The 53124-nt window shown below is 53.2% G+C and carries 68 protein-coding genes (2 of these 68 running past the window's edge); 49 read left to right on the forward strand and 19 right to left on the reverse strand.

All coding sequences use genetic code 11. The features are described 5' to 3' along the window. The 21 genes from A3L09_RS01485 to A3L09_RS01585 form a co-directional block, all read left to right on the forward strand. Positions 1-254: the final stretch of an NAD(P)/FAD-dependent oxidoreductase gene (locus A3L09_RS01485; protein WP_088857297.1), read on the forward strand. 895 nt of this gene lie to the left of the window's left edge; only the last 254 of its 1149 coding nucleotides appear in the window; its start codon lies off the left edge, out of view; the stop codon is at positions 252-254. Between the two features lie 10 nt (positions 255-264). Then, positions 265-687 (forward strand): DUF1641 domain-containing protein, encoded by a 423-nt coding sequence (locus A3L09_RS01490; protein WP_088857298.1) that lies wholly within the window; start codon positions 265-267, stop codon positions 685-687. Positions 688-715: 28 nt separating this feature from the next. Further along, the gene (gene hemH, locus A3L09_RS01495) at positions 716-1603 is read left to right on the forward strand and encodes a ferrochelatase (protein ID WP_088857299.1); all 888 of its coding nucleotides are present in this window, start codon (positions 716-718) and stop codon (positions 1601-1603) included. Next, the gene (locus A3L09_RS01500; RefSeq protein ID WP_232473555.1) at positions 1590-1964 is read left to right on the forward strand and encodes a hypothetical protein; all 375 of its coding nucleotides are present in this window, start codon (positions 1590-1592) and stop codon (positions 1962-1964) included. The genes hemH and A3L09_RS01500 overlap by 14 nt, the downstream gene beginning before the upstream one ends. A gap of 96 nt (positions 1965-2060) precedes the next feature. After that, positions 2061-2930: a DUF3887 domain-containing protein gene (locus A3L09_RS01505; RefSeq protein WP_088857300.1), complete on the forward strand. Its 870-nt coding sequence runs from the start codon at positions 2061-2063 to the stop codon at positions 2928-2930. Further along, entirely contained in the window at positions 2931-3851 is a 921-nt protein-coding gene (locus A3L09_RS01510; RefSeq protein ID WP_088857301.1) for a polyprenyl synthetase family protein, read from the forward strand. 121 nt (positions 3852-3972) lie between these two features. Further along, positions 3973-5439, forward strand: coding sequence for a hydrogenase 4 subunit D (locus tag A3L09_RS01515; protein ID WP_088857302.1), 1467 nt, complete (start codon positions 3973-3975; stop codon positions 5437-5439). Continuing rightward, complete coding sequence (locus A3L09_RS01520) at positions 5436-7343, forward strand: complex I subunit 5 family protein (RefSeq protein WP_232473556.1); 1908 nt, start codon at positions 5436-5438, stop codon at positions 7341-7343. The genes A3L09_RS01515 and A3L09_RS01520 overlap by 4 nt, the downstream gene beginning before the upstream one ends. Beyond that, entirely contained in the window at positions 7340-7624 is a 285-nt protein-coding gene (locus A3L09_RS01525; RefSeq protein ID WP_088857303.1) for a monovalent cation/H+ antiporter complex subunit F, read from the forward strand. Before A3L09_RS01520 ends, A3L09_RS01525 begins: the two co-directional genes overlap by 4 nt. Further along, positions 7621-8070: a monovalent cation/H(+) antiporter subunit G gene (gene mnhG, locus A3L09_RS01530; protein WP_088857304.1), complete on the forward strand. Its 450-nt coding sequence runs from the start codon at positions 7621-7623 to the stop codon at positions 8068-8070. Before A3L09_RS01525 ends, mnhG (A3L09_RS01530) begins: the two co-directional genes overlap by 4 nt. A gap of 1 nt (position 8071) precedes the next feature. After that, positions 8072-8329 (forward strand): hydrogenase subunit MbhD domain-containing protein, encoded by a 258-nt coding sequence (locus A3L09_RS01535; protein ID WP_088857305.1) that lies wholly within the window; start codon positions 8072-8074, stop codon positions 8327-8329. Continuing rightward, positions 8326-9090: an MnhB domain-containing protein gene (locus A3L09_RS01540; RefSeq protein ID WP_088857306.1), complete on the forward strand. Its 765-nt coding sequence runs from the start codon at positions 8326-8328 to the stop codon at positions 9088-9090. The genes A3L09_RS01535 and A3L09_RS01540 overlap by 4 nt, the downstream gene beginning before the upstream one ends. Next, on the forward strand, positions 9087-9476 hold the full coding sequence (locus tag A3L09_RS01545; RefSeq protein ID WP_335755340.1) for a sodium:proton antiporter: 390 nt from the start codon (positions 9087-9089) through the stop codon (positions 9474-9476). The genes A3L09_RS01540 and A3L09_RS01545 overlap by 4 nt, the downstream gene beginning before the upstream one ends. Continuing rightward, entirely contained in the window at positions 9473-9970 is a 498-nt protein-coding gene (locus A3L09_RS01550) for a Na+/H+ antiporter subunit E (RefSeq protein ID WP_088857307.1), read from the forward strand. The genes A3L09_RS01545 and A3L09_RS01550 overlap by 4 nt, the downstream gene beginning before the upstream one ends. 9 nt (positions 9971-9979) lie before the next feature. Next, positions 9980-11575 carry a proton-conducting transporter transmembrane domain-containing protein gene (locus tag A3L09_RS01555; RefSeq protein ID WP_088857308.1) on the forward strand — a complete coding sequence of 532 codons (1596 nt, stop codon included), beginning with the start codon at positions 9980-9982 and terminating at the stop codon, positions 11573-11575. A 120-nt stretch (positions 11576-11695) separates the two neighbouring features. Further along, a complete protein-coding gene (locus tag A3L09_RS01560; protein ID WP_088857309.1) occupies positions 11696-12394 on the forward strand; it encodes an FmdE family protein in 699 nt (232 codons plus the stop codon). Beyond that, positions 12391-13527, forward strand: a complete 1137-nt coding sequence (locus A3L09_RS01565) for an iron ABC transporter substrate-binding protein (protein ID WP_088857310.1) — start codon at positions 12391-12393, stop codon at positions 13525-13527. The genes A3L09_RS01560 and A3L09_RS01565 overlap by 4 nt, the downstream gene beginning before the upstream one ends. Before the next feature lie 5 nt (positions 13528-13532). Further along, complete coding sequence (locus A3L09_RS01570; protein ID WP_088857311.1) at positions 13533-14567, forward strand: FecCD family ABC transporter permease; 1035 nt, start codon at positions 13533-13535, stop codon at positions 14565-14567. Beyond that, positions 14564-15310: an ABC transporter ATP-binding protein gene (locus A3L09_RS01575; RefSeq protein WP_088857312.1), complete on the forward strand. Its 747-nt coding sequence runs from the start codon at positions 14564-14566 to the stop codon at positions 15308-15310. The genes A3L09_RS01570 and A3L09_RS01575 overlap by 4 nt, the downstream gene beginning before the upstream one ends. Positions 15311-15393: 83 nt before the next feature. Then, positions 15394-16266 carry an Mrp/NBP35 family ATP-binding protein gene (locus tag A3L09_RS01580; RefSeq protein WP_088857313.1) on the forward strand — a complete coding sequence of 291 codons (873 nt, stop codon included), beginning with the start codon at positions 15394-15396 and terminating at the stop codon, positions 16264-16266. 71 nt (positions 16267-16337) lie between these two features. Then, positions 16338-17399 (forward strand): hypothetical protein, encoded by a 1062-nt coding sequence (locus tag A3L09_RS01585; RefSeq protein WP_157727177.1) that lies wholly within the window; start codon positions 16338-16340, stop codon positions 17397-17399. Here the strand turns inward: A3L09_RS01585 and A3L09_RS01590 are convergent. Next, positions 17389-18117 (reverse strand): DUF2110 family protein, encoded by a 729-nt coding sequence (locus A3L09_RS01590; protein ID WP_088857315.1) that lies wholly within the window; start codon positions 18115-18117, stop codon positions 17389-17391. The genes A3L09_RS01585 and A3L09_RS01590 overlap by 11 nt on opposite strands. A gap of 33 nt (positions 18118-18150) precedes the next feature. Continuing rightward, positions 18151-18738, reverse strand: a complete 588-nt coding sequence (gene tfe / locus A3L09_RS01595; RefSeq protein WP_232473601.1) for a transcription factor E — start codon at positions 18736-18738, stop codon at positions 18151-18153. 223 nt (positions 18739-18961) lie between these two features. On the opposite strand from tfe, the gene A3L09_RS01600 reads away from it, so the two are divergent. From A3L09_RS01600 to A3L09_RS01615, 3 genes are all read left to right on the forward strand, one after another. Next, entirely contained in the window at positions 18962-19507 is a 546-nt protein-coding gene (locus tag A3L09_RS01600) for a [protein ADP-ribosylglutamate] hydrolase (protein WP_088857317.1), read from the forward strand. Between the two features lie 73 nt (positions 19508-19580). Further along, on the forward strand, positions 19581-19970 hold the full coding sequence (locus A3L09_RS01605) for a hypothetical protein (RefSeq protein ID WP_088857318.1): 390 nt from the start codon (positions 19581-19583) through the stop codon (positions 19968-19970). 436 nt (positions 19971-20406) lie between these two features. Further along, a complete protein-coding gene (locus A3L09_RS01615) occupies positions 20407-21849 on the forward strand; it encodes an NAD(P)H-hydrate dehydratase (RefSeq protein WP_088857320.1) in 1443 nt (480 codons plus the stop codon). Positions 21850-21892: 43 nt separating this feature from the next. Here the strand turns inward: A3L09_RS01615 and A3L09_RS01620 are convergent, their stop codons facing one another. The 4 genes from A3L09_RS01620 to A3L09_RS01635 form a co-directional block, all read right to left on the reverse strand. Continuing rightward, positions 21893-23281: an alpha-amylase gene (locus A3L09_RS01620; protein WP_088857321.1), complete on the reverse strand. Its 1389-nt coding sequence runs from the start codon at positions 23279-23281 to the stop codon at positions 21893-21895. A gap of 181 nt (positions 23282-23462) precedes the next feature. After that, positions 23463-24020 (reverse strand): ArsR/SmtB family transcription factor, encoded by a 558-nt coding sequence (locus tag A3L09_RS01625; protein WP_088857322.1) that lies wholly within the window; start codon positions 24018-24020, stop codon positions 23463-23465. A 15-nt stretch (positions 24021-24035) separates the two neighbouring features. Next, a complete protein-coding gene (locus A3L09_RS01630) occupies positions 24036-24341 on the reverse strand; it encodes a DUF211 domain-containing protein (protein WP_088857323.1) in 306 nt (101 codons plus the stop codon). Between the two features lie 18 nt (positions 24342-24359). Next, the gene (locus A3L09_RS01635) at positions 24360-24935 is read right to left on the reverse strand and encodes a winged helix-turn-helix domain-containing protein (RefSeq protein WP_088857324.1); all 576 of its coding nucleotides are present in this window, start codon (positions 24933-24935) and stop codon (positions 24360-24362) included. Between the two features lie 209 nt (positions 24936-25144). Here A3L09_RS01635 and A3L09_RS01640 point away from each other — a divergent pair, with 209 nt between their 5' ends. From A3L09_RS01640 to A3L09_RS01715, 16 genes are all read left to right on the forward strand, one after another. Further along, positions 25145-26551, forward strand: coding sequence for an acetate--CoA ligase family protein (locus tag A3L09_RS01640; RefSeq protein ID WP_088857325.1), 1407 nt, complete (start codon positions 25145-25147; stop codon positions 26549-26551). 43 nt (positions 26552-26594) lie between these two features. Then, positions 26595-26810, forward strand: coding sequence for a hypothetical protein (locus A3L09_RS10815; protein WP_157727178.1), 216 nt, complete (start codon positions 26595-26597; stop codon positions 26808-26810). A gap of 156 nt (positions 26811-26966) precedes the next feature. Next, positions 26967-27470, forward strand: a complete 504-nt coding sequence (locus A3L09_RS01650; RefSeq protein ID WP_088857327.1) for a monovalent cation/H+ antiporter subunit E — start codon at positions 26967-26969, stop codon at positions 27468-27470. Beyond that, positions 27470-27724: a cation:proton antiporter gene (locus A3L09_RS01655; protein ID WP_088858946.1), complete on the forward strand. Its 255-nt coding sequence runs from the start codon at positions 27470-27472 to the stop codon at positions 27722-27724. Before A3L09_RS01650 ends, A3L09_RS01655 begins: the two co-directional genes overlap by 1 nt. After that, a complete protein-coding gene (gene mnhG / locus A3L09_RS01660; protein ID WP_088857328.1) occupies positions 27721-28092 on the forward strand; it encodes a monovalent cation/H(+) antiporter subunit G in 372 nt (123 codons plus the stop codon). The genes A3L09_RS01655 and mnhG (A3L09_RS01660) overlap by 4 nt, the downstream gene beginning before the upstream one ends. Then, entirely contained in the window at positions 28089-28355 is a 267-nt protein-coding gene (locus A3L09_RS01665) for a hydrogenase subunit MbhD domain-containing protein (protein ID WP_088857329.1), read from the forward strand. Before mnhG (A3L09_RS01660) ends, A3L09_RS01665 begins: the two co-directional genes overlap by 4 nt. Next, positions 28352-28648: a hydrogen gas-evolving membrane-bound hydrogenase subunit E gene (gene mbhE, locus A3L09_RS01670; protein ID WP_088857330.1), complete on the forward strand. Its 297-nt coding sequence runs from the start codon at positions 28352-28354 to the stop codon at positions 28646-28648. The genes A3L09_RS01665 and mbhE overlap by 4 nt, the downstream gene beginning before the upstream one ends. Further along, positions 28645-29109, forward strand: a complete 465-nt coding sequence (locus tag A3L09_RS01675) for a Na(+)/H(+) antiporter subunit B (protein ID WP_232473557.1) — start codon at positions 28645-28647, stop codon at positions 29107-29109. The genes mbhE and A3L09_RS01675 overlap by 4 nt, the downstream gene beginning before the upstream one ends. After that, positions 29106-29465 (forward strand): NADH-quinone oxidoreductase subunit K, encoded by a 360-nt coding sequence (locus tag A3L09_RS01680; RefSeq protein WP_088857331.1) that lies wholly within the window; start codon positions 29106-29108, stop codon positions 29463-29465. Before A3L09_RS01675 ends, A3L09_RS01680 begins: the two co-directional genes overlap by 4 nt. Beyond that, a complete protein-coding gene (locus A3L09_RS01685) occupies positions 29462-31003 on the forward strand; it encodes a proton-conducting transporter transmembrane domain-containing protein (protein WP_088857332.1) in 1542 nt (513 codons plus the stop codon). Before A3L09_RS01680 ends, A3L09_RS01685 begins: the two co-directional genes overlap by 4 nt. Continuing rightward, on the forward strand, positions 31003-31350 hold the full coding sequence (locus A3L09_RS01690) for a hydrogenase (RefSeq protein WP_088857333.1): 348 nt from the start codon (positions 31003-31005) through the stop codon (positions 31348-31350). The genes A3L09_RS01685 and A3L09_RS01690 overlap by 1 nt, the downstream gene beginning before the upstream one ends. A gap of 6 nt (positions 31351-31356) precedes the next feature. Next, on the forward strand, positions 31357-31887 hold the full coding sequence (locus A3L09_RS01695) for an NADH-quinone oxidoreductase subunit B family protein (RefSeq protein WP_088858948.1): 531 nt from the start codon (positions 31357-31359) through the stop codon (positions 31885-31887). Continuing rightward, entirely contained in the window at positions 31887-32456 is a 570-nt protein-coding gene (locus tag A3L09_RS01700; protein ID WP_394335189.1) for an NADH-quinone oxidoreductase subunit C, read from the forward strand. The genes A3L09_RS01695 and A3L09_RS01700 overlap by 1 nt, the downstream gene beginning before the upstream one ends. After that, complete coding sequence (locus tag A3L09_RS01705) at positions 32453-33733, forward strand: hydrogenase large subunit (RefSeq protein WP_088857335.1); 1281 nt, start codon at positions 32453-32455, stop codon at positions 33731-33733. Before A3L09_RS01700 ends, A3L09_RS01705 begins: the two co-directional genes overlap by 4 nt. Positions 33734-33737: 4 nt before the next feature. Beyond that, on the forward strand, positions 33738-34730 hold the full coding sequence (locus A3L09_RS01710; protein WP_088857336.1) for a respiratory chain complex I subunit 1 family protein: 993 nt from the start codon (positions 33738-33740) through the stop codon (positions 34728-34730). Then, the gene (locus tag A3L09_RS01715; protein WP_088857337.1) at positions 34727-35149 is read left to right on the forward strand and encodes a 4Fe-4S binding protein; all 423 of its coding nucleotides are present in this window, start codon (positions 34727-34729) and stop codon (positions 35147-35149) included. Before A3L09_RS01710 ends, A3L09_RS01715 begins: the two co-directional genes overlap by 4 nt. A gap of 8 nt (positions 35150-35157) precedes the next feature. Here A3L09_RS01715 and A3L09_RS01720 read toward each other — a convergent pair whose 3' ends face one another. From A3L09_RS01720 to A3L09_RS01735, 4 genes are read right to left on the reverse strand one after another with little or no spacing between them, the layout of a single operon-like run. Continuing rightward, a complete protein-coding gene (locus tag A3L09_RS01720) occupies positions 35158-35643 on the reverse strand; it encodes a ferritin-like domain-containing protein (RefSeq protein WP_088857338.1) in 486 nt (161 codons plus the stop codon). A gap of 1 nt (position 35644) precedes the next feature. Beyond that, positions 35645-36133 carry a ferritin-like domain-containing protein gene (locus A3L09_RS01725; protein ID WP_088857339.1) on the reverse strand — a complete coding sequence of 163 codons (489 nt, stop codon included), beginning with the start codon at positions 36131-36133 and terminating at the stop codon, positions 35645-35647. Beyond that, positions 36111-36470, reverse strand: a complete 360-nt coding sequence (locus A3L09_RS01730; protein WP_088857340.1) for an ASCH domain-containing protein — start codon at positions 36468-36470, stop codon at positions 36111-36113. The genes A3L09_RS01725 and A3L09_RS01730 overlap by 23 nt, the downstream gene beginning before the upstream one ends. A gap of 9 nt (positions 36471-36479) precedes the next feature. Next, a complete protein-coding gene (locus tag A3L09_RS01735) occupies positions 36480-37592 on the reverse strand; it encodes a geranylgeranyl reductase family protein (RefSeq protein WP_088857341.1) in 1113 nt (370 codons plus the stop codon). Positions 37593-37652: 60 nt separating this feature from the next. Between A3L09_RS01735 and pcp the strand changes: the two genes are divergently transcribed. Beyond that, on the forward strand, positions 37653-38258 hold the full coding sequence (pcp, locus tag A3L09_RS01740) for a pyroglutamyl-peptidase I (RefSeq protein ID WP_088857342.1): 606 nt from the start codon (positions 37653-37655) through the stop codon (positions 38256-38258). Here the strand turns inward: pcp and A3L09_RS01745 are convergent. Beyond that, positions 38245-38571 (reverse strand): hypothetical protein, encoded by a 327-nt coding sequence (locus A3L09_RS01745; protein ID WP_088857343.1) that lies wholly within the window; start codon positions 38569-38571, stop codon positions 38245-38247. The genes pcp and A3L09_RS01745 overlap by 14 nt on opposite strands. Before the next feature lie 112 nt (positions 38572-38683). Between A3L09_RS01745 and A3L09_RS01750 the strand changes: the two genes are divergently transcribed. Beyond that, complete coding sequence (locus A3L09_RS01750) at positions 38684-40720, forward strand: DUF460 domain-containing protein (RefSeq protein ID WP_198362279.1); 2037 nt, start codon at positions 38684-38686, stop codon at positions 40718-40720. Between the two features lie 18 nt (positions 40721-40738). Next, entirely contained in the window at positions 40739-41356 is a 618-nt protein-coding gene (locus tag A3L09_RS01755; RefSeq protein ID WP_088858950.1) for a hypothetical protein, read from the forward strand. On the opposite strand, the gene A3L09_RS01760 is transcribed toward A3L09_RS01755, so the two are convergent. Next, on the reverse strand, positions 41337-41648 hold the full coding sequence (locus A3L09_RS01760; RefSeq protein ID WP_088857344.1) for a transcriptional regulator: 312 nt from the start codon (positions 41646-41648) through the stop codon (positions 41337-41339). The two genes, A3L09_RS01755 and A3L09_RS01760, sit on opposite strands and share 20 nt — an antisense overlap. Positions 41649-41652: 4 nt before the next feature. Continuing rightward, complete coding sequence (locus A3L09_RS01765; RefSeq protein WP_088857345.1) at positions 41653-42258, reverse strand: hypothetical protein; 606 nt, start codon at positions 42256-42258, stop codon at positions 41653-41655. Between the two features lie 133 nt (positions 42259-42391). Here A3L09_RS01765 and A3L09_RS01770 point away from each other — a divergent pair, with 133 nt between their 5' ends. After that, a complete protein-coding gene (locus A3L09_RS01770; protein ID WP_088857346.1) occupies positions 42392-43135 on the forward strand; it encodes a hypothetical protein in 744 nt (247 codons plus the stop codon). On the opposite strand, the gene A3L09_RS01775 is transcribed toward A3L09_RS01770, so the two are convergent. Together A3L09_RS01775 and A3L09_RS01780 are read right to left on the reverse strand one after the other, a co-directional pair. Next, positions 43136-43336, reverse strand: coding sequence for a TIGR04140 family protein (locus tag A3L09_RS01775; RefSeq protein WP_088857347.1), 201 nt, complete (start codon positions 43334-43336; stop codon positions 43136-43138). 57 nt (positions 43337-43393) lie between these two features. Beyond that, complete coding sequence (locus A3L09_RS01780) at positions 43394-44365, reverse strand: TIGR00269 family protein (protein WP_088857348.1); 972 nt, start codon at positions 44363-44365, stop codon at positions 43394-43396. Positions 44366-44427: 62 nt separating this feature from the next. Between A3L09_RS01780 and A3L09_RS01785 the strand changes: the two genes are divergently transcribed. Then, positions 44428-45201, forward strand: coding sequence for a hypothetical protein (locus A3L09_RS01785; RefSeq protein WP_088857349.1), 774 nt, complete (start codon positions 44428-44430; stop codon positions 45199-45201). Here the strand turns inward: A3L09_RS01785 and A3L09_RS01790 are convergent, their stop codons facing one another. Continuing rightward, a complete protein-coding gene (locus A3L09_RS01790; protein WP_088857350.1) occupies positions 45202-46335 on the reverse strand; it encodes a site-2 protease family protein in 1134 nt (377 codons plus the stop codon). It lies immediately after the preceding gene. 79 nt (positions 46336-46414) lie between these two features. Here A3L09_RS01790 and A3L09_RS01795 point away from each other — a divergent pair, with 79 nt between their 5' ends. Then, entirely contained in the window at positions 46415-47533 is a 1119-nt protein-coding gene (locus A3L09_RS01795; RefSeq protein ID WP_232473558.1) for a glycosyltransferase family 4 protein, read from the forward strand. A 94-nt stretch (positions 47534-47627) separates the two neighbouring features. On the opposite strand, the gene A3L09_RS01800 is transcribed toward A3L09_RS01795, so the two are convergent. The 3 genes from A3L09_RS01800 to A3L09_RS01810 are packed head-to-tail and all read right to left on the reverse strand — an operon-like array spanning position 47628 to position 50684. Beyond that, a complete protein-coding gene (locus tag A3L09_RS01800; RefSeq protein ID WP_088857352.1) occupies positions 47628-48533 on the reverse strand; it encodes a glycosyltransferase family 2 protein in 906 nt (301 codons plus the stop codon). Between the two features lies 1 nt (position 48534). Further along, on the reverse strand, positions 48535-49404 hold the full coding sequence (galU, locus tag A3L09_RS01805) for a UTP--glucose-1-phosphate uridylyltransferase GalU (RefSeq protein ID WP_088857353.1): 870 nt from the start codon (positions 49402-49404) through the stop codon (positions 48535-48537). Further along, positions 49401-50684 (reverse strand): UDP-glucose dehydrogenase family protein, encoded by a 1284-nt coding sequence (locus A3L09_RS01810; protein ID WP_088857354.1) that lies wholly within the window; start codon positions 50682-50684, stop codon positions 49401-49403. Before A3L09_RS01810 ends, galU begins: the two co-directional genes overlap by 4 nt. 69 nt (positions 50685-50753) lie before the next feature. Here A3L09_RS01810 and A3L09_RS01815 point away from each other — a divergent pair, with 69 nt between their 5' ends. From A3L09_RS01815 to ispD, 3 genes are all read left to right on the forward strand, one after another. Beyond that, complete coding sequence (locus A3L09_RS01815) at positions 50754-51692, forward strand: glycosyltransferase (protein ID WP_198362295.1); 939 nt, start codon at positions 50754-50756, stop codon at positions 51690-51692. Positions 51693-51698: 6 nt separating this feature from the next. Next, entirely contained in the window at positions 51699-52370 is a 672-nt protein-coding gene (locus tag A3L09_RS01820; protein ID WP_088857356.1) for a glycosyltransferase family 2 protein, read from the forward strand. A 198-nt stretch (positions 52371-52568) separates the two neighbouring features. Next, positions 52569-53124, forward strand: the 5' end (the start) of a protein-coding gene (gene ispD / locus A3L09_RS01825; RefSeq protein ID WP_088857357.1) for a 2-C-methyl-D-erythritol 4-phosphate cytidylyltransferase. It continues 860 nt past the right edge of the window; the window shows 556 of its 1416 coding nt (coding positions 1-556); it begins with the start codon at positions 52569-52571; its stop codon lies beyond the right edge, outside the window.

Raw genomic sequence — 53124 nt, forward strand, 5'->3', positions numbered from 1 at the left:
TTCCGCTCCACAACGCGGCGATAGTTGCTTCAACTAGCATACTCCACAGGATACACGGTGGTTATCCGGTTGCCGAATACGCGCCGACCCTCTGTGTGGGACACGGCTATAACACCGGCTTCTCAGGAAACTGCGAGTACGAGTGGAAGGGCAACAAGTACAAGCGCGAGTGCTACCTGCTCTTCAAGAGCCCGCTCGTGAGGCTGATGAAGGATTCCTTCTACAGGGGCTGGCTCGACAGCCTGAGGTTGTGAGGTGGTGAAGATGAGCGAACTTAATCTCACTCCGGAAGAGATAGCGGCCGTTAAGGAGCTCGCCGAGGTTGCTCTAGCTCTCAAGAAGGGCGGGACCCTCGGCCTGCTCAAGGCCGTGACCGAGAACGGAGACAAACTCCTCGAGACCATAGCGGAGGAAAAGGCAGTTTTGAGACTCCTCGGTGTTGGAAACGCGGCCCTCGAACCCGTTAGAGAGCTTGAAACGAGCGAGGTCAGGGAGATAGAGTGGAACACCGAGGAACTCGTTAGGGCGCTCCTTAAGGCTTTGTCTAAGACGGATCCGAAGGAGATCCCGAGGGTTGGCATGACGGCTGCACTCGGTTATCTCAGAGATGAGGACGTTCAGAAGGGCCTCGGCTTCCTGCTGACCCTCGCCAAGAACCTCGGAGCGGCCATGAACGGCAAGCTCTGACCCTTTCATTCTTTATGGGGGTGAACTCGTGAGGATTCTCTTCACTTACATGGGAGCGCCCACAACTCCAGATGAAATAGGGGACTTCATCTTCCGCTTCCTCTACGATGTCAGGCACCACATAGGCCTCGACGTTCCAGGGGCTAGGGTAATAATCAAGGGAATAGCTAAGGCCAGGGCGAGGCAGGTTAAATCCCACTACGACGCGATAGGTGGTAAAAGCCCCCTCGTGGATTACATGCGCGAGATAGCTGAAGGGGTGAGCGAGAGAACAGGCTATGAGATAGAACTCGGTATGTGCTACTCAAGGCCACTCCTTGAAGAGATTGAAGGGCCCTTCGATTTGGTCTTCCCGATGTACCACGTCTATTCAAGCTCAACGACAGAGCGCTGTCTCGTTAAAATCCGTGAACTCTTTGGCGAAGTTCCCTATGTAAGAGAGTGGTATGAGAACGGGAAGTTCGTTGTGTGGGTCAGGGAGAACATCAGGGCTGGCCTTAAAGAGAGCGGCTTTGAGAACCCTTACGTTATCCTAAGTGTTCACAGCCTTCCGAAGAGGGTCATAGACGAGGGTGACCCCTACCTAGAGAGCCACCAGAAGCTTGCCAAAACCGTCATGGAGGCCTTTGACTCCCCCTGGGAGATCGCCTTCCAGAGCAAGTTCGGAAAAGGTGAATGGCTCGGCCCGGATGTTCCCGAGGTCCTTGAAAGGCTGAAGGGAGAGGGAGTTGAGGAGGTTCTAGTTTATCCGCTCAGCTTCCTGGTTGAGAACATCGAGACCCTCTACGAGCTGGATGTTGAGTATAAGGAGGTCGCCGATAAACTCGGTTTGAAGTACTACCGCGCCAGGTTGAATCACCGCAGTCCCCTGCTCATCGAGGCTATCTCGGAGGTGATTGAGAATGCATCCGGTTAAAACCCAAACCCGTGAGGTGAGCGATATGAGGAGCTTTGCCAACGCTTTCATAGCCTACATCATGGGCTTCGTCGGGGGAATTCCCCTTATACTAATGAAGGACACCGACGAGTTCACCAAGAAGCACGCGGCCTACTCCAGCGTCCTCGGATTTTTCGCCTGGCTGGCGTTCATGGCGGTCTGGCACATGCCCGTGAACAAGGTCTACCCCCACTTCGGGCCGGCTATCTACGTCGTTTACGCCTGGTTGATATATGCTCTCTTTGGAATTTACACCTACATGAGGGGCAGGCTTTACAGAATTCCCGGAATAGACGGTCTCGCCGAAAAGCTCATTAAGGGCCTCTCCAACGCCGTGTGAGGGATAACCATGAAAAAAGCCCTGGTAATCTTTCTTTTTGCTCTCATACTTTTATCGCCTGTTTTCGCCAGCTCTCCTGCTCGAGGCGACGAATTCATGGGGAAGTTTATTGGGGCGATAAACACTGGGAACTACTCCCTTATAGAGCCGTATATGAGCGACGAGCTTAAGGCGCAGTTCACGGAGGACTACTTCCAGAACCTCAGGGAACTAACGCTGAAAAACTACGGGAAACTGAAGGAGTTTACCTATGATGGCAACGAGACCCGGGGGGATTTGTTAAGGCTGAAATACACGGTCAATGCCGAAAAGGGCTCGTTCCCGGTTCTCATCGTCTACCGCAACGATGAACTCGTTGGTCTTGCCCTTGGACTAACTCCGAAGCCCAACCCCACGGGCATGCTCGCGGCCATGGGGGGTGCGCTAATCGCTTTAGTTGGTCTCTACCTGTGGAAGAGGAGGCTGAGCCTTTCGGAGCTTGCGTTGGGTTCCGGGCTGGCGCTGGTTCTTGCAATAATCCTTCCATTCTACTCCCTAACCGGAACTCTCCTCCTTTCAAGGGCTGTTTCCATTCCACTAGTATCTCTCCTCAGCGCTCTGACTATCGAGGCTGGAAAGTACTACCTGGCAAAAAACAGAGATGGCCTCTCCATTGGCCTCGGTCTCGGCATCGGTCAGTTCATCCTTCTTGGGATAGGAACGTTCGTTGCCACCAACTTCATAATGAAGCTCCCTGTCTCGTTCACCGGAGACGTTCTGCCTTTATTCCTTGAGGCCGTGATTTTCACTGCTTTCTATGCTTTGAGCACGGAGGTCTACTCAAAGAAGAGGGGCATGCTGCCTTTTACGGTTTTTGTGATATTTGAGTTTCTCTCGCTCTACCTCCTCGGTCTTGGGAGTGTCTACGGCTCACTGGTAATAGCTCTGGCCGGAGCCGCGTTAGCCTGGAAGCTCGGGGGTGAATAAATGGAGTCGCTGGATTCAAAGATGCTGGAATTCCTTGAGGGGAGCGTTGAACTGGCCCAGAAGGTCAGTGAATACGTCATAAAGAGCGGCGGAAAGAGGATAAGGCCGAGAATAGCTCTGGCCGTTTCGAGGGGCTTCGGCCTCGATGAGAGGGACGCCCTTGACCTGGCCGCTTCAATAGAGCTCATCCACACCGCCAGCCTAATCCACGACGACATAATAGACCTTGCCGAGAAGAGACGGAACAATCCGACCGTTGTGATGCGCTGGGGTCCTGAACTGGCTGTTCTGAGTGGAGACTTCCTATTCATAAGGGCTCTCCGGGTCATCGCTTCCAAGAAGCTTGAGATGGTCGACTACGTTGCCAAAGTGGTTGAGGATATGGTGAAGGCGGAGATACTCCAGGAAGCCGTTAGGGGAACCGTCCACCTCGACGTTGAAACATACTACAAAATCATCGATGGGAAGACCGGGAGGCTCTTCGGGGCTTCATTTGCCCTCCCCGCGTACTACCTTGGAAAACCGTTTTGGAGGGAGCTTGACAGTGCTGGAACGCTCGTAGGGAGGGCCTTCCAGATAGTTGACGACGTCCTTGACTACTTCCCCGGAACCGGAAAGGACCGCTTTAAGGATCTCCTGAACGGGAAAGCCACGCTCCCGCTCATCCTCTACACGGAACGCTACGGCTCTTCCCTAGTTGAAAAGACCCTCAGAGAACCCACCGAGGAAAACCTCCTTGAGCTCTTCGAAAGGATGAGGAGTTCGGGGGTATTCACAGAGGCCGTTGGGATTGCCAGGGATTTCGTTGAGGAGGCCCTTAGAACGATCTCGTCACTTCCGTTCGATTCAAAATCGGTTGTTGAACTTGTTTCCAGTTACTTCGGAGGTGCCTTCGCGAAGTTTGAAAACCTCTCGCCGTAGCCTATCATCTTTCGCACTTTGTATACAATTGTCAAAAAGGATTTCGTGTATGGACGAAAAAGCTTAAAAGGGTTCGTTAGACAAACCTAATAGATTTTTGGCCAGCGTGGGAGGGAAAGCTATGATAGGGCTTCTTGCGGCACTGGCTTACGTTGTTCCGCTCATCGGGGGGTTGATACTCTTCAAGCTGGACGAGAGAAAAGCGGATGTTGTCATGCTCTCATCGTTCATCTCGGCTTTAATTGCCCAGCTCGGCGTTGCCTACCTCTTCTTAACGGGGCATCAAGAGATGGTTCACATTCCCTACCTCACCACTAAAAACCTGGGTGAGGTCTACGGGATAATAATAGACCCGATGAGCGTTTTGATAGGCACCGTTGTTGCAGTTGCGGGCTTCATATTCATGTTCTACGGCGTCGAATACATGAGCGAGAGGAACGTCGGCCATCCGGGCGGAAAGGGGAGGGGTCTCTTCTACGCCTGGATGACCCTCTTTGAAGGTGCTACGCTTGGCTTCATCTACTCTTCGACCTTTCTCGGTCTGCTCATCTTCTTCGAGCTTATGGGCCTTGCCTGTTGGGGTGTCGTCAGCTATTATAACACTCCGAAGGGGAGAAGGGCGGGCTTCAAGGCCTTCATAATCCCAAATGTTGGGGCGATGATAGGCTTCTATACTGCCATCGGAATAGGCATAACCCAGCTCCACGATCTCAGCCTGTTCTCCCTCTCCCACGTTGCTCCCTCCGTTAAGCCCTGGCTGTTCATAGCTCTCCTCTTCGCTGGTTATACGAAGAGCGCCCAGTTTCCAACATACTCGTGGATTCCGGACGCTATGGAGGCTCCAACTCCAGCTTCAGCATTCCTCCACGGTGCGGCGATGGTGGAGATGGGTGTCTACCTAGTCGCCAGGGTTCTCCAGTTCATCGGCCACCTCCCGATCTGGGTCTTCTACTTCATGGCGATAATGGTCTCCCTAACGCTCCTAATTCCGATACTCAACTACCCTGTCCAGAAGGACGCGAAGAGACTTCTAGCATACTCAACGGTTGCTGAAGCGGGTATAATGTTCGTTGGACTGACCTTTGCATCCTTGGGCCTCGATATAGGCCTCAAAGCGGCGATGTTCCAGCTCACTACTCACGCCTTCGTGAAGGGTCTCGCCTTCCTCACCGCTGGAACTTTCACATACTCACTCGGAACGCTCGACATGACGAAGATAAGCGGACTGAAGGACGTCCTCCCGGTTAACGGCTTCTCCTGGGCGGTGGCTTTACTCGGTCTTGCCGGTCTTCCGCCTATGGGCATAGCCTTCAGCAAGGCGGAGCTTTTAACGGACCTGATCGCTCTTAAAACTACATCCCTGGCGTGGCTTCCGATAATAATGGTACTCACCGATTCGGCGGTGTTCCTGTGGGTGGGGATGAAATGGATTGGAAGGAACGTCTTTGGAAAGCCGAGCGTTGAAAAGGCCCCAACGCACTGGATCATCAACGCCTCACTGATAACCCTCATTCTCCTGACTCTGGTTTCCGCCATCCTGGCTTATCCGCTCGTTGAGGAGATAACGTTCTACGGGGTGGGAGCATGATGGCGCTCACGAGTTCATCCTTAATATCACTGGCACTGGCCTTCTTTGCCCTGGGTGCGGTAGCTCCTCTCTTCAGGCGGGACTTCCGGGTGAGCCTGCCCCCCGCTGTAATCGGATCCCTTCTCACGCTCTTCGTCGGGGCCTATGGTGTTTATCATGAAATTGAGGGAGAGATACTCTCCGGTCTCCTTCAGACGGAGGTTGGTATAGGGCCCCTGAACGGCTTTTTCATAGCCTTCCTAGGTCTTGTTGGCCTCTTCGTCTCCCTATACCTTCTGCACTACGACATGGAGCCTAGGCATATGACCTTCTCACTCGCCTACAACGGAACGCTAGCCTCGTCCCTGCTCTTCTTAGCGACGGACAACCTTGAGAAGCTCACGCTCTCCTACGAGCTTATGGCGGTCTTTACACTGGCGCTCTTCCTCTCAACGGTTCCTAAGAGGGGACGCGTAACTGCCAGGAACTACATCGTCCTTACCCAGATCTTCGGTATAATCCCCCTCCTGATAGCCACCAGCCTTGCTTACTCTGCCGTTGGAAGTCTTCACGGCCTCACTTTTGAGGCCCTCAGGGAGAACCTCGATAAACTGCCCGTTGGGGTCTGGCTTCTCTACGTTCTCTACCTCTTCCCTGCCTTGGTGAGGTCGGGTGTGTTCCCGTTCCATACATGGGTTCCTAGGGTTTACCGGAGGCTTCCCTCACCGCTCGTTCCAATCTTCATCGCCCTTGAGGGGAATGGGGTTTATCTCTCGCTCAGGGTGTTCTTCGAGACACTCCCTGTTTCCCAGGTTCTTGGCTACACCCTGGCGTTCCTGGGAACGGTCTCGGTCTTTGCCACCCTCTACTCCTTCAAGGAAATACGCCTGAAGACCAAGTTCGCCTACCACAGCGTCATGGACGTCGGCGTCTCCTACTTCGCCCTCGGTTCAGCCCTCATTCTTGGCGGAGAGTTTGGCACCGTGGCGTTGGTTGGTGCAATCCTTCACACCCTCTACCAGACCCTCTACAAGAGCGCCATCTTCTTCGGTCTGGGTGCGATAGAGCACTACGGCGAGGAGCCTAACATATGCTCCCTGAGGAAGCTCCTTAGGGGTCATGTGATAGCCCTCCTGATCTCGCTTTCGGCCTTTTCGATGGCTGGGGTACCCCCTCTGGCGGCCTTCGTGAGCAAATGGCTGATCTACGAGGCCTCCTTCGGAACGGCCAACGTCTACCTCTGGGCAATGGGACTGACGGTGGCTTTCCTCGGCCTCTTCCCGTTGGCATCGATCCTGCAGGTCAGACGCATCAACAGCCTCCTCTGCAAGAGGGAAGTGGAGAGGGATGAGATACCCCTATACATAAGGGCTGTAACTGGTGTAGTGGCCTTCTTCGGCTTCCTGGTGGCGGTCTTCCCGCTGATGGTCTTTCCCTGGCTCCAGCACATAGTTGTGGAACTCACCGGGCTGGAAATGGGGGGCCTTTCGGAGGCCTTCTTCACTGATCTGAATGCCGGCTTCGCGGTTTCCATCCTCTTCCTCTCGACTTACGCCGGCTGGAGGCTGGGCAGGATGCCAACGGATAGGGCCAGCGAACTTCTCCTCATCTTCTACAACATGGGCGATATCCTGCGCTTCACCACTGACTTCTTCCTGAAGGAGGTCAAGAAGGCGTATCTGAGATACCTCCTTCCGGTCGTTAAGGTCGTTCCGAAACACGAGCTTCCGCTGATTAAGGACTACGACGATGCTTTGGATTACCCAGTCAGACACCTCGACGAGGCCATGTTCATGCCATTAATAAGGCTCTTTGAGAGACTCGCCAGATGGGGCGGTGAGAGGAACCTCGATATGAACGCCCTGATAAGCGGGTTCGCGATAGCTCTGGCTCTGTTAATAGCCCTGCTGGGGGTGGTATCTTGAACATCGTTGATGTTTTTCAGGAGGTTCTCTATTTCGCGGCCGTCATCTATACCCTTGCCTTCGTCCTCTACGGAATAAGAGCCATAAAAGGGCCGACCACAGCCGACATCATCCTCGCGGTTGACTGTCTGTCCTTTGACATGGCGGCCTTCATGGTGATACTTGGAATATACTTCAAGTCCATCATGCTTGCGAGCGGCGCGATAATCCTTGCCCTCTGGGCATTCATGCTTGACATCTACTACACCAAGTACGTCCTTTACGGGGAGGTGGAGGTATGATCGAGCAGATCATATTCATAATAGGCTCAATCGCCATCCTCCTCGGGGCCATCTACGATCTCATAGCGGCCATAGGGCTTCTCCGCTTTGGGGACTTCTACATGAGGAGCCACGCGGCGACGGTGGGTACCATAGGGGGCGCCGCTTTGCCCGTCTTTGGAGCCGGACTGGTTGCCCTCGTCTATCAACCTCTCGGTGAGCAGAGGTTCTTCATGGCAGGCATAGCGTTCACAGTCGGCGTCCTAATCCTGCTCATAGCACCAACCGGATCGCACTCACTCGTCTCGGCAGTTTACTTTGGAAAGATTGGGAAGAAGCCCAAGTTAGTAGTTGATCACCTTGAGGGAGACCTTCCAAAGAGGAGCGACGTTGCCGAGCTGGTGAGGGAACACGAAGAGGTTCCTGGGGAGGAAGAAGAACCGAAGTTCACCTTCAGGAGGGTCTGAGATGCAGGAGTTTCACCTCGTAATCCTGGCTATAGTAGTCTCCTTCGGTTTCGTCTTCAGCTATCTGGCCATGAAGGAGCATGACCTCCTCAAGGCACTCGCCCTCAGCTCCGTCCAGTCAACTTTCTTCGCCCTTGGCTTCTACATCCTGGCCGCTCCGGACATAGTTCTGGCGTATCTAGCTATAGCAGTCGGCGCTTATACAGCTCTGGTCATCCTCGCGATAAGCAAAACGGAGAGGTATGAGGTGGGAGAATGAGGCGAGACGTTTACGTTGCCGTGTCCTTCCTGCTGGCTTTCCTGGTGATTTCATACGCGATAACGGTAAAGGACGTTCTTGGGATAGCCCAGAACCCCCTCAGGACCCTTGGCGAGTTCTACCTGAGTCATGCCTTCGCCCACGAGGGCCTGACGAGCCACAGCCCAGAGGTGGTAACCGCTATAGTCTGGAACTACCGTGGGTTCGATACCCTCTTTGAGACTTTTGTGTTCTTTCTGGCGATCATGGGGGCCTTAAGCGTGCTCAGACTAACCAAAGAGCAGGAAAAAAGTGTCCGCGACCTCGAAGCGAGAGAACCGCACAGGCAGATGGATCTCATAGTGAGGGCAACGGTGAAACTCGTCGTCATCATGATAGTCTCAATTTCGGCCTCAATAGCCCTCCACGGCCACCTAACACCTGGAGGCGGCTTTCAGGGAGGTTCGGCCATGGCTGTGGCTGCATTACTCCTCTTCGCGGCCTTCAGCAAGTTCACTCTGGAAAGGAAGGGATTAACATTGAGGCACACAGTCTCGGCATACGCCCTCGGTCTGGCGCTTATCCTGACAACGGTCCTCGTCCCGGTCTTCCTCTACGGCGGAAAAATCCTCCAGATAAACCTTCTTCCAGGGGAGACCGGTCTCTTCAACCTTGACGTCGGCGAGTACACCGCGGTCACCTTCGGATTCCTGACGGTGTTCTTAGTCCTCGGGATCTCCGAGTGGATATTCAAGAGCGTCCTACGGAGGGAGGTGCGGTGATCGCGAGCTTTCTCATCTTTTACATCACGATAACGCTCTTCGCAATGACTTTCCTTGGAATCTACGGCGTTGCAACCAGATCCAACCTCATCAAGAAGATCATCATGCTCAACGTGATGGGCGATGCGATAAACATGCTCTTCGTCCTCGTCGGGTACCGCCTAGTGTATCCCGTCTTTCCTCCGATATACGAGAAGCACCTAACGGTTGAGGAGTTCCTGGGCAGGGCAGTTGATCCCGTCCCGCAGGCGCTGGTGTTAACGGCGGTCGTCATAGGCATGGCCATGAACATACTCCTAACGACCTACGCGATCCAGTTTTACCGCCTCCACGGGACGGTTGACGCCCGTGATATGGCAGAGATAATGAGGGGGGAGAGGGAATGAACGTGAGGTTCTCTCCTGGGACGTTCTTCATAGCGCTCGCCGTTTATCTGTTTTACACGGGCTCGGTCAGCGAGTACGACCTGATAACGGGGAGCATCGTCGCCCTCATTATCTCGCTCATAGTCGGCCACTGGCTCATAGAGAACGACCTCAAGTTCTTTTCACCTAAAAGGTGGTTCTACGCGATAACTTACGGCCTCAGGTACTTCTTCATAGAAGAGACCAAAACGCATATCGACGTGGCCAAGAGGGTCTTCACTCTCAAGGCCAACCCCGGAATCGTTAGGATTCCACTTGAAGTTAAAAGTGACTACGGGAAGGTTCTCGTTGCCAACTCGATAACCAACACCCCCGGAACGGTAGTTGTGGACATCAGCGACGACGGGAAGTGGCTCTACGTCCACTGGATCGACGTGAGCACGCTCGATGATAAGGAGATCAAGGAGAACGTAGTTGCCTACTTCGAGGACTACGCGAAGAAGATATTCGACTGAGGTGAGAGCATGGAGGTTGGAATAGTCCCGGTCATACCGCTCGGCTTTGCCTTCTTCCTCCCCTTCATAGCCTTTGCAACAGGAAAGAACAGGAAGGTCGTAATAGCCTATGCCCTGACTGCTCAAACGGTAGCCCTAATCGCGGGAATAAAGCTCTTTAGGATGGTTTACTCCTCGAATGAGCCGTTAGTTTACGCTTTCGGAAACTGGATAGCGCCGATAGGCATCGTCTTTGAGGTTGACAGACTCTCAGCTACGCTGGTTTTGACTGCCACTTTCGGCTTCCTGATGGCTGGAATATACTCAGCTAAATTCATCAGGGAACACGGAATAGAGTTCTTCTACACCTTCCTCCTTGGCCTTGAGGCCGGAACCCTCGGGGCCTTCATGACGGGCGATGCCTTCAACTTCTTCGTCATGATGGAGGTTCTCGGCGCTTCCGCCTACGCGATAGTTGGCTTTTACAGGAACAGGAGCGAGAGCATCGAAGGGGCCTTCAAGTACGGGATAAGCGGTGCCGTTGCCACGAGTCTCTACTTCCTTGCCCTCGGCTTCGTGTACTCCTCCCTCGGGACGGTCAACATGGCTGATTTAAGCGCCAAGTTCCATAACATAAGCTTCCCGGTAACGGTGAAGGTCTTTGGAGACCCGACTTTGGCCCTCGGAATCTTCTTCGCCTTAACTATATCGATGGTTCTCGTAAAGAGCGCCATCTTCCCCGGCCACTACTGGCTCCCGGATGCATATCAGGGCGCTCCGATACCCGTTGGAGCTGTCCTGAGCGGCTTCGTTGAGGTCGTTGGAATATACGCCCTCATGAGGTTCCTCTACACGGTCTTCCAGGGAGTTTCGTTCTCGGGCTGGCTCTCGCTGGTCTTCTTCACGCTCGGAACCGCGACAGCTTTCCTCGGTTCCCTGATGATGCTTGTCCAGAGGGACGTTAAGAGGGTCATAGCTTATTCGACGATACTCCACATGGGCTACCTATTCATGACTCTCGGAGTTGGGACGGAGCTCGCTGTTCTGGCTATAAACTTCCACATCGTAAACCACGCCATAGCCAAGATGCTCCTCTTCTTCACCGTCGGAGCTTTCATCCACGAGACTGGGGAGACGACCATAGACGGGCTGGCTGGAGTTGGGAGGAAGATGCCGGTAACTACCTTCCTCTTTGGACTCGCAACACTCAGCCTCGTTGGAGTTCCACCTCTCAACGTCTTCTTCAGCAAGATGCTAATCTTTGACGCTGTGATACAGAAAAGCGTCTGGCTCGGCTCTGTGGTTATAATCACGAGTGCCATAGCGGCCTGGGCCTACTTCAGGGTTCTCGTTACTCTCTGGCGCGGGAAGCCAGTCGAGGGACACGGCCATGGGGGGCATGACGAACACGAAGGGAAAGAACACCCCGAGGACTCCCATGAAATGAAGGAAGACTGGATCCTCACATCGGTGAACCTAATCCTGGGTGCGTTGGTGGTTCTCTTCGGAATCCTTGCGCCGGTGTTAATAGACAGTTATTTCCACCAAGCGGCGGTTCAGGCCATGGACTATCAGAGCTACATTGAGGCCGTACTGAAGTGCGTGCAGGCGCTCTCTCCGGGGTGAAGCTGTGATAGATACGTCATTACCCCATCGGGAACCGTTTTGGTTCTTCACCTTTCGTTCATAACACCGAATTTAGAAAAAGATTAAAAATGTGCTACTAGAAAGACAATTGGTGATACCATGCTCACTCTCAACAGGCTTGTCGAGGAGAGGGATACGGAGGCCATTTTAGAGTACGCGAGGGAGTTCCACGGGCACGCATGCCCCTACCTCGCTCTTGGAATCAGAGCGTCGCTGGTGGCGATGGAGGAACTCGGCGTCGGCAGGCTCGACTACTCCGGAAGCGTTGACGAGTCGATCCTGGCGATAGTCGAGGTCAACAGCTGCTTTACCGACGGCGTCCAGGTAACAACGGGCTGCACACTCGGGAACAACTCTCTGATCTACCTCGACCTCGGAAAGACGGCTTTAACCCTCGTGAGGCGCTCGACGTGGGATGGTGTTAGGGTCTACGCCGATGCGGAAAAGCTTGCCAAGTACTACCCGCCCGGGGCCGTGGAGCTCTTCAACAAGGTCGTGAAGGAGCGTAAAGGAACTCCCGAGGAAAGGAAGCGCCTCTGGGAGCTGTGGGAAGAGGCCGCTATGGGGATGCTTCACCTTCCGAGGGAGGAGTTCAAAATCGAGCGCGTGAGGGTCCCACCGATAGAGCAGGCTCCAATATTTGGGAGCGTGCGCTGCTCCAATTGCGGAGAGCTCGTTATGGAAACTAGGGCAGTTTACGTGGATGGGAATCCCTACTGCCTCAACTGCGCTGGAGAAAAGTATCTGGGCGTCATCGGGCGCGGGATAGTTGAACTCAACGGGAGGATGAGGGTATGAAGAGGTTGATGTTCGTTCTGCTCGTACTGCTCGTGGTTTTTGTGAGCGGGTGTGTGGGCACCTCACCATCAGGGGAAACCGGAACAACATCTCAGAAATATCTGACCGTAAAGGACTCCCTTGGGAGAAGCGTTCAGGTTCCTCCCAACGTTCAGAGAGTAGTCGCCATCGGGCCTGGAGCGCTGAGGCTCGTCGTCTACCTAAACGCAAGCGACATGGTTGTTGGCGTTGAGGACTTTGAGAAGAAGTACCCCTACGGCAGGCCCTACATCCTTGCACATCCCGAGCTGAAAGACCTGCCGAGCGTGGGTTCAGGAGGTCCGGGCAAGCTTCCGGACGTTGAGTCCCTAATACGCCTCAAGCCGGACGTGATAATAGCGGTCTTCATAAGCGGGGAGCAGGCCGATGAGATTCAGGAGAAGACCGGGATCCCGGTTGTCGTCCTCAGCTACGGCGCGAGGAGCGGAATGGAGAACTTCAACGATCCAGAACTCATAGAGTCTATCCAGCTCGCCGGTAAAATCCTCCACAGGGAAGAGAGAGCGAAGGAGCTTGTTGACTTCCTCAACTCGGTCCAGGAGGACCTCGGAAAGAGGGCAAAGGGGGAGAAAAGCCCGCGGGTCTACGCCGGCGGGATAGGCCACAAGGGAGCCCACGGGATAGAGAGCACATACGGCGATTACGCTCCCTTTGAAGCCCTGAACCTCACCAACATAGCATCTTCCCTCGGTTCCGGGTGGAAGACCGTTGACAAGGAGTGGCTTCTCAGGGAAGATCCTGACTACCTCTTCATCGATGAGGGGGGCCTGAAGATAATCCTCGATGACTACGGAAAGAACCCGGACTTCTACAGGGCCCTAAGAGCCGTGAAGGGGGGCAGGGTGTACGGCTTACTTCCCTTCAACTTCTACAACACCAACCTCGGTACCGCTATAGCTGACACTTACTACATCGGAAAGGTCGTCTACCCAGACCGCTTCGCCGACGTTGACCCAGTGAAGAAGGCGGACGAGGTCTACACCTTCCTCGTTGGAAAGCCAGTCTACGAGGACATGGCGAACCAGTTCGGCGGCTTCGGAAGGATAGACCTCGAGAACGGAAGGGTTAAGTATTCCCTGCCGACTTCCCCGTGATGGCTATGGACTACGAGGGATACGTTGCCAGGAAGCTCTCCATTGGCCTTCTCTTGCTCCTTCTTACCCTCTTGGTTAGCCTCTACTCCCTCTCCCACGGTTCGTACTACCTGTCCATCCGGGAGGTTCTCGGTGCGCTCGTCGGGAGGGGGAGCGAGAGTGCTTCCCTTATCGTTTGGAAGGTTCGCCTGCCGCGCATAGTGGCCGGCCTCCTCGTTGGGGCGGCCCTGGCCGTGGCCGGCGCTGTGATGCAGGGCTTTCTAAGGAACCCCCTGGCGACCCCCTTCACGATGGGAGTCTCGCACGGGGCTATGTTCGGTGCTTCCTTCGCAATAATCCTAGGCGCGGGATACGCGGAAAGTACCGGCAGGATATCCCTTGGCAATCCCTACGCGGTGGTGCTTTTTGCCTTCATCGGTTCCATGGTTGCTGTGGGCGTAATACTTCTCCTGGCGAGGCTCAAGGGGCTCTCACCTGAGGCCATAATACTCGCGGGTGTTGCGATGAGCTCTTTCTTCGTGGCGCTGACGACCCTCGTCCAGTACTTTGCCGACGAGCTTCAGCTTGCCGCGATGGTCTACTGGAGCTTTGGAGACCTCGGGAGGGCCACGTGGCGGGAGAACGCCATAATGTTCATCGTGTTCACGCCAGTCTTCGTGTACTTCGTCGTGAAGAGGTGGGATCTCAACGCGTCGGCCGTTGGTGAGGAAGTTGCAAAAAGCGTTGGAGTCGACGTCGAGAGGGTTCGTTTGATATCCACGTTCCTGGCGGCCCTCATAACCGCCGTGAGCGTCGCCTTCGTCGGGGTGATAGGCTTCATAGGCCTTATAGCCCCCCACGCGATAAGGCTCGTTGCGGGAGGAGACTACCGATTCCTTATTCCCCTCTCTGCCCTCGCAGGTGCTCTCCTTCTCGTTACTGCAGACGCCGTCGCGAGGCTGATTATGGCTCCAATGATGCTCCCGGTTGGAGTAGTGACCTCCTTCCTCGGCGCCCCGACTTTCATATATCTCCTGATAAGGATGGAGGGGAGGAGATGAAGGCCATTAGGGCGAGGAACCTTCGCTACTCATACAACGGTGCCGAGGTTCTGAGGGGGCTTGACCTGGAGATAGGTGAGGGTGACTTCGTCGTGATCCTCGGGCCGAACGGCGCTGGAAAGAGCACCCTGCTGAAGTGCCTCTCAGGAATTCTCAAGTGCAGTGGAGTTGAGGTCTTTGAAAAGCCCATTGGAGAATACCAACGCGATGAACTTGCGAAGCTGATATCCTATGTACCCCAGAGGACGGAGCCCGGGTTTATGACGGTGTTTGATACGGTTCTCCTCGGCAGGAGGCCCTACATGGGATTGAGGCCTTCAAAACGGGACGTGGAAGCTGTGAGAAGCGCGCTGAAGAAGCTCGGGATAGAACACCTTGCCCTCAAGATCACGAACAGGCTGAGCGGCGGCGAGCTTCAGAAGGTTGGTGTGGCGAGGGCTCTGGCCCAGGAGCCGAAAATCCTCATGATGGACGAGCCGACCAACAACCTGGATATAAAAAGCCAGCTTGAGGTTATGAGGATAGCGAGGGAGTTCTCTTCGGAGGGGAACACTTCCATTCTGGTGATGCACGACGTTAACCTTGCACTCCGCTTTGCCGAAAGGTTCGTGTTCATGAAGAATGGGGAAATCGTTGCCGACGGAGGTACCGAGGTTCTCACTCCTGGCCTGTTCAAAAGAGTCTACGGGGTTGAGGTTGAGATCGCTGAGGTAAGGGGAGTTCCCGTTGTGGTGCCCCTCTAATTGCCCAGATGTGGGTAATGCTGTCAAATTTTGGGACAAAGCTTTTAAGTTCCTTCATTCAACCTAAGCCGGAGGTGTTAAGCATGACGATCAAAGCTCCCACACTCAACGTTCCCGGTCTCGGTGCGGACCCACTCGCCGAGAGAATAAAGGAGAAGCAGAGCAAATGGAAGTACAAGATAGCCGTCCTGAGCGGTAAGGGCGGCGTTGGGAAGAGCACAGTCGCGGTGAACCTCGCGGCGGCCCTCGCGAAGAAGGGCTATTTCGTGGGTGTCCTCGACGCGGACATACACGGCCCCAACGTGGCCAAAATGCTGGGCGTTGAGAAGGCCGACGTTCTGGCGGAGAGAATGGAAGATGGAAGGTTTGAGATGATCCCGCCAATGAACGACTTCATGGGGCAGACCACCCCAATTAAGGTCATGAGCATGGGGTTCCTCGTTCCCGAGGATCAGCCGATCATCTGGCGCGGTGCGCTCGTTACCAAGGCCATAAAGCAGCTCCTAGGCGACGTCAAGTGGGGGGAGCTCGACTTCATGATAATCGACTTCCCGCCTGGAACTGGCGACGAGATACTCACCGTAACCCAGACCCTCCAGCTCGACGCGGCTGTGATAGTCACTACCCCCCAGGAGGTTGCCCTCCTAGACACAGGCAAGGCCGTCAACATGATGAAGAAGATGAAAGTCCCGTACGTTGCGGTGATCGAGAACATGAGCTACCTCATCTGCCCGCACTGCGGCAACGAGATAGACCTCTTTGGAAAGGGCGGCGGAAGAAAGCTCGCCGAGAAGGAGGGCGTGGACTTCCTCGGAGAGATCCCCATCGACCTCAAGGCGAGGGAGGCGAGCGACGCTGGAATCCCGATAGTCCTCTACGAGGACACTGTCTCTGCGAAGGCTTTCATGGATATAGTCGACAGGCTCGTGAAGAAGCTCGAAGGGGACTCTCAGTGAGTTCCCCTTTGTTCAATCTGTGGGTGCATTAACTTTTTAACGTCTTTTTCCCAGACACCCTGGGGGATGGAATGGGCTGGGCAGTTAAATCCTCTGTTGTTTTGGCTTCGTTCGCCCTACTGCTTGGAGGTGTGGGCCTATCACCTGAACTCCTCCAAATGCAGGTCTCAGGTGTGGAAAGCGGAGCCTTTCCATTGAAAGCGGTTCTTCTCTTCGCGGGGGCGGTAATCATTACAATAATTGCCTTCATGCACTCCCTTGGAACGGGAGGGGAGTATTCAGAAGTCTTCTACCTCCTCGCAATCTCGCTGGTGGCCGTCTGGGTTGTCAATTCGAGTCCTCAGCCTCCCCAAGGTTTTGTCTCCAGCATCAACGATGCCCTTCTAAAACTGGGAATCCGGAATCTGAGTGTATCCAGTGAAACCGCGTTCGGAATCTACGTATACACCCTCCTCCTCCTTGTGAGCGGCCTCTTCTACACCGCCCCAAGGCACTCCAGGGATCTTGGCTTTCTGACGTTCGGCATGCTGTTTTCGATGCCGTTTTTCAGATCCCTGATATACCCGCCCAGCCAGGAGATATTCGGCCTGACTGCATTCGTGCTGTCTCTCAGCCTGGCCACTTCTCTTGTCTTTTCTCCAAACCCCATCATTGCGGCCCTCCAAACGTTCCTCCTGTCTCTTCTCACTCTGGTTGCAATAGCCGCCCAGCCATGGGCCATCGCACTTCCATTCGCCTTCATTCTGACTTTCCCGCGAAAGAAGAGAAACGCCGCTTACCTGACCCTGGTCGTTCTCGGTCTGTTTCTGCTGGGACGGGTAGGGTTTCTCCTGGAGTTTTCTCCTTTGCTTCCACCGCTTAGAACGGTTTTTCTTCAGGCCCTCCTCCCCCTCCTTCTCCTTGGGTATATCCTTATCTTTAAGGTGAAGCAGATTCGCATGGTGCTCAGAAACACGAAGGGGCCGACTCCCTTCCTGATCCTTCTCCTACTGGCGTACGGGGTTGGTATCTTTCTCAACCCCGAACTTGTACCCTACGAAGTCCTCATACTCACAGTTCTATCGGTCAGAATGGTCTACCACCTTAGGAACATAGAAAGCAGAAGGGTGAGGGAGCGGGTTCTCAGAACTTAATGGCTCCCATCAGGGTGCCCTTCAGTCTGGGCCCTATCTCCTTGATTATGCCCGGGGCTTGAGTTCCCTTCTTGAGTACGAGCAGCGTCTCCATGAGGCCGAGCTCTTCTATCCTCTTCACGTCCCGCCCGTGTCCCGTCTCTATGAGGGCCCTTTCAACGTTCTCACTGACCGTTCCGGTTATGAACAGCTTGTCGTGACCGTCCTCCAGCCAGCCCCTAATGCGCTTCAGCTGGGCATCGCTCAGTTTCACCTCAACTTCCCGAGCCCCGAACTCAACTTCGGTGACCTCAACCTCCAGCGGGTGGTAGTCTATCCACCCGAGCTCCCTTATGAGCTCCCTCACGGGTTTTTCCTCGAACGTCTTCTTTAAGTAGTAGAGTGGCAGGAGGGCATCTTTAGGCCTCGGCCTCAGGATGCCTATATCAACGTAGGCACCGTAGCCGACCTTTCCGAGGTCTATTAGTTTTCCCCTGTAAACTTTTCCTTCTTCAACCGAGCGGAGGCTCACTGGAATTTCGCCGAACTCCTCCCTGACGAGGTTCGCACTTATCTCCTCGTCCTCACCTTCAAGTGCTACCTTAACCCAGTTCTTGCTTACTGCTGAGAGCTTCCAACCGACGTCAAGATCACCAAGGAGGGCCTTGAGCTTTCTATCGAGCTTGGAAAAACCGCTCCTATCTCCATAAACCTTCTCAGGAATAATAAGCTCTTGCATTCCCACCATCCCCGAAGTTCATTAAGAGACCATTCATGCGACCGCTTCGGCGGCCTTTGACTTGGAAGTCTTCTTTGACTTCCTGGATTTGGACTTCGAGCTCTTCTTGGCTTTGGGCTTCTCCCTCAGTCCAAGCTCTATTTCGAGCTCTTCTATCCTCTTTTTGAGATCCTCCACTATGGCACTGTTGTCATGCTGCATGAGTATGTTGCCGCAGAGAGGACACTGGAACTCGTACTCCATGGCCTCATCAAAGGTCAGCCTCGGGTGTCCCGGTGTGCCGCACCAGTAGTATATCTCCCCTGATTCCTCTTCCAGCATCTCCCTGAGCTTTTTGAGCTCCTCCATTTTTCTTTCCCTGATGATCTCTGGGAGCCTCCTGAGGTCGAGGTTCCAGTAGTAATAGTACCATCCGGTCTCCTTGTCGCGTATCCTTTTGAAGTCAGCCAGTCCAAGGTCGTAGAGTGTGTAGAGGACTTTTCTGATGGTGTTTATTCGTATCTCTGTTATCTCGGCGAGCTCTTCGTCCGTTATGTCCTTCTTTTTCTGGAGAATCTTAACTACTTCGACTGCCTCTTCACCGCCAATTTCCATTGCGAGATCGATGAGCTCCTTGCTCATTCGTTTTTTTCCTGCCACTTGGACGACCTCCAAGAACCTATTTTATCGATAGCCCTAACGAGCACTCAATATAGTGTTATGAACAAAGCAGTATATATAGATTTTTGTCGAAACGACAACGTTAGTGTCTTATAGTGTTCATCAAAAAAACCCAGGAAAAGATTAAGGATTTCCCTACAAAAGAGATAAATCAAAAAAAGACCTTCGCATGGTGGTGGAGGCTATGGGACTTGAAGTCGTCAGGGGTGATATAACCCGCTTTCCAGCTGAAGCGATAGTCAACGCCGCCAACAAGTATCTTGAGCACGGTGGAGGGGTAGCCTACGCCATAGCAAAGGCCGCCGCCGGAAATCCGAGGGAGTACATCAGGATAAGCAAGAAAGCGATGCGCGAGCAGGTGGGAAAGGATTTCATCGAGCATGGTGAGGTCGTTGTAACTCCCGGGATGAGGCTCGAGGAGTACGGCATCCGCTACGTCATCCACACGGTCGGGCCATACTGCGGCGGGGTCTGGGACGATGAGAAGAAGGAGAAGCTGAGGAAGGCCATACTGGGGGCTCTCAGAAAAGCGGAGGAGCTCGGCGTTAAGAGCATAGCCTTTCCGGCGGTAAGTGCCGGCATCTATGGCTGTCCGCTCGAGGAGGTAGTAAAGACATTCAGGGAGGTCGTCGAGGAGTTTGAAAGGGAAGCGAAGGGCCTTGAGAAGGTCTACCTCGTGCTGTACTCGGAGGGGGACTATAAGAGGGCTTTGAGGGTTGTCCGAATGTGAGCTTAGGAACATATATAAGCATGTATCAACATACCTGTTAGAAATCTGACACTGTTACTGTGGGGGTGAGGACATGGAGGAACATTCCAAATTCCTTTTTCTGTTCAGACTTTCTTTGAGGATTCTCGCCTTTGGTTATCCCCTCTTTCTCACGGTGATGTACAACTTCTGGATCTTCACAAAGATCCCGTCCTGGACACTGATGATCTACGTAGCTTTAATGGGGGCGATTGAGCTGGCTGTTCTGCTCTTTAACGGGAGATTGGGAGGAACCATTCTGCCCAAAATTTATGTAGTGCTTACAATCATCTTTGAGTTCCCATCTGCGGTCGTGGGGCTTCTTACCGGCGGCTGGACTTATGGGTATGTCCCATTTTTAGTATGGGCGCTCCTGTGGTATTCCCCGGTGTTCTTGATCGCTTTTATCACAGCAAAATCTGACCATCAACACGGTAAATTTTAACTTTAATTTTAAAGACCTTGTCGCTCACGGCAAGAAATTGAAGGGGTAAACATTAATATACTTTGAAGGCGTAAGAATCTAGGCGGTGCCAATGGCGTGCGACGGTATTGAGAGAACCATCAAAAAAATCGCACTTAGCTTTACACTACTATTCCTCACAGGTTTCCTTCTCATTTACTACGAGATTCGAAGGCTAATATGCGCAACAACGAAACTCTGCTATGCCCCTTTCTTTGGATACTCCCAGATGGGAGGGCTGGACACGATAGTCGCGATCTTCGTAATCGGTACGATGCTCATCAGCATCGCCTCGTACTACTCCTCCTGTGGTGGGGAATAAGGGAAAGCATAACAATACCATTAGCACATCCATAAATTAAAGACTCGTGAGTTAGCTTTTTACATCTCCTTACAAACCTATTTTTGGGTGGTCATCATGCGCATCGAGGACGTTTACATCTGGGATATAAACGCTAAGTGGCTCGGGATTTCCCCGGTTCAGCTCATGGAGAACGCCGGCGCTGGGGTCGCGAGGACGATAGAGGAGCGGTTTGGTGATGGACTTAAGATCGCGGTCTTCTCCGGAACTGGAAACAACGGCGGAGATGGCTTCGTTGTCGCTCGGCACCTCAGCTTCGAGAACGACGTTACCCTCTTCCTCGTCGGCGACGAGGCGAAGATAAGGAGCGAGGAAGCGAAGCACAACTGGGAAATCCTAAAAGGACTTGACTTCGTGAAAATTCAGGTTCTTAAAGACTCATCCTACATTAAGTCCCTCGACCTTTCGGGCTTTGACGTCATAGTGGATGCACTCCTCGGGGCTGGAACGAGGGGTGAGCCGAGGGAGCCGATAAGAAGTGCCGTCGAGAAGATAAACGAGTACGCTGGAAAAGCAAAAATAGTGAGCGTTGACCTCCCAAGCGGCTATCCTAGTGGAATTCGCGTTAAGGCCGACTTTGCCGTTACCTTTCAGTGGGACAAGGAGGAATATCAAGGCTTTGAGCGCGTCATAGCGAAGATAGGGTATCCAAGGGAGCTCTACCACCTCGTTGGGCCCGGCGATGCCAAGTTCGCGCTCAGAAAGAAAGGCGAGCACAAGGGGCAGAACGGGAAGCTCCTCGTGATTGGCGGTAGCGAAGACTACTTTGGAGCGCCGTATCTCGCGGCGAAAGCAGCTTCCTACCTCGTCGATCTTGTGTACCTCGCGATGCCGGAGTATTCGGCGAGGAGGATAGGCGACCCGGACTTAATTCTGAGGCCCGTTGAGGGGAGAAACTTCACTCCTGAGCACGGGGATAGGGTTCTCGAACTGGCCCGAAATGTGGATGCGGTCATAATAGGCCCTGGAATCGGTCTGGCTGAGGAGGCCAAGGTCTTCGTGAGGGAATTCGTAAAGCGGTGTGAGAAGCCTCTAGTTGTTGATGCCGATGCCCTGAAAGCCCTCGTCGAAGATCCAGGTGTTCTTAAAGGCAAAACCTTCATCCTGACCCCCCACGCCGGCGAGTTCAGGATACTGTTCGGAGAGAAGCCCGAAGGAGATCTTGAAGAGAAAGCGAAGCTCGTCATGGAGAAAGCAAAGACTGTTGGGGGAACGATCCTGCTTAAAGGCCATTATGACATCATAAGCGACGGAAAAACCTGGAGGTACAACAAGACAGGCAACAGGGGCATGACGACCGGTGGAACGGGGGACGTTTTGGCGGGCATCGTTGGCGCCCTTCTTGCTCTCGGAAATTCACCACTGAGGGCCGCTTCGGTTGGGGCGTTCCTCAACGGGCTTGCGGGTGATATGGTGAAGGAAGAGACGGGGGAGAACTTTACCGCTCTGGAAGTGGTCAAAAAAGTTCCAAAGGCCGTGAGGTGGGTGGAGGAGTTCTGATTTTTATTCTCTTCCCTCAGAATGAAAAATGAGAAAGAAGCTATCACCCAACCCCCGCGTAGCTCCAGATGGAGTAGCCGTAATATCCGTTGGCCGGATCGTAGGGTGGGGCGGTCAGCTTGACCCAGCCGTCGTACTGGACGTAGCGGTCGACCCAGCCTCCTAGATTGCCGGTGTACTCGTGGATCGTGTAGCCGGCGAACTTGCTCCCGACGTTGACCCAGCGCTCAGTCCAGTCGCTTCCAAGATTGATATATGTTATGAGGCCCGGTTTGTCGCCGTAGCCCTCTCTTTCGAATATCAGCTCGTCGCTGTCGTAATAGAGTATCTTGGTACTGCCCCCAGCGAGGTGTTCATGTATCCAGATTAAGTTGTTGAGCCTGTCCTTGTTGAGCCATTCTTCATAATCGCGGTAGAATATAACCGGCTGGCCTTCGTAGGTGAGGATGAATGCGTAGGCCGGATACTTGTTCCAGATTATGTCCGTGTCGTGATTGGCGACGAAGGTAACCGCCTTAAATGGGTCGCGGGAGACGACGGTTCCCCCGTTCTGGAGTGCAGAGACTAGCGCGGGGATGTTATTGTTGTCGAAGGCCTCGTCCATCTTGTAGTAGAGCGGGAAGTCGAAGACTTTGGCATTGCTGTCGTAGGCCCAGCTGAGGAGGGCATCGACGTTCGTGTCCCAGTACTCACCTACGGCCCAGCCGCCCCACCAGCTCAGCCAGTCCTTGACGACCCAGGCTCCGTAGCCCTTGACATAGTCGAAGCGCCAGGCGTCAACGCCGATGCTTCTGAGGTAGGCAGCGTAGCTCTCGTCGCTCGCCCAGAGCCAGTACTGGTCCCAGCTCTTCTCGTGGGCTATGTCGGGGAAGCCTCCGAAGGTGCCCTCGTCGCAGCACTTGACCTCGTTGGGGTGGAAGTCCTCGTAGTTAGCAGTGTACTTTCCTGAAGCCACTTTGGAGAAGTCCGTCCAGGTGTAGTCCCCGACGAAGGGGTTCCACTCGAGGTCTCCGCCGGCGCGGTGGTTTATGACGATGTCGGCTATGACCTTTATGCCGTAGGAGTGGGCGGTGTTTATCATGTCAACAAGCTCCTGTTTTGAGCCGAAGCGCGTCTCGACGGTTCCCTTCTGGTAGTATTCGCCAAGATCGAAGAAATCGTAAGGATCGTAGCCCATTGATGAATTCCCGCTCATGCCCTTGCTGGCCGGGGGAATCCATATCGCCGATATCCCTGCGTCGTACCATTCGGGTATCTTGCTCCTGATGGTGTCCCACCATATTCCGCCACCTGGGACGTCCCAGTAGAACGCCTGCATTATGACGCCACCGTCTTCAAGGCTAGAGTATTTGGCTGCGCCGGCAGGAACCGCAGAGATCCCCAGCGCGACCAGAACCACAATCAGCACCGCGGCAGTTTTCCTAATTCCCATACGTCTTCACCCGCCAGTCTTGTCTACGTGGCTTGAAATGTACCGGTTGCCCAAGTGTATCACCGGTGGTGAAATATTTAAGGGTTGCCATCATTGTTCATTGAAGTTCATAACGGGACATTAAATACTAACTCAGAACTGCAACACAGTGTAACGATTGGCTCAAAAGGTAGGGGGAGGGCTACAATCTGATGAGATCCCTCACTTCCTTGGCCAGGTTACAAAGCTCGCAGCTCTGGAGGAAGACGAGCATGTTGAGAAGGTGGAAGAGCTCCACCTCGGTCAGCTCCACCTCGGCCTCGGAGACCCTCTTTATTATCGGCTGGGATCTAAGTTCTATCTCGTTGAGGACTTCCGCGGCGAGCTTCTTGAGTTTTTCTCTGTTTTTTATGTTAAATCCAGCCTTTTCAAGCACCTGTACGAGCTTCTCCGCCTCGACCTGGAGGTAGGACTGTCTGAACTCCTCAATGCTCTCGTCCGGTTCGACCTTAATGAGGAACATCCTGGCGGTTCTTGAGTAGACCCTCTCTCCCCCAGTGTCGTCTATCTCCTCCACTAACCCCACTCCTTCGAGCGCTTTTATGTGCCTGTAGACCGTCGTTCTGTCTTTGGAGAGGGCTTCGCTCAGCTCCTTTATCGTCATGGGCCTCTGTCTAAGGAGCTTCAGAATGGAAAATCTGGTGGGCTCGGAGAGCACCTTCACTGCCTCGGGGCTCGTGATTATCAGGACCTCGCGCATGTTGATTTACCTCTCTCAGTACTCCTCCAGCTTGTCCTGCGGGGTCTCCTCCTCCTCGACTATCCTCTTTCCGGCCGCCACCATGTCTATGCTGTGGACGACGCCGCCGAACTCCTCTATGGTCTGAACTATCTCATCGTAGTCGAGGTTGTCGCCGACGACGGTTATCTTGACGTTCTCCGTCTCCTTATCGATCTCAACGAGGGTTATGTTGACCCCTTCCACCCCCTCGAGTTCGCTGAGTCCCAGGGCGAGCTCCGTAACTATCGGCTGGTGGGGCTTGAGAACGTCCAATACGAGCAGTCTTATACCCTTACCCATAGCGCATCGCTTCCTCCTCTACCTCTTCAGTATCTCCCCCAACTTCCTGAGGAGGGCCATAACTTCCTCATCCCTGCCCATGCGGGCCATGGAGAGCCACTCTATTGCGTGGATTATATCTTCATTGGAGAAATCCTTTAATTTTTCTTCGTTCTCCTCTATCTCCTTGGAGATATCCGTCTTGTACTCGTGCTCCTTCTTGAGCAGCTCGTCCATCACGTTGAGCAGCTCTTCGTCGTTGAACTCATAACCCAGGGCCTTGAATATCTCCAGCTTCGTCTTGAGCCTGGAGCGGGCGAAGTAGCGCAGCTCCTCGTCGCCTAGGTAGAGGTTAATGTAGAAGGCATCCGCCGTTCTCCCGTAGTACTTCTCGACGAGGTTGCCCTTCATCTCCGTCCTCTTGACCTCAACTAATCCAGCCTCCTTGAGCTTCTCGATGTGGTGGTAGATCGTCTGGGGGGTCTTCCCCAGTATCTCGCTGAGCTGGGAGATTGTCATCTCCCTGTCCCTCAGGAGGGCCAGTATCCTCCTTCTGGTGTCCTCCAGCATGAGTTTAATAACTTCCGGGTCGGTAATCACTTTCACCTTCGCCATTGGCATCACCAATTTAAACGCTCTAACGATCCTTTGAGCGTTCGGTAATATAACTCTTTTGCCGCCCTTGGGGGAGCAACCTTTATATATGTAAAGTTCCCCTCCCCTTTAGAACCCCTGATGGACAAAATATCCATATTCGTGGGTGCATCCAGTAGGGGAGGAAGGCTTAAATACAAATTCCCGAAAAACCTTCGGAGGTGGTTGCCATGGCCGAGAACCTGGACTTCCTGTTTTACCCCAAGAGCGTCGCGGTCATCGGGGCATCGAACGTGCCCGGGAAGGTTGGAAACGCGATAATGCGTTCCATAACCCTCCGCTACGATGGAAAGGTCTACCCCGTCAACGTGAAGGGCGGCGAGATAGAGGTCAACGGAAAGAAGTTCCCGGTTTACAGGAGCGTTAAGGAGATTCCCGACGAGGTTGAGGTCGCCGTCATAGCCGTTCCGGCCAGGTTCGTGCCCGATGTCATAGACGAGTGCGGCGAGAAGGGGGTTAAGGCCGCCGTCGTAATTTCCGCCGGCTTCAAGGAGGCTGGAAGGGCAGATCTTGAAGAGGAGCTCGTTAAGAGGGCCAAGAAGTGGGGAATAAGGGTCGTCGGTCCGAACTGCCTCGGCGTCACCAACCTTGAGAACGGCTTCGACTGCAACTTCAATCCACCTGAGAGGCAGGCCAGGCCGCCCTTCGGAAAGGTCGCCTTCATGAGCCAGAGCGGCGCCTTTGGAGCTGCAATCCTCGACTGGGCCGCCCGCGAGAGGATAGGGATGAGCAAGTTCATAAGCCTCGGAAACATGGCTGATCTGGACGAGAGCGACTTCATGAGATATCTCGGCGACGATCCCAAGACCGGCGTCATAACCGGCTACATCGAGGGTGTTAAGGACGGCAGGAAGTTCTTCAACACTGCTAAGGAGGTAACCCTGAAGAAGCCCATCATAGTTCTCAAGAGCGGGAGGACTGAGGCAGGAGCTAAGGCCGCCGCTTCTCACACCGGTTCACTCGCCGGAGCTTACAAGATATACCAGGCGGCCTTCGAGCAGACCGGCGTTTTAGAGGCCAAAAGCATGAGACAGCTGTTCAACTACGCGAAAGCATTGGCGATGCAGAGCCCGGCAAAGGGCAACCGCGTGGCCATAGTTACGAACGGCGGTGGTGCCGGTGTTATGATGAGCGACGGCCTGCTCGAAAGGGGCATGAAGCTCGCAGAACTCAGCGATGAGACCAACGAGAAGTTCAGGAAGTCCATCGAGGAAGGAAAGCTCCCGGAGCACATGAGCTACAAGAACCCGATCGACATCATTGGAGACGCGCCGTCAAGCAGGTACGAGGTGGCAATGCGCTACGCACTGGAGGATCCAAACGTTGACCTGCTCGTCGTCATAGCCCTCTTCCAGAGTCCCGCTTTGGACGAGGGGATCGTTGAGGCCATGGAGAGGATGAAGGCCTACGGCAAGCCTATAGTCTTCGTCGCCCCGGGTGGGGACTACCCGCACAAGATGGCCAGGAACATCGAGATGAAGGGCGTCCCCGTCTATGAGACGGTGGAAGACGGCGTCGATGCAGTCTACGCCCTCGTCAAGTACGGTGAGTGGCTTAGGGAGAACGGGAGGCTCTGATGCCCCAGTAACTTATTTAACCTCTTTTGCCATTTTCTAAAATATGGGGCTCGGAAGGAAGGTTCGCTCCTTTGTCGAAGACTTCAAGGTTATCCTCGTTATTCTCTTCGTGCCCCTCATCATAGTGCTCTTTCGCTACGTTCTTTTTCTGTCTTACGCTCTTACTGGAGGTGCTCTCCTGGGGGTCGTTCTGATATTTTCCCTGCTCTTTGTTCTCGGCCTCCTCTTCAAACCTGCCAGTCTTCGCAGACGGGTATAACGGCATTTCCCTCTGAAAATCAGTTCTAAACCTTTGGTTTAAAACAAGCTGTTTAATACCTTCTCTTGCCAAACAAAAGCTTAAGAAAAGCGTTTTAAGCAGAAAGAGAAATCGAGAGTGAGAGGTGCTGAAAACGTTTCATCTGGAGGTGGTAGTTTGCCGTTCATAGTGGCGTTCCTCTTTGCGTACATCGCTTGGCTGGCCTTAACAGCGGGGAGCAAAGGACTACTGTGGAGCACAGAGGAACTCGTTGCTGGACTTATATTCGCGGCAACAATAGGTTACGCAACCAGAGACATCGTGGGCGAGGACTCCACGCGCTTCCTGAACCCTGTGAAATGGTTGCTTGGGATTGTCTACGCCCCAGTTCTATTCTGGGGAATGGTGAAGGCAAACTTCGACGTCGCTTACCGTGTCATAACCGGAAGGATAAGGCCGGGAATAGTCCGTGTCCCAGTTGACCTCGAGAATGACGCCCAGTACACCATAATGAGCAACTCGATAACCCTCACCCCAGGAACCCTTACGATAGACGCCTGCCCGGATGAAAAGGCCCTCTACGTTCACTGGATCAACATCCCGGAGGGACTTGAGAGTCCCGGAAGCTCGGAGCCGGTTGCAGGACCGTTTGAAAAATGGGCGAGGAGGCTGGGAAGATGATGGCCTTCTTCTACGCAACGGTTCTCGTTGGGATAGCGGGTCTTATCTCTGTGCTGAGGCTGATACTCGGCCCAACCGTTCCCGACAGGGTAGTTGGAGTTGATACACTCAACACCCTCGTTGTTGCCGGCATGGTTCTCCTTGGAGCGGCCTACGACAGGACGATATACATTGACATCGCGATAGTCTACGCCCTTCTGAGCTACATAGGAACTCTGGTGATAGCGAAGTACCTCCAGGGGGGACTGGCATGAACTACGTTGAGGCGCTCATCTACGTCTTCCTTGGAATAAGCGTTACGTTCAACCTCCTGGGGAGCTTCGCCCTCATCCGCTTCCCCGACGTTTATACAAGGCTCCACGGTGCAACTAAATGCACTACTTTTGGGACGATATTCGCGGTCTTCGCCGTCATAACCCACGCCCTCTACCAGCTTCACAAGACCGGCGACTCAAAGTACCTCCAAATGGCGCTTCACAGCGTTGTGGCTTTGATAGCCCTCCTCCTCACGAACCCAACGGGGGCGCACGCGATAGCCAAGGCTGCACATCTAAGCGGGGTCAAGCCTGCTAGGGCCGTTGTTGATGCCTACGAGGAAAAGCTCGGAGGTGGTTCCGAATGAACGCCGTTGACATGGACATGATCATACAGGCCATAATACTCACGGGGGTTCTCATCACGGCTTACCTCACGATACGCTACCGCGACCTCCTCTCAGCTGCCCTGGCTTCGGCAGCGATGAGCTTGCTCCTAAGCCTTGAGTTCTACACCCTACATGCTCCTGACGTTGCCATAGCCGAGGCCGCCGTTGGAGCAGGCGTTGTTACTGCCGTTGTTGTCTACGGCATCGCAAAAACGGAGAGATGGGAGCGTGAGGTACCATGAAGAGAACCCTCGCTTATCTTTCACTCCTGTTCATACTCGGCGCGCTCCTCTACATCGCGAACCCGGACTACGGTCTGAAGTTCGGGCCGGGCGGAGAAGACTGGCTGAAGTACCGCTACACCGACAACTACTACATAACCCACGGCGTTGAGGAAGTCGGCGGTACCAACATCGTTACCGACATAGTGTTCGACTACCGTGGCTACGATACCCTTGGAGAAGCGACCGTTCTCTTCACAGCCATAGCTGGGGCGGTGGCTCTTCTCAGGCCTTGGAGGAGGGATGAGGAATGACCTGCAGGCCGGGTGAAAACGGTGACATGGGGCTCATAGTCAGAACGATAGCGAGGACGACGATACCCCTGATAGGCATCTTCGGAGCCTACATAGTCTCCCACGGGCACCTGACGCCAGGTGGCGGCTTCCAGGGGGGAGCGACGATAGCTGGAGCGGGAATACTGTTCCTGATAGCCTTCGGACTCGGCGAGATGAAGAAGCACTACAGCAAGAGCCTCTACTCGGCCCTAGAAGGGATTGGAGGACTGGCCTTTCTCGGCGTGGCGATGCTCGGCATAGGGACTGCGTTCTTCTACAATACCCTCTGGCACAGCGGGCCGGTTCTCAATGGAAAACCGGGAACACTGCTCTCAGCCGGGTTCCTGCCGATAATGAACCTCGCCGTTGGATTGAAGGTCTTCACTGGCTTGGTGAGTGCCCTAGCGGCCATAGCCCTCTGGAGGAGGTGGAAGGAGTGATCCAGTTCCAGTTCATTGTCGCCTTCCTCATGATATCCCTTGGAATCTATGCGTTCCTAGCGAAGAGGAACCTGCTCAAGCTGATCTTGGCTTTGGACATCATAGACTCGGGGATTCACCTGCTACTCATCAGCCTCGGCTATAGAATGGAGCTCAACGAGCTCCCAACGGCGCCGATCTACACAGGCTACGAGACCCTCAAAAGCCCGATGGTTGGACCATTGCCGCAGGCGCTCGTCCTCACGAGCATAGTCATCGGCGTCTGTGTGCTTTCCCTAGCGGTTGCCCTGACGATAAACGCATACAGACACTACGGAACCCTTGATGTGAGAGCCCTGAGGAGGTTGAGGGGATGAACGGCGAGACAATCTTACCCTACCTCATAATCGTCCCGCTCTTTGGGGCGTTCTCGATGCCAATAGTCAGCCTGGCGGGGAGGAAGGCCAGGGAGGCATGGGCGGTCATAATCTCGGGAATAACCCTAATCGTTGGCTCCGCGGTCTTCTACACGGTCTACGAAAACGGCCCGATTCTCTACACTCTCGGCGCTAAGAGTCCCTTCGGCAAGGCTGACTTCCCGATAAGGATAGTCTGGGAGGTCGACCTGCTCTCTGCGTTGATGGTGCTCATGGTGACACTAGTGGCGTTCCTGGCGGTGGTCTATTCACTCGGGTACATGAAGCACGACACCGGTTTGGACAAGTACTACACCCTAATCCTGATCCTCGAGCTTGGAATGCTCGGCATAGCGATAACAGGAGATCTCTTCAACTTCTACGTCTTCCTTGAGATAATGAGCATAGCCAGCTACGCGCTGGTGGCTTTCAGGAACGACACCTGGGAGGGCATCGAGGCGGGCATAAAGTACATGTTCGTCGGCTCAATAGCGAGTAGCTTCGTGCTCCTCGGGATAGCCCTCCTCTACGGCCAGTACGGAACGCTGACGATGGGTTACCTCGCTGTCAAGCTGTCCCAGAACCCAACCGTAGTCGCCAAGGTCGCCTTAGCCTTCTTCATCGCGGGACTGCTCTTCAAGAGCGGTGCATCGCCGGTTCACATGTGGCTCGCCGATGCCCATCCTGCCGCTCCCAGCTCGATCTCTGCTATGCTCTCCGGCCTGGTCATCAAGATAGGCGGTGTCTACGCCCTAACGAGGATACTCTTCAGCATCTACGGAGCCAGTATAAGCATGAAGACGGTCGGCTGGGTGATCATAATCTTCGCCTGCCTTACGCTGATAATCGGCAACGCGATGGCGGTCATTCAGACCGACATGAAGAGGCTTTTGGCCTACTCCTCCGTCGGGCAGATAGGCTACATCCTCCTCGGCATTGGAATAGGCTTAGCGGCTTATGGAAGCAGAACCGGAGAGATCGCGCTGGCGGGAGCGGTCTACCACACCTTTAACCACGCCCTCATGAAGGCCCTCCTCTTCCTCATAGCCGGGGTCGTCATACACGAACTCGGGACGAGGAACCTCAACGAGCTGAGCGGTTTAGCGAAAACCATGCCCAAAACCACTTTCGCCTTCCTCATCGGCGCAGCGGCGATAATAGGAATGCCCCCGCTGAACGGCTTCGCGAGCAAGTGGCTCATCTACGAGAGCTCTGCTATCTTCAACCCCGTCGTTGGTGCGATAGCGATAATCGGCACTGCCTTCTGTACAGCGGCCTACGTCAGGGTTCTCTACACATTCTTCGGAAAGCCGAGTGGAAAGGCAATGAACGCTAGAGATCCGGAGGCGACAATGCTCTGGCCGATGATAATCCTAGTTTTAGCCATAATCGTCATGGGGCTCTTCCCGTGGCAGATAAGCGACAGAGTCATGATTCCAGCGGCCAAAGCCCTCGAAAACCAGCTTGGGTACGTAGCGACCATAATGGGGGTGGGATGATGTTCGGCTACTGGGATGCCCTCTACTTCGTCTTCGTCTTTATCATCGGGCTCATCCTGGCTTACCTCCTCGACCAATGGGCAAAGAGGAGCGGTATGGGGACGAGGGAAGTCGGGGACGGAACGAAGATATTCATCAGCGGCGAGGATCCAGAAAAGGTTATCCCGGGCTTCGAACACCTTGAGGGCCACTACACGGGAAGGAACGTCATGTGGGGCCTAACCTACGCCCTCAAGAACTTCTTCACCGTGCTCAGGAGAGACCACACCGGCCTGCTCACCGACTACGTGAGCTACCTAGTGATTACGACGGCCTTCGTGCTCGGTGTTCTGTTGATCTGGGGGTGAATGGAGATGGCAATAACCGTTCCCGCTAACCAAAATAACCAAAAATCGGATCCATCCGAGAGGGAGAGGCTAGAGAGGAGGATAGCCCAGCTCTGCCGCTTTATAGGGAGATCGCCCTGGGTCTTCCACGTAAACAGCGGCTCGTGTAACGGCTGCGACATTGAGATAATAGCGGCCTTAACTCCACGCTACGATGCGGAGCGCTTTGGGGTCAAGCTCGTTGGTTCGCCGAGGCACGCGGACATACTGGTCGTTACGGGGCCTGTAACCAACCAGAGCCTTGAGAGGGTGAAGCTCGTCTACGAGCAAACGCCTGAACCCAAAATTGTCATGGCCGTTGGGGCGTGTCCAACGGGCGGGGGCGTCTTCTACGAGAGTCCCTTCACGAACGCGCCGCTCGATAGGATTATCCCCGTTGACGTCTACGTCCCGGGCTGCCCGCCGAGGCCTGAGGCGATACTTCAGGGGGTCGTTTTAGCCCTGGAGAAGCTTGCTAAGATGATTAAAGGGGAAATCCCCGCGGAGGTGGATGAATGATGCCCGTTGATGAGGTTCACGATCCTGTTGCTGAAGAAGTTAGGGAGCCGACGAAGGCTGAGGAAGTAGCGAGGAAAATAGCCGAGCGCTTCCCGAGCGCGAGCGTTGAAGTGAAGACCAACAAATGGGGCAGACAGAGGGTCTGGGTGAGGGTTCCGAGGGAGGACTACAGGGCACTGATGAGGTTCGTCAAAGAACTCGACCCCGAGGCCCACTACTCGATAGGAATCGAGCAGGACTGGGGGGAGGAGCTGGGTTTTCTGGCTCACCTCGTACTCCACTACAGGGACGCCCCGGCGGTTTCACTCATCGTTGACGTCCACGCCCCTAAGGATGATCCTGTGATCCCCGACATCAGCGACGTCTTCCCTATAGCACTCCAGTTCGAGAGGGAGGGCATGGAGATGGTCGGACTCGACTTCGAGGGCGCCCCCGACAAGAGGAAGCTCTTCCTTCCAGATGATTTCCCCGAGGGCATTTACCCGCTCCGCCTCGATGATAAGGGCGTTTCTGATGAGATGGCGCACAACGCAGGCCATCCCTACTTGTTAGGGGGTGGGAAGAAATGACCGAAAAGGTCGAATACTGGGTCAAGATGCCCTTCGGCCCGATTCACCCTGGCCTTGAAGAGCCCGAGAAGTTCATACTCACCCTTGATGGTGAAAGGATAGTCGACGTGGATGTGAAGCTCGGCTACAACCTGCGCGGAATCCAGTGGATAGCCCTGAGGAGGAACTACATTCAAATAATGTACCTCGCCGAGAGGATGTGCGGGATATGCAGCTTCTCCCACAACCACACCTACACAAGGGCCGTTGAGGAAGCGGCTGGCATAGAAGTTCCGGAGAGGGCCGAGTACATAAGGGTCATCATCGGCGAGCTTGAGAGGATACACTCCCACCTCCTCAACCTCGGTGTTCTGGCCCACGACATAGGATACGATACGTTACTCCACCTAACATGGCTGGCAAGGGAGAAGGTCATGGACACACTTGAGGCAGTCTCCGGGAACCGTGTTAACTACTCGATGGTCACGATAGGCGGCGTGAGGAGGGACATAGACGAGAAGAAGAGGAAAGTCATCGAGGAGATGATAAAGTACTACAGGGAGGTCTTCCCGCAGATAGAGGATGCATTCCTCCACGATCCGACGATAGAGGCCCGTTTCAGGGACACAGCTGTTATAAGCAAGCGCGTTGCCCTGGAGCAGGGTGCCGTCGGACCAACCGGAAGGGGAAGCGGGATAAGGGACGACGCCCGCTGGAGCGAGAGGCTTGGGGTTTACCCGGATCTCGGCATAAAGCCGGTCATGCCGCAGGACGTAACCGGGGAGAGGCCGAGGGGGGACGTCTTTGACAGGATGGCGGTCAGGATAGGCGAACTCTACCAGAGCCTCGAACTTATAGAGCATGCCCTTGATGCCATGCCGGCTGGGCCTGTAAAGGCCTTCCCGAAGGACAACGTCCTCTACGCCAAGCTTAGACTGATGGTTGACGGAGAGGGAATAGGCAGGTACGAGGCGCCGAGGGGAGAGCTGGTACACTACGTCCGCGGAAAGAAGGGAAGCGATAAGCCGCTCCGCTGGAAGCCGAGGGAGCCGACCTTCCCGAACCTCTTCTCGGTTGCTAGGGGAGTCATAGGCGACCAGGTGGCGGACTTCGTGGTTGCGGTTGCCTCAATAGACCCGTGCCTGAGCTGTACGGACAGGGTCGCCGTTGTGAAGGACGGGAAGAAGAGAGTTCTGACCGAGAAGGACCTCCTGAGGGAGTCGATAAAGAAGACGCGCGAGATAAACCCCGATATCAAGGGCGACCCGAGCCCGCTTGGAGTGGGGTGTGCGAGGTGATAGCATGGACGTGGTGAGCGGCATAGTCTACCCGGTCGCGGGCCTCCTCGGCCTCTACGCCTTCGTTTCGCTCGCTTCCCTCGTCTGGGAGGGGATAGACAGGAAGCTGGTCGCTAGGATGCAGAGGAGGATCGGCCCGCCTATACTCCAGCCGGTTTATGACTTCCTCAAGTTGGCCAGCAAGGAAACCATAATCCCGAACACCGCGAACTACATGTTCAGGGCTGCTCCAGTACTGGCTTTAGCTACCGCCATAGCGCTCTTAGCCTACACTCCAATGGGATTCACACCGATTTTGGCGAGCAAAGGAGATGTTATCGTCTTCATCTACCTCCTAACCCTCATCAGCTTCTTCAAGATGCTCGGTGCGATAAGCTCAGGGAACCCGTACGCCAAGATAGGTGCCGCGAGGGAAGCGACGATAATGGTCTCAAGAGAACCCGCGATGATGCTGGCGATATTCACCATAATGTGGCGCATAGGAAAGCTTGGCGTTGATAAGCCCTTCAGCATGGGAACCTTCTATCAGCACAACATCTGGGAGATAGGAACGCCTATGAGCTTCGTAGGAGCTGTGATACTCCTCTACGTCTTCGCCGTCTGGCTGGCGAGCGAGATAGAGGTCGGGTTCTTCAACATACCCGATGCCGAGGAGGAGATAGCGGAGGGACTCCTCGTCGAGTACAGCGGAAGGTATCTAGCCTTGCTCAAGCTGACGCACTCGATAAAGGCATTCATATCAGCCTCTCTCGTGGTGGCGATATTCTTCCCCTGGGGGATATCGGGCTACTTCGGGCTTACTGGCCTCTCAGCGAACGCTATAGACCTGCTCTTCCACACGCTTAAGGTCTTCGCCCTCCTCTTCGTCGTCCAGAGCATCTTTAGAGCAGTAACGGGAAGGCTGAAGATAACGCAAGCAGTGGACTTCCTCTGGAAGAACGTCTTCCTTGCCTCTCTGGTCGGCTCGCTTCTCATGGCGATGGAGGTGATAATGTGAAAACTCCAATCCTCGTCCCAGTGGTACTCAGGAACCTCTTCAAGAGGCCAGCGACCAACCGCTTTCCAGAGACGGAGCCGGTGCCAATTCCTGAGGACTTCAGGGGGATGATAACCTACAACGTGGACAAGTGCGTCGGCTGTAGGATGTGCGTCAACGTCTGCCCGGCTGGGGTCTTTGTATACTTGCCCGAGATAAGGAAAGTGGCCCTCTGGACCGCCCGTTGTATCTACTGCGGCCAGTGCGTTGACGTCTGCCCAACTGGGGCGCTCCAGCTCAGCAAGGACTTCCTCCTGGCAAGCTACGACAACTACGAAGACAGGTTTATTCCACTGAAGCCAGAGGAGGTCGAGGAGATAAAGAGGAAGCTCGAGGAGCAGAAGAAGGCGAAGGAGGCCGCGAAGAAGGAAAAGGCTTGACTTTTCTTTTATTCTTCAGTGATTCCCATTTTGATTGCCAGGGCCTTCAGGGCCTCATAGTGTCCCCTTTCAGCCTTTGCCAATTTTAGATAGACCTTCTTGAGCTCCTCGTTCTTGCACTCGTCAGCGAGCTTTCTATATATCGTCTCGGCCAGCTTCTCGCTCTCCATAGCTATTTTGAGGACATCCTCTAGGTCTTCGATCTTCCAGAACTTTCCGAGAACGTTGAGGGATTCAACATTCGCTATGTTGACTTCAGCCAGCTTGTCTCCATAGTTCTCGCGGTAGACCTTGTACAGCTCGTCGCCGTGTCTTTTTGACTCATCCCCAAGCCTCTTGAACGTGTCCACCACATCTTTGGGAAGGCCGAGTTCTCTGGCCCTCTTGGCCAGTATCCAGTAGGTTTCCGCCTCTTCATATTCCCCCTTTATCCAGTAGCTCAACAGCTCCCTCTCGTTCAGCTTCCTTATCTCGTTGAGGATTTCCACGACCATTTCAATCACCCAGCTTTTCATATTCGCCCTTCAGGGCCTCGTAGTGGTTCTTCTCAACCTCCGCGAGCTTGAGGTAGAGTTCTTTCAGCTTCTCGTCCTTCACCTTCTCGGCGAGAATCCTGTAAACCTTGTGGGCCGTCAGCTCGCTCTCCATCGCCGCCTCAAGAACTTCCTTTATCTGATCTGCCCTCTCGAACTTGCTGAGGACCGGAAGAACCTCCACTGGAGGAACGTCCGTCTTCGGTTCCCTTGAAAAGCTCTCCCTGAATATCTTCGTCAGCTCCTCGGCGTGTCTCTGGGAGTCCTTTGAGAGCTTTTCAAAGACCTTAACGATGCTCTCCCCCAAGCCAAGAGCTCTGGCTCTCTCGGCGAGTTCTTTGTAGAGCTTTGCTTCCTCCTTCTCCCCGCTTATCCAGTATGCGAGGGCTTCCTCGTAGCTCAGATTTTCCAGTTTTCCTATAACCTCATCAACTTCCATCATTTTGATCATCCCCCATCCATCCAACTGGCTCTACTTCTATCGCCGCCACACCGTACTTCTTCTCCTTCTCCTCGGAATAAAACCTTCGGTACACAGCAACGCCGTCATCGATGCTCTCAATACCGGGCAGGACGTTCTCTATGCCCTCCGATTCTAGCATCTCCCTGAAGGACGAGTAGACCCTCAGATCCTTGACGACGCACATGAGCTTGTTTTCGAAGATTATCGTGTCACCCGGCCTGATCTTCTGCCTCTTCTCGTCGTAGAGCCTTCCCTCGATTTTCTTTTCCCCCTCGGCTATCGCCTTCAGGTATTCCTCCTGGAGGCCCATTCTCCACGTTGCCATGGGATCACCTCACACCAGCGCTCTTATCAGGCTCGGACTTATCCGCAGGAGCGAGGCCAGCAGGCGGGGCTTCTTTGCAAGGGCCTTGAAGGTTCTGAGGTGGTCATCGAAGTCCGCGTGGTTCTCTATGACCTCCCTCGCCTCCTCGCTCCCGAGAACCTCAAAGACCCTCTCTATGCCCTCCTGGCTCATCCCTTTGAAGATCCTCCTGACCTTTAGGCCAAAGGCTATCTGCTTCTTTATCCCCGCGCAGGCCCTCTCGTACTCGCTCAGATCTCCTGACAGTATCGCCCTTGCGAGGTGGTGCGCGCAGAGGGCACCAAACACTATCCCCCCGGCGGTTGTGGGTTTTACCTGGAGGGCGGCGTCCCCAAGTAGCGCCACGTTTTCCCTTACCCACGGCTGCCTCCACCCGAGGCCCACCGAACCCGCCTTGAACTCGATTATTGAGGTCGGTTTCAGCCCCCTATCAGTCAGAAACCTCCTGAAGGATTCCAGGCTTCCGAATGTTCCGACCCTCGCAACGTCCCCGCTTACGGGCGTTACCCAGAAGAAGAACTCGGGGTTTACCTCTTTGTTTATCCAGACCTCCGTAAAGTCTTTATTAAATTCTCCCACAATCTCCGCTTCGTATCCTTTGAGGAACTCGGCCTCGCTTTTCGCCCCAATCCCCTTCGCCACTGTGCTCGCCACTCCGTCGGCCCCGACGTAGAAATCGGCCTCGATCTCGAATGTCTCGTTGAGGTGCTGGAGCTTTGCCCTCCCGTTTTTGAAGCCCAGAAAAGACGTGCCCATGAAGTAGTCAACGCCCCTCTTTACTGCCCTCTTCGCCAGTCCCGCTTCAAAGACCTTTCTGTCAACCACGTAGGCCTGGGGCGTCTCCCTCTCTATCTGGAAGCTCTGGATCTTGGAGTAGAACACCGCCCCGCGGAGCTCGTTCAGCACCGCCTCGCCCGGAAAATCGAGCTTCTCAAAGCTCTCGGCTCCTATGATTCCTGTGCAGGCTTTGCCCCCAAAGCTTCTCTTTTTCTCCACGACGGCGACGTCGAGTTTCCTACCGAGGAGCTGTGCAAGATAATTCCCTGCCGGCCCTCCCCCGATGATGAGAACGTCGTATCTCATGCTCACCCCTCTGAGGGTGTGGTTTTTTAAGCCTAAAAACCTAACCTCTCCGGTGGTTCTATGAAGGTGTTGGTTACGGGCTTCGAGCCTTTTGGCGGTGAAAAAATAAACCCTTCGTGGGAAGCGGTGAAGTCCCTCCCCGATGAGATAGAGGGTGCAGAGGTTTTGAAGCACCGGCTTCCCGTGACGTTCAGGGGCGTCAGGGAGATTCTCCCGAGGCTGATCGTGGAGACAAGACCTGACGTTGTAATCCTCACCGGCCAGGCCGGCGGAAGGCCCAACATAACCGTGGAGAGGGTTGCGATAAACGTTATGGACTCGACGATGCCCGACAACGAAGGATACAAGCCTGAGGACGAGCCCGTCTTCGAGGGCGCCCCCGCGGCCTACTTTTCAACGCTCCCCATAAAGGCAATCGTGAACGCCCTGCGGGAGGCGAGAATCCCGGCCGCGGTCTCGAACACCGCGGGAACCTACGTTTGCAACACCGCCATGTTTACGGCCCTTCACACGATAGCCGTCGCTGGAATGGAAACTAGGGCTGGCTTCGTGCACGTACCCTTCAGCCACGAGCAGGCCCTAGACAAGCCGAGGCCCTCTATGTCCATGGAAACGATAGAAAAAGCTGTCGAGATAGCCGTCAGAGCATCGATCAGAGTTCGTTGAAGTCGATCTCGTATGAAACCGACCCGTTGAAGCTCTGGGCTTCTTTGAACCTTGCTATGAGCGCGCTCAGGGATTCTATAAGCGCCCCCCTGATCTCTCCCATAATCTTCTCTGCGCTCTCCCTGGTTTGGAGTTCAAAGGACTTTTCCCTGAGCTCCGAGAGTTTAATGTCCTCCCCGTTTATTCTGATGATGGGATCCAGACCGTTGACAACGTTCCTGAGTTCCTCGTCGAACTCCAGCTCCCTGACGCGGACCCGGTATATCCCGGAGAGGAGGTCGTACTCCTTGTCGAAGACAACCCTCATCTTCATGTTACCACCATTTCCCTATGTGGGTTATCCCAAATAACCCTTTTGGTTTGAACGCCTGACTCTGACCATTCCAGTAACGTTTTAAAACCTCCCTGAGACCTCCACTTGAGAGGTGGTGGCTATTCTAATCCTCGGCCTTGACATAATAAGCGAGAACCCGAAGAGGTTTGCGGTGGTGAGCTGGTTCAACGGAATGCTTGAGAGAAAGGGGGAGTTCACCCTCTACCGCTTAATCCGCTTCATCCACGCTAAACGGCCGGACATAATTGCGGTTGACAGCGTTACCGAGCTTGGGGATGATCTCAGGAAGTTTTTGAGGGCCCTGCCCCCCGGAACTAAGCTGGTTCAGGTTACGGGCAGGCCTGGGGAGCAGAGAAGCCTTCAAAGCCTAGCCAGGGAGCAGGGCATAAGAACCGGTGACCGCTTCGATCCCTACGAAGAAGCTAAATTAGCCGCCCTTTTAGCGAGTAAAGGAGTTGGCTACGAGGTTCTGGCTTTTGAGGATGAGGTGGTGGTCAAGGTAACGCGTGGGCGGAGCCCTGGAAAGGGCGGCTGGAGCCAGGATAGGTACAGGAAAAGGGTGCACAACCTCGTCCGAGATAAAGTCAGGGAAATAGAAGAGCGCCTCAGGAGGGCTGGTATCCCCTTCGACCTCGAAACTGAGGAAAAGGACTACGGTCTGTCCAAAGGGGAGTTCCGCGTTTACGCTTCCCGGGAAGAGCTGGCAGGGCTCATAAAGCCGATGAAGGGGGGTGATGTGGAGGTCAGAATTCTGCCCGTCGAGAGGTCTGAACTCGGGTTTGCTCCCCTAACTGGTGAGGAGGCCATAAAAGAAAGGAGGAGCATTATAGTCGGAATAGATCCGGGGATAACCGTTGGAATAGCGGCTATAGACCTCAACGGCCGCATCGTCGCCCTCCACAGCGAGAGGAACATGCCGGTTGGGGAGGTCTTCAGGTTCGTGAGCGAGGTGGGGCACCCGATTATAGTTGCCACCGATGTTTCTCCGGCCCCGGGTTTCGTTGAAAAGATAGCCCGCTCCTTCAAGGCTCAGCTCTTCGCTCCCAGGGAGAGCCTCAGGGTTGAGGAGAAGAACGAGCTCCTCCGAGATCTTGGAATAACGGTCGACGACGACCATCAGCGCGATGCCCTCGCGGCTGCCTACAAGGCCTACCTTCGCCTGAAGCCCAAGCTAGAGCACATAGACGCCCGTCTGCGTGAGGCTGGCTTGAGCAAGAAGTCCGAGGAGGTTAAGGCCCTCGTCATCCAGGGCTACAACCTCGGTGAGGCCATGCAGAAGGTTTCTCTTAAGGGGAGGCGGAGGAAAGAAATGGAAGAACCTGGGGAAGAGCAGAGGGGCTTTGATGCCGAGCCCTACCTTAGGAGAATACGTGAGCTGGAGAGGAGGATAGAGTTCCTGGAGCGGGAGAACGAGGAGCTCAGGGAGATTATCAGGGAGCAGAGGAAGACCATCGGAAAGCTGGAGAGGAAGATAGCCGACTACGATGACGAGGTCAGGAGAAAGGTTCTGAGGGAGAGGGAGCTTGAGGCCAAAGTAAAGCGCATTGAACTCCTTGAGAAACAGCTCAAAGAGGCCAAGGCCGTAATCGAGAGGCTGAGCAGGGATTTGGTCCAGGTTAAGAGGATGAACGTGGTTGAGATACGCGGTTCGGCTGTCCCGCTCAAGGTTCTCAGGGTTCTCAGCTGGCGCGAGCTCCAGAGAATAGAGCGTGAGATCGGTCTCAGAAGGGGCGACGTGCTCTTCGTGGCCAATCCCGCCGGTGCAGGAAAGGCGATAGCAGAAGAGCTCGTTGAGAAGGGTATAAAGGCCATCATAACCGAGAAGCCGCTACCTGAGGTGGTTGCCAGCGTCTTCCGCGAGGCTCACGTTCCATTCTTTACTAGCGAAGAGCTCGACGTCAAGAGGGTCGACGAGTTTGCGGTCGTTGAGAGGGAGACACTTGAGACCGCCATAGAGAGGCTCTTGGCAAAGTGGGAGGAGGAAGACCGCGAGAGGGAGGCCGAGAAATTAGCCAGGTTGCTTGAGGAGTACAGGATCGAGAGAATCAAGGAGCTGGAGAGAAAGGCCAGGGAAGAGCTCGAAGAAGAAAAGCGGAAGAAGAGGGGTGGGAAGGATTTTAAGTTTTAACGACCAGCTGCCTTGGTGATGAAAATCTCGCGGGAGCGGTTGGTGATAATCGCTTCGACCTTAGTCATCTTCCTCGGCTTTTTGACCGCAGTCATCAACGGGAGGAGAGACCATATCTACCGCACTCTCGTTGCCATGATTAGCCTCTCAATACCGCTGATCCTTCCAAGGAGCCTTCCATATCCACCTAAAAAGCTCTGGCCGTTTCTATCACCAATCTACAATGAGGGAACGATGGCGATCCTTGCGGTTTTCATAGCAGTTCACGTCTCCCTTGTGAACGTGCCGTTTACCCACTGTGATCTCTTCCATCGAGACTGGAGGAACGCAGATACCATAAGCCACTTCTTAGGTGGTCTAACGGTCTGGCTGATCGTCGCTCAGATTTTATCGGGACTTGGTGGGATTGGCATTAGATTCTCCAAAAGGCAGGTTGTCCTTTACTCCTTCCTCGTCTTCTACGCGCTCTCGATAGGATGGGAAATCGCTGAAAAGCTGAGCGAGAGCGAGATAAGCTTCATTCATGAGAGCTTTGCCAACAAGCTCCGTGACCTCCTCATGGACACGCTGGGGGCTTTGTTTGCCCTCTGGATGATAGAAAGAAAGGGGTATCCCTTCAGCCTTGAGGAGGAATAGCGGCCGAGAGCGCCTCCTTCAATGCCCTCATGTACCTTGCCGTCTCTTCCGCGCCTTTCTCCGTTATTCTGACAGCTGTCCTTGGCCTATCGGCGATGACCTTGTAAACCTCCACGTAGCCAACCTTCTCAAGGGTCTTCAGGTGGGAGTCGAGGTTTCCGGGTGTTACCTCGAGCACTTCCAGGAGGTCTCTGAAGAGGGCCCTTTCCCTCGGCAGGAGGTAGAGCATTATGGCGAGCCTTATGGGGTTGCCGAGGACGTTGTTGGAGCTCAGCTCCTTGAGGGCTTCCATTTTATCACCGCTCGACGGCTTTGAAGGCGGAGTGGAGGTATAGAAGTATTGTTGCGGCAAATCCCAGTGAGACCACGAAGCCGGCCCAGACCATCGCTCCGCTTTTCATCCTCCACGCCAGCGGTATGGCTAGAGCTGGTATTAGAAACGCGGGAACCATCTCATTCTCGGCTTTGTAACATCTTCTCAGTATTCCCCACTGGCCAAGGAGTGAGACGCTGATAAAGCTCAAGAAGCCCACGGCAAGACCCGCCTCTTCGTTTACCCCCGGGTTTAATGATGGTACCAGAACCCACCCCAGCATCGCGCCAGCTATCCAGGCCCCCGTTATTTCCCAGCCGATCTTTTTTCTGGGATCCCTTTTGATCCCGGAGATGATCACTATCCTTTTCCAAACCTTTGACGTGAAGGCAACCACGAGGATCGTGGCAGTCGCCCAGTATGCGATGCTGAAAGCAGTTCCGCCGTGAAAGAACTTGAGTATAACGTAGAACAGGGTCAGAACAGCTAGAAACCCCGAAAAGTTCATGGCCGTGTATATTTTCTCAGCCGCTATCAGCTTTCCTTCCACCCTCTCAAGCACATTCTTGAGTTCCCTCACGTCTTCCATCTCAACCACCATTGGGAATTGGGAGCTCCCCTATTTATAGCGTGGAGTTTCTCTGGATTTCAGAGTGCCAACACGAGTAGGCTGACGATACTATTAAATACTCCGATGCATCATAACAGTTTGGTGAGACAGCGTGGAGCTTCTGAGTACGGGCATTCCCATCCTCGATGAGGCGTTGGGTGGGGGCCTTCTTGAGGACAGTAACCTCCTCATAGTCTACGATACTTACTCAAACGGCTGGGCCCTGGCCTTTGAGATGCTCAGGAACCGCATAGGTGAGGGGGACTTCGGTGTCATCATAAACTCAGTGATGCCATTCACTCCCCTCAAGATGGAGCTCGGGCTTATAGAGCTTGACATTGAAGAGGAGGGAAGAAAGAACAACCTTGCGATCGTGGACATCTTCTCCTCGTTCTACGGGATAGATTACCCACTGGACTTTGTGTACGTTGCTAAGAACATGGATACCAGTACTTTCATGCCAAAATACAGCTCCCTCTACAGACGTCTTCTCACGGAGCGGATCAAAGACAGACGTCCCATTGGGGTGGATTTCACTGTAGATGGCCTGGCGTTCTTATTTGGGGAGGATAACTTTATCAGGATGTTCCAGAACCTAATCGCCCTGAAGGAAAAGGCAAGGATCTCAGAGAAGAGAAAAAGGCCCATAAACATTTTTCTCCTGAACAGGGGCAGGGCCTCGGAAAGGCTCACGGCTTGGATGTCCGCTTATAGCCAGTACGTCATAGAGTTCTGCTCCTCCCCGAACTCTATGAGCGAGAGGATGGTGATCAGAAAGTCGCCCCTGCCTGGTTTCAGGCCCAGGGACGGCGGCTACAGCTTCCAAGTTGAGGGTGGAAGGATTTATATAGAGTAGCTATCCACCGGCCCGGGCCCTCATCAGAAACTTCAGGAACTTCCTCGTTTCCTCCGCTTTGCCTTCAATAAGAACCCTGTTAAGGGGTATCCCGTTTCTCTCGATCTTTCCCGCGAACCTCAGCTCTATCCCTGATCCACTCCTCAGCAGGATTTCCTCGAGCTCTTTGAGAGGGATTGGGGTTAAGATCTCGCGTTTCATTTTTAATGCCTGATAGGTATACCTTACAGCCATTTATAAATCGTCCTTCAGTAGACTTCACTCAACTCGGAAAGTCAGCCCCTTCTCCCTGGCCCTCTTCTCCACCTGGAGCCTGAACTGACAGGCCTTGCATATCTCGCCTGTGGTTGGCTGGCCGCATATTTTACAGCGGTTCAGCTCACTGGTCTTCTTTGTGTAGGTTTTCGCTATGAGCGGAAAGAGCTTGTCGTAGCTTCTCAGGATTTGATACTTCGTTCCTGGGTGCCTCTCCTCCATCTCGTTGAGCCAGTCCCTTATCTCGGCCCTGAAAGCCTCAACGGCGTAGGGGCACTCGCTTAAATCCACCTCTATGTTGTTCAGAACGGCGTAGAGGACTATCTCCTTCTCCGGAATCTCGCGGAGGGGTTTTATCCTCGGGACTAGCTCCGGGTGGATCTCCTCGTAGTATGGCCCGGTTCTCCCGAGTCTCGCTATGTCCCCCCTGAGTATGTTCATGATGAACATCTGAACCTCGTCGTCGAGGTTGTGTCCGACGGCGAGCTTGTCCGCTTCAACGTCTTTGGAGGCGTAGTTGAGGAGCCAGCGCCTCCACACGCCGCAGTAGGAGCAGGCCCCTACCCTTTCTCCCTTCTCGAAGCTCCCCATTATCTCAACAGTCTCGTCGAGCGTAAAGCCTATGTACTCTTTGAACGAGTATATTCTGTGCTCTATCCCGAGCTTTTTAGCGTTTCTCTTGGCTATCTCGACGCTTGGGGGCCTGTAGCCGGCTATTCCCTCGTCTATCGTTATTGCCACCAGCTCAAATGGAAACTTCTCGCGGAGCTTCGCCAAGAGGTGCATTAGGACGACGCTGTCCTTGCCGCCGCTCACTCCAACGGCTATCCTCTCACCCTTTCCTATGAGCCGGTACTTCTTCACAGTCTCCTTGAACTTCTTCTCGACCATCTCGTTGAAGTGTTTGTGGCAGTAGTACCTTCCTGTGTAGCGGGCGTGATACACCGCTGGCCTTCCGCACTTTGAACACTTCATCATGAATCCCGAATCGCGAATGCATTTAAAAACTGATTGGCCAAAATTATGCGGGTGAGAGCATGGAGGCGTTACTGGAGAAGTTCAGGCCTTCCGTTGTAGGCACGGGCATAAAAGATCTCGATGAGATGTTAGGTGGAGGACTCATACGCGGGGGGATCATCCTCTTTGTCTATGACGCATCCTCCTTTGGGTGGACTGTAGGTGTTCAGATCTTCAGGAGGATAATAGAAGATGGAAATGGTTTTGGAATAGTTACGAGCTACTCCTTCCCTCCCAGTCTTCTTGAGAAGTACGCGCTTAGCATGAACTATGATGTACTTGAGCACGCCAGCCACGGTGAGCTGGTTATAATAGACGTTCTTGGTTCCCTCTACGATGCCAGGGTTGATCTGCCCTTCGTTTACTACCCAGGGAAGCTTGATCCAGAGACTTTCCTTGCGAAGCTTGAGGCAACCTACCGGAAGATTTTCTCGGAGAGGCTTGGGGGAAGGACCCCGATTGAGATCTCCGTCACAATGGATGCTCTGCCAAGCCTCTTCGGTGAGGAAGCGGCCATTAAAATCCTCCGCAGGAGCCTGGTTAACAAGGAGCTCACACTCGTTAAGGAGGAAGGATGGAGACCGACCAATATCTTTCTCATTAACCGCGAGAGGGCCAGCAGGTACTTCCTGGAGTGGCTTTCACAGTACGCAGAGCACATCATAGAGTTCCGACCCTCAGAAACCCCTGGGGTTGAGAGGATGATCGTTAAAAAGTCCCTGCTCCCGGATTTCGTCCCCAGAACGGCGGAGTTCAGGTTTAAGAAAGGGGAGATAGAGATCTTCCCGGAGTGATCACCTGGCGAGGTTCATCAGCGCCGGCCAGAGGTTGAGGGCCAGCAGAAGGAGGCCGACGCCTATGGTTGCGTACCTTATCGGGTTCGCCACGCCCTCCGGCAGGTACTCCTTGAGGACGTCGTCGAGCATTCTCCCGCCGTCGAGGGGGATGAGCGGGAAGAGGTTCATCAAGCCTATGCCGAGGTCGAGCACGTAAATCCAGTAGAGGGAGAAGAAGATCGGGAAGAGTATGTTCTCGTGCCCGACCTTCGAAACGTAGTGCTGACCGAGGTATATTCCTACAAACGGCTTTGTGGGGTCGCTTTCTCTCGCACCCAGTTTTAGTTTAACGGTCTCCCCCTCCCCGTCCCTGATGATGTCGATCGTTATCACGTCTCCGGGCTTTGTCGAGTTTATGACCCTCTCAAAGTCTTTGATGGTTTTTATTGCCTCCCCGTTTATTCCCGTTATAATGTCCCCCTTCTCCAGGATCCCAAAGGCTGGTGTGTTCTCCACTACCCCCGCCACCTCTATTCCCGCGGGCTGTAGGAGGGGCGTTAAGGCGAGGTTTATTATCATGACTGCTATCACGGCGGTGACTATGTTGGCGAGAGACCCCGCCCCGTAGACCCTCAGCCTCGTCCTCAGCGGGGCCTTCTTGAGCTCGTCCTCGTCGGGTTCAACGAACGCACCAGGGATCACGAAGAAGAGAACCAGTCCCACAGACTTGAGGGGAAGTCCGTCTGCCCTCGCGGTAACTCCGTGGCTGAGTTCGTGAACCACCATTACCACGGCAAGGCCCACGAGCCCGTACCAGAGGGGTATCGTGAGGCCGGGTATGACGAGCTGAACTCCCGCCTGCTTTCCGTGGGTCTGAAGGGTGGCCATAGCGGTTTTTAAGAGGGCGTAGAAGACGTAGGCCATTCCCATGAAGCCCAGGGCTATGCCGACGTCGGCGTAAACCTTCCAGAACTTCCGGGCCTTTCTTGCGAGGTTATCTATAAAGCCCAGCATCCTCTTTGTGCGCCACATCAAGATGAACAGGTCAACTGCCAGTCCTTCCTCCTCATTGCTCCTGTCCCGGAGCAGTGCGTAAATGATGATCCAGAATGCGACTATCCCGCCCAAAATCACTACCAACGCTGATGCCATATTCCATCTCCTCTCGCTCTCGCTTCCTTTTGATTGGAGGGGGCTTTAACTTATAAACCTGCCGACATTAATGTGAACGGTGCTCCCAGTGGAGACCCTCAGGATAGCCTTCGTCTACGACGTGATCTACCCTTGGGTCAAGGGTGGAGTTGAAAAGAGAATTCACGAGCTCGCCATTAGGCTGGCGAGGAAGCACGAGGTTCATATCTACGGCTACAAACACTGGGAAGGCGGTAGCTACCTTGAACGCGGAGGTGTTGTTTACCACGGACTCGTTCGCCCGGGGACCCTCTACCTGGCCGGCAAGAGGAGTCCCTTCCCCATGTTGAGCCTGGCCACTGCCCTGAGGAAGAGACTTCCCGAGCTTGGGGAGTACGACGTTGTCGACGTCCAGAACCTCTTCTATCCGGGTGCCTTCGTTCTGAGAAAACTTCCCAACGCGGTTCTAACGTGGCATGAGTTCTGGGGGAGCTACTGGTTTAGATACTTCGGGCCTCTTGGAGCGGCTGGTTTTGCGACTGAGAATCTCCTGCGCCCCTATAAGGTACATCTGTCCGTCTCATGGAAGACACAGCTCGATCTCCTTAAAGCGGGCGTTTCCTCTAGGGTTGTCCCAAACGGCGTGGATATAAAAAGAATCAAGCGGATAAAGCCCGCTGAGCTCAGGAGTGACTTTATTTTCGTTGGACGGCTTATGAGGGACAAGAACCTTGAGCTTGCCTTGGGTGCCGTTTCGACCCTGAGGGAGGACTTTCCTGACGTAGTCTTCACCGTCGTTGGTGATGGTCCTGAGAGGGATAGACTTGAGGCCATCTCCAGGAGGCTCGGTCTCTCCGGGAACGTGGTTTTCACTGGCAGGTTGGAGGGCTGGGAGGAGGTGATCTCCCTCCTGAAGGCCTCGAAGGTCTTTGCTTTCCCCTCACTTCGAGAGGGCTTTGGAATGGCCGTGCTTGAGGCCATGGCAGTTGGAGTCCCTCCAGTTGTTTTGAATTCGCCAATGAATGGAGCGAAATTTCTGGTTGATGAAAAGAGTGGCTTGGTGCTAGGAGAGGATAAATTTGCCAATGGACTGGGGCTTCTTCTCTCGGATGAGGGACTGCGGAAAAAGCTTGGAAGAAACGCGAGAAGGAAAGCTGAGGGGTTTGATTGGGGAGAAATTGCAGGGAGTTTTGAGGACATATTGTTAATGTCAATTTGATAAAGCTCCCCTTTATTGTTGAGGTTTGGGAGTTTTGAAATACCTGCTCGTTATGCTGAGTGAGTCTAGTATTGGGTGGGGTTCATAAACGTCGTTAATCTTTCTTAAAATGCAGTATTTTCTTTATGTACTCCACTGAACGGGAGTCCAGCGCGAGTTCTATAAGCTTTGCGTAATTCTCTGTGTTAAACGGTGCCATTGCAATGGAGCGGGCAATATATCTTAGCCCCTTTTCTGCGTTTCCCCCGAAAATGAGAAGGAATCCCATCTGACTTAGATGGATGCTCATTATTTTTGGATTCCTTCTGATGTCGAGATGTTTGTTGATGAACCTCTCCCTCCCAGGTATGTATTTGTTCATATTGAAAGATATCTGCCTTCCATGAACGTAGTACTTTGCAACTATCTCATTCACGTAGTCGAACTTGTAGTGCTTCGCTATCCTGAGCCACATGTCCCAGTCCTGAGAGCTTGTGAGCTTCGGATCAAAGAGCCCCGCCCTTTTGAAGCACTCGCGCCTTATGAGAAGGGTTGGGCTCCCCACAAAGTTCTCCCTCAGAAATCGTCGGTATACATCCCCACGGAACTGTGGGAGCCTCTTCCCGAGGATCCGCCCATCCTGCTGCGACACGTAGTAGAAGCCGCCGTAGACTACTCCGAATTCCTCCTCGAGGGCTTCGAACTTTTTCACTTGAACCTCAAGCCTCATTGGGAGCCACTCATCGTCATCGTCAAGAAACGCTATGAACTCTCCCCGGCTTTTTTTTATCCCTGTGTTCCTCGCAACGGGAGCGCCGGAGTTTTTCTTCAGGCGGAGGTACCTGACCCGGCCGTCGTCTATACTTTCGACCACTTCAGGTGTGTTGTCTGTTGAGGCATCGTCTACAACGAGCAGTTCAAAATCTTCGAACGTCTGGTAGAGAACGCTATCTATGGCTCTCCTTAGAAGGTCGGCCCTGTTGTGCGTTGGGATTATCACTGAAACAGCTGGGCGGCTCATGTCATACCTCCTTGGCGAGCTCTTTAATCACAGTACCTATCTGTCCTTTGAGTTCTGGCCGTAGGAGGCCAAGTTCAATGTTGGCCTTTATAAACCCAAGCTTAGTGCCGACATCGTACCGTTTCCCCGAGATTCTCTTTGCTAGGATTTTTCTTTCGTTGGCCAGTATCCTGAGAGCGTCCGTTAGCTGAAGTTCTCCTCCCTTCCCGGGAGGTGTTTTTTTCAGTATATCAAAAATCTCGGGGGGTAAAACGTATCTCCCTATTATAGCTATGTTGCTTGGAGCTTCTTCCGGAGAGGGTTTTTCGATAAGGTCATTCACATCATAGAGACCGTCTTCTATTTGGCTTCCGCTGACTACACCGTACCTGCTGACGAGCTCCCATGGAACCTCCTCAACGCCGATAACCGGGGAAGAGTACCGGCTGGCAACTTCAATTAGCTGTTGTATTCCAGGTTTTTCGCTCACTATTATATCATCTCCAAGCAGTACTGCAAAGGGTTCCCTATTAACGTGTTTTTCAGCATGAAGAATGGCATCACCAAGGCCGAGCGGTTTTTTCTGCCTAACGTAATAAATGTCGACCATTTCCCCGATTTCCTCAACCTGCTTAAGCTCTTCGAGCTTTCCCTTCTCCCTGAGATAATACTCGAGCTCAAAGCTCCTGTCGAAGTAGTCCTCAATAGCTCGCTTCCCCTTTCCAGTAATTATCAAAATGTCATCAATGCCTGCCCTTATTGCCTCCTCGACGACATAATGGATAACAGGTTTGTCCACGATAGGGAGCATTTCCTTGGGCATTGATTTGGTTATTGGGAGCATTCTCGTGCCCAAACCAGCCGCTGGGATCACAGCCTTTCTTATTCTCACCAGCACACCCCCTCGTAAACCCTTGCAGTCTTTTCGGCGGCCTTTATCCTTCTACCATCAATTACAATTTTCCCAGAATAATCCAGCTTCTCGAACTCTCTCCATTCCGTAACTATCAGGATTACATCAGCCCTCTTTAAAACGTCCTCAGCCGAATTAGCGTACTCTATCCTCTCGCCAACATCTGGATAGAAGCGCTTGAAGTTCTCCATGGCTTGTGGATCATAAGCTACGACACGAGCTTCCTCTTCCAGGAGATTCTTTACGACGACATAAGCCCTAGTCTCCCTAACATCATCAGTATCCGGCTTGAATGCCAGGCCGAGAACTCCAATGATCTTCCCTTTGAGTTCTGGAACATGCTTCTTAAGGAGTTCGATCAGTTTGAGGGGCTGCCTCTCGTTGACTTCCACGGCGGCTTTAATGATTATCGGGTCTTCTCCTAATTCTTCGGCTTTTCTGATGAGTGCCTTAGTGTCCTTGGGGAAGCAGGAACCGCCCCATCCAATTCCCGTTTTGAAAAAGTGCGGGCTTATCCTGTGGTCGAGTCCAACGCCCTCGAACACTCTCCACGAGTCGATTCCAAGTTTCTTGCAAATGTTCCCGATCTCGTTTGCAAAGCTTATTTTTGTCGCGAGGAAAGCGTTAGAGGCGTACTTTATCATCTCAGCAGTTTTAATGTCGGTAAACAGCTTTGGCGCGTTAATGGGGGCGTAAAGCTCTTCGAGAACTTTCTTAGTTCTCCCGTCTTGAACACCAATGACTATTCTGTCAGGGTTCAGGAAGTCCTTTAATGCCACTCCCTCGCGGAGGAATTCCGGGTTCATTGCCAGACCAAAGTCTTCGAAAGCTTTCTTTCCAGAGTATTCTTCAAGAATTGGTTTTACGACTTCTTCAGTTGTCCCAGGTAGGACTGTGCTCTTAACCACAACGATATGATAGGTGCCCTTCTCTTTAAGAGCCCCTCCGATTTCTTCTGATGCTTTTTTAACGTAAGTTAAGTCCATCGAGCCGTCTTCTCTTGACGGTGTTCCCACTGCAATGAAAGTAACCTCAGAATTTAGAATCGCTTCTTTGTAATCTCTGGTAGCATAATACCTGCCCTTGTATTCTCTCATTAGTTCTTCAAGCCCTTCCTCGTAAATTGGAGGTTGAGCATTGTTGATCATCTGGATTTTCCTATCGTCTACATCAACGAAGATGACTTCGTTTCCGAGTTTAACAAATCCAATTCCAGTGACAAGACCCACATAACCGGACCCAATTATTGAGATCCTCATTTTAACTCCCCCTTTACCTCTAATCCGCGAATCTTATAAACTTCATGCATGTATCCGTGAGGGGTGGGCATGAGAAGTCTAAAAACCTCAAGCTACATCCTTGTGACGCCTGCGAAGAATGAGGAGGACAACTTACCTCTCCTGGCTAGAAGCGTGATCAATCAAACGATTAGACCGAGACTGTGGGTTATTGTCAATGATAATAGCACTGACGGAACGGATAGGATTATATCCTCCCTTGAGTCAGAGTATCCTTGGATAGTGGGATACAAAATAGCGGACGGTTTCCTTGAATATGACGCGACTATGAGATATTCTGAAGTTGTGAAAAAAGGTTTTGATATAGCTAGACATCTTGCCTATAATAAAAGTATTCCTTATGGCTACATCGGCTTGGTAGATGCGGACTTTATTCTCGAAAGGAGATTTTTTGAGAAGATTATAAATGAGTTTCATAAAGATCCCAGTCTTGGCATCGCTAGCGGGGGAGTTTATCTGAAGACACCCAACGGGAAAAAAATCTTCTGGGAAAGGACTAATCCTAAGCATCCTAGGGGAAGTCCTAGACTGTTCAGGAGGGAGTGCTTTGATGATATTGGGGGCTATCGGCGATTTTATACCCCAGACGTTGTCTCAAATTACCTTGCAAGACTTAATGGGTGGGAAGTGAAACAGGTTATAAACGCCATAGCTGTTCAGCTAAGGCCCACCCAAAGTAGGGGCGGTGTCTTTAGGGCGTATATTCGGCAGGGTAGAGCAAATTATCACCTTGGGGTTAGCCCTATGTCTCTACTGGCTAGGGTGATCTTTATGCTTCTTTTTGATAACAGATTAAAAGCCGGGGGTTTGCTAGTTGGATACTTTTCGTCTCTACTTCGACGTGAGGATTATTTAATACAAGGAAAATTAAGGGAGTTTGCGAAAAAGGATATGGGCGTATCAAATAATGTTAAGAAAGTCTTATCAATGGTGAGTACTGGTTTATCGAGGGATTCGCTGAACAGGTGAAGGATTATGAAACCTAGGATATCCGTAGTTGTGTGTACGAAAAATAGCGAAAGCACACTTGATTTAACACTCAGCTCGATTTCACGACTCAACCCCTTTGAAATAATAATAATCGATGGAGGCTCAAAAGACAAAACACTTGAAATCGCAAAAAAGTACACGAGACGTATCTATTCTGACAACGGTAAGGGGTTAGCGTATGCAAGACAAATGGGGGCAGTGTTAGCTAGGGGAGATTATGTACTATACCTTGATTCAGACGTAGAAGTAAATGATCCGTTATTCTTTGAGAGATTATTGGGAGAGATGGAGAGAAGGAACTGGATAGCAGTCCATCCTCAAGTGAAAAGTTTGTCCAAAAACGGCCTGTGGGAAGATGGTGTGGATTTTTATTTTTCGATGAAATTCAATATTCCAGGAGAACACAGATATCTTCCGCTGATGGCTTGTATGATAAAAAGGGATGTGCTTTTGGAAATAAGCTTTGATGTCCGATTCAAGGGGGCGGGAGAGGACCATGACTTTTGGGCTAGAGCGTTTCAAAATGGATACCGCTTTGGTGTTGCCAGATGTTGTTGGGTATTTCATCACCATCGTAGTTCTTTTAAGGAATTTGTCAAACAGAGGATTTGGTATGGGCGGGGCAATGTGTTGCTTTTCTCAAAATACAGAGATTAGTCAAGGTTGCTTAATCCTCTCGGCACGATAGTTAGTGGAACGCTGTTAAGTTTGCTCTCCAATAAGTTGAGATTCCTGTTTTTCTTTATGATATGGGGATTAAGCTTGGGTGCTGGTGAGTTATTAGAAATGTTGGATTTGGTTAGCTTGAAAAATATTAAAAAGGTCAGCATCACAAAGGTTTAAAGGGTGGACCTAATGAGTTATGGTAAAACTGTTGCTATAATACTGGCAGGCGGAACTGGTTCTCGTGTGGGATGGGACGTACCCAAGCAGTTTGTTAAGATAGCTGGCAAAAAGGTAATCGAACACACCTTAGATGTGTTTCAAAATCATCCTTTAGTGGATGAGATTTACGTTGTTATAAATCCTAATTATTACGAGTATTTTAACGAGGTAATTTTGTCGAAATATCCCAAAATCAGGAAAGTTTTAAATGGTGGGAATACTAGGCAGGAATCCTCGAGGATTGGAGTATTTGCCACGGAGGATGACGTTGAGAATATACTTATCCACGATGCCGTTAGGCCATTAATTACATCGGACATAATCACAAGAGTAATCAAGGCTCTTGAAAACTCTTGTGCTGTGGATGTTGTTATTCCTGCTGTCGATACAGTTGTGGTATCGGATGGGCATAAAATTCTAAGGATACCTCCGCGAGGATACCTTTATTATGGGCAAACCCCTCAGGGATTCAAAAGAAAAGTTATACTAAAGGCCCATAAGCTTGCGGAGGAGGAAGGCTTTGACA

Source organism: Thermococcus profundus (assembly GCF_002214585.1).
Lineage (GTDB): Archaea > Methanobacteriota_B > Thermococci > Thermococcales > Thermococcaceae > Thermococcus > Thermococcus profundus.

What these genes read in the sequence shown, in the direction of transcription:
- A3L09_RS01565 (WP_088857310.1), top strand. Translation starts at nt 12,391, where the DNA reads ATGAAGAGGTTGATGTTCGTTCTGCTCGTACTGCTCGTGGTTTTTGTG.
- A3L09_RS01800 (WP_088857352.1), bottom strand. Translation starts at nt 48,533, where the DNA reads ATGAGCCGCCCAGCTGTTTCAGTGATAATCCCAACGCACAACAGGGCC.
- mnhG (WP_088857328.1), top strand. Translation starts at nt 27,721, where the DNA reads ATGAACTACGTTGAGGCGCTCATCTACGTCTTCCTTGGAATAAGCGTT.
- A3L09_RS01815 (WP_198362295.1), top strand. Translation starts at nt 50,754, where the DNA reads ATGAGAAGTCTAAAAACCTCAAGCTACATCCTTGTGACGCCTGCGAAG.
- mbhE (WP_088857330.1), top strand. Translation starts at nt 28,352, where the DNA reads ATGAAGAGAACCCTCGCTTATCTTTCACTCCTGTTCATACTCGGCGCG.
- A3L09_RS01685 (WP_088857332.1), top strand. Translation starts at nt 29,462, where the DNA reads ATGAACGGCGAGACAATCTTACCCTACCTCATAATCGTCCCGCTCTTT.
- A3L09_RS01710 (WP_088857336.1), top strand. Translation starts at nt 33,738, where the DNA reads ATGGACGTGGTGAGCGGCATAGTCTACCCGGTCGCGGGCCTCCTCGGC.
- A3L09_RS01590 (WP_088857315.1), bottom strand. Translation starts at nt 18,117, where the DNA reads ATGCAAGAGCTTATTATTCCTGAGAAGGTTTATGGAGATAGGAGCGGT.
- A3L09_RS10815 (WP_157727178.1), top strand. Translation starts at nt 26,595, where the DNA reads ATGGGGCTCGGAAGGAAGGTTCGCTCCTTTGTCGAAGACTTCAAGGTT.
- A3L09_RS01755 (WP_088858950.1), top strand. Translation starts at nt 40,739, where the DNA reads ATGAAAATCTCGCGGGAGCGGTTGGTGATAATCGCTTCGACCTTAGTC.
- A3L09_RS01675 (WP_232473557.1), top strand. Translation starts at nt 28,645, where the DNA reads ATGACCTGCAGGCCGGGTGAAAACGGTGACATGGGGCTCATAGTCAGA.
- A3L09_RS01620 (WP_088857321.1), bottom strand. Translation starts at nt 23,281, where the DNA reads ATGGGAATTAGGAAAACTGCCGCGGTGCTGATTGTGGTTCTGGTCGCG.
- A3L09_RS01820 (WP_088857356.1), top strand. Translation starts at nt 51,699, where the DNA reads ATGAAACCTAGGATATCCGTAGTTGTGTGTACGAAAAATAGCGAAAGC.
- A3L09_RS01570 (WP_088857311.1), top strand. Translation starts at nt 13,533, where the DNA reads ATGGACTACGAGGGATACGTTGCCAGGAAGCTCTCCATTGGCCTTCTC.
- A3L09_RS01810 (WP_088857354.1), bottom strand. Translation starts at nt 50,684, where the DNA reads ATGAGGATCTCAATAATTGGGTCCGGTTATGTGGGTCTTGTCACTGGA.
- A3L09_RS01600 (WP_088857317.1), top strand. Translation starts at nt 18,962, where the DNA reads ATGGGACTTGAAGTCGTCAGGGGTGATATAACCCGCTTTCCAGCTGAA.
- A3L09_RS01655 (WP_088858946.1), top strand. Translation starts at nt 27,470, where the DNA reads ATGGCCTTCTTCTACGCAACGGTTCTCGTTGGGATAGCGGGTCTTATC.
- A3L09_RS01725 (WP_088857339.1), bottom strand. Translation starts at nt 36,133, where the DNA reads ATGATCAAAATGATGGAAGTTGATGAGGTTATAGGAAAACTGGAAAAT.
- A3L09_RS01550 (WP_088857307.1), top strand. Translation starts at nt 9,473, where the DNA reads ATGAACGTGAGGTTCTCTCCTGGGACGTTCTTCATAGCGCTCGCCGTT.
- A3L09_RS01775 (WP_088857347.1), bottom strand. Translation starts at nt 43,336, where the DNA reads ATGAAACGCGAGATCTTAACCCCAATCCCTCTCAAAGAGCTCGAGGAA.
- A3L09_RS01560 (WP_088857309.1), top strand. Translation starts at nt 11,696, where the DNA reads ATGCTCACTCTCAACAGGCTTGTCGAGGAGAGGGATACGGAGGCCATT.
- A3L09_RS01780 (WP_088857348.1), bottom strand. Translation starts at nt 44,365, where the DNA reads ATGAAGTGTTCAAAGTGCGGAAGGCCAGCGGTGTATCACGCCCGCTAC.
- A3L09_RS01705 (WP_088857335.1), top strand. Translation starts at nt 32,453, where the DNA reads ATGACCGAAAAGGTCGAATACTGGGTCAAGATGCCCTTCGGCCCGATT.
- A3L09_RS01555 (WP_088857308.1), top strand. Translation starts at nt 9,980, where the DNA reads ATGGAGGTTGGAATAGTCCCGGTCATACCGCTCGGCTTTGCCTTCTTC.
- A3L09_RS01520 (WP_232473556.1), top strand. Translation starts at nt 5,436, where the DNA reads ATGATGGCGCTCACGAGTTCATCCTTAATATCACTGGCACTGGCCTTC.
- A3L09_RS01765 (WP_088857345.1), bottom strand. Translation starts at nt 42,258, where the DNA reads ATGGAAGACGTGAGGGAACTCAAGAATGTGCTTGAGAGGGTGGAAGGA.
- A3L09_RS01585 (WP_157727177.1), top strand. Translation starts at nt 16,338, where the DNA reads ATGGGCTGGGCAGTTAAATCCTCTGTTGTTTTGGCTTCGTTCGCCCTA.
- A3L09_RS01615 (WP_088857320.1), top strand. Translation starts at nt 20,407, where the DNA reads ATGCGCATCGAGGACGTTTACATCTGGGATATAAACGCTAAGTGGCTC.
- A3L09_RS01635 (WP_088857324.1), bottom strand. Translation starts at nt 24,935, where the DNA reads ATGGCGAAGGTGAAAGTGATTACCGACCCGGAAGTTATTAAACTCATG.
- A3L09_RS01720 (WP_088857338.1), bottom strand. Translation starts at nt 35,643, where the DNA reads ATGGTCGTGGAAATCCTCAACGAGATAAGGAAGCTGAACGAGAGGGAG.
- pcp (WP_088857342.1), top strand. Translation starts at nt 37,653, where the DNA reads ATGAAGGTGTTGGTTACGGGCTTCGAGCCTTTTGGCGGTGAAAAAATA.
- A3L09_RS01505 (WP_088857300.1), top strand. Translation starts at nt 2,061, where the DNA reads ATGGGGAAGTTTATTGGGGCGATAAACACTGGGAACTACTCCCTTATA.
- A3L09_RS01625 (WP_088857322.1), bottom strand. Translation starts at nt 24,020, where the DNA reads ATGCGCGAGGTCCTGATAATCACGAGCCCCGAGGCAGTGAAGGTGCTC.
- A3L09_RS01665 (WP_088857329.1), top strand. Translation starts at nt 28,089, where the DNA reads ATGAACGCCGTTGACATGGACATGATCATACAGGCCATAATACTCACG.
- A3L09_RS01490 (WP_088857298.1), top strand. Translation starts at nt 265, where the DNA reads ATGAGCGAACTTAATCTCACTCCGGAAGAGATAGCGGCCGTTAAGGAG.
- A3L09_RS01640 (WP_088857325.1), top strand. Translation starts at nt 25,145, where the DNA reads ATGGCCGAGAACCTGGACTTCCTGTTTTACCCCAAGAGCGTCGCGGTC.
- tfe (WP_232473601.1), bottom strand. Translation starts at nt 18,738, where the DNA reads ATGAGCAAGGAGCTCATCGATCTCGCAATGGAAATTGGCGGTGAAGAG.
- A3L09_RS01580 (WP_088857313.1), top strand. Translation starts at nt 15,394, where the DNA reads ATGACGATCAAAGCTCCCACACTCAACGTTCCCGGTCTCGGTGCGGAC.
- A3L09_RS01785 (WP_088857349.1), top strand. Translation starts at nt 44,428, where the DNA reads ATGGAGGCGTTACTGGAGAAGTTCAGGCCTTCCGTTGTAGGCACGGGC.
- A3L09_RS01510 (WP_088857301.1), top strand. Translation starts at nt 2,931, where the DNA reads ATGGAGTCGCTGGATTCAAAGATGCTGGAATTCCTTGAGGGGAGCGTT.
- A3L09_RS01695 (WP_088858948.1), top strand. Translation starts at nt 31,357, where the DNA reads ATGGCAATAACCGTTCCCGCTAACCAAAATAACCAAAAATCGGATCCA.
- A3L09_RS01690 (WP_088857333.1), top strand. Translation starts at nt 31,003, where the DNA reads ATGTTCGGCTACTGGGATGCCCTCTACTTCGTCTTCGTCTTTATCATC.
- A3L09_RS01700 (WP_394335189.1), top strand. Translation starts at nt 31,887, where the DNA reads ATGCCCGTTGATGAGGTTCACGATCCTGTTGCTGAAGAAGTTAGGGAG.
- A3L09_RS01605 (WP_088857318.1), top strand. Translation starts at nt 19,581, where the DNA reads ATGGAGGAACATTCCAAATTCCTTTTTCTGTTCAGACTTTCTTTGAGG.
- A3L09_RS01630 (WP_088857323.1), bottom strand. Translation starts at nt 24,341, where the DNA reads ATGGGTAAGGGTATAAGACTGCTCGTATTGGACGTTCTCAAGCCCCAC.
- A3L09_RS01540 (WP_088857306.1), top strand. Translation starts at nt 8,326, where the DNA reads ATGAGGCGAGACGTTTACGTTGCCGTGTCCTTCCTGCTGGCTTTCCTG.
- A3L09_RS01790 (WP_088857350.1), bottom strand. Translation starts at nt 46,335, where the DNA reads ATGGCATCAGCGTTGGTAGTGATTTTGGGCGGGATAGTCGCATTCTGG.
- A3L09_RS01515 (WP_088857302.1), top strand. Translation starts at nt 3,973, where the DNA reads ATGATAGGGCTTCTTGCGGCACTGGCTTACGTTGTTCCGCTCATCGGG.
- A3L09_RS01745 (WP_088857343.1), bottom strand. Translation starts at nt 38,571, where the DNA reads ATGAAGATGAGGGTTGTCTTCGACAAGGAGTACGACCTCCTCTCCGGG.
- A3L09_RS01535 (WP_088857305.1), top strand. Translation starts at nt 8,072, where the DNA reads ATGCAGGAGTTTCACCTCGTAATCCTGGCTATAGTAGTCTCCTTCGGT.
- A3L09_RS01575 (WP_088857312.1), top strand. Translation starts at nt 14,564, where the DNA reads ATGAAGGCCATTAGGGCGAGGAACCTTCGCTACTCATACAACGGTGCC.
- mnhG (WP_088857304.1), top strand. Translation starts at nt 7,621, where the DNA reads ATGATCGAGCAGATCATATTCATAATAGGCTCAATCGCCATCCTCCTC.
- A3L09_RS01500 (WP_232473555.1), top strand. Translation starts at nt 1,590, where the DNA reads ATGCATCCGGTTAAAACCCAAACCCGTGAGGTGAGCGATATGAGGAGC.
- A3L09_RS01760 (WP_088857344.1), bottom strand. Translation starts at nt 41,648, where the DNA reads ATGGAAGCCCTCAAGGAGCTGAGCTCCAACAACGTCCTCGGCAACCCC.
- A3L09_RS01735 (WP_088857341.1), bottom strand. Translation starts at nt 37,592, where the DNA reads ATGAGATACGACGTTCTCATCATCGGGGGAGGGCCGGCAGGGAATTAT.
- A3L09_RS01730 (WP_088857340.1), bottom strand. Translation starts at nt 36,470, where the DNA reads ATGGCAACGTGGAGAATGGGCCTCCAGGAGGAATACCTGAAGGCGATA.